The organism is Reyranella sp., from assembly GCF_004297405.1.
Lineage (GTDB): Bacteria > Pseudomonadota > Alphaproteobacteria > Reyranellales > Reyranellaceae > Reyranella.
In genome coordinates this window covers 281,337-337,026 of sequence record NZ_SCVC01000032.1, presented here as the reverse complement: position 1 = coordinate 337,026, position 55,690 = coordinate 281,337, and the positions used below count along the sequence as shown (strand labels likewise).

The 55,690-nt window shown below is 64.9% G+C and carries 53 protein-coding genes (1 of these 53 running past the window's edge); 27 read left to right on the top strand and 26 right to left on the bottom strand.

Going from position 1 to position 55,690, the window contains the following annotated elements; translation table 11 throughout:
• Positions 1-117: 117 nt before the first annotated feature.
• Both EPO50_RS21675 and EPO50_RS21670 read left to right on the top strand, forming a co-directional pair.
• Positions 118-582: a MarR family winged helix-turn-helix transcriptional regulator gene (locus tag EPO50_RS21675; RefSeq protein WP_296347354.1), complete on the top strand. Its 465-nt coding sequence runs from the start codon at positions 118-120 to the stop codon at positions 580-582.
• A gap of 1 nt (position 583) precedes the next feature.
• Positions 584-1,816, top strand: coding sequence for an MFS transporter (locus EPO50_RS21670; protein ID WP_296347351.1), 1,233 nt, complete (start codon positions 584-586; stop codon positions 1,814-1,816).
• Here EPO50_RS21670 and EPO50_RS21665 read toward each other — a convergent pair.
• Entirely contained in the window at positions 1,803-2,552 is a 750-nt protein-coding gene (locus tag EPO50_RS21665) for a VOC family protein (RefSeq protein ID WP_296347349.1), read from the bottom strand. The genes EPO50_RS21670 and EPO50_RS21665 overlap by 14 nt on opposite strands.
• Before the next feature lie 43 nt (positions 2,553-2,595).
• On the opposite strand from EPO50_RS21665, the gene EPO50_RS21660 reads away from it, so the two are divergent.
• Positions 2,596-3,534 carry a branched-chain amino acid ABC transporter permease gene (locus tag EPO50_RS21660; RefSeq protein WP_296347347.1) on the top strand — a complete coding sequence of 313 codons (939 nt, stop codon included), beginning with the start codon at positions 2,596-2,598 and terminating at the stop codon, positions 3,532-3,534.
• Here EPO50_RS21660 and EPO50_RS21655 read toward each other — a convergent pair.
• A complete protein-coding gene (locus EPO50_RS21655; RefSeq protein ID WP_296347345.1) occupies positions 3,521-4,312 on the bottom strand; it encodes an enoyl-CoA hydratase in 792 nt (263 codons plus the stop codon). The genes EPO50_RS21660 and EPO50_RS21655 overlap by 14 nt on opposite strands.
• A gap of 117 nt (positions 4,313-4,429) precedes the next feature.
• Between EPO50_RS21655 and EPO50_RS21650 the strand changes: the two genes are divergently transcribed.
• Entirely contained in the window at positions 4,430-5,287 is an 858-nt protein-coding gene (locus EPO50_RS21650; RefSeq protein WP_296347343.1) for an enoyl-CoA hydratase-related protein, read from the top strand.
• Here the strand turns inward: EPO50_RS21650 and EPO50_RS21645 are convergent.
• From EPO50_RS21645 to EPO50_RS21630, 4 genes are all read right to left on the bottom strand, one after another.
• The gene (locus tag EPO50_RS21645; RefSeq protein WP_296347341.1) at positions 5,263-5,970 is read right to left on the bottom strand and encodes an SDR family oxidoreductase; all 708 of its coding nucleotides are present in this window, start codon (positions 5,968-5,970) and stop codon (positions 5,263-5,265) included. The genes EPO50_RS21650 and EPO50_RS21645 overlap by 25 nt on opposite strands.
• Before the next feature lie 83 nt (positions 5,971-6,053).
• Positions 6,054-6,632, bottom strand: coding sequence for a TetR/AcrR family transcriptional regulator (locus EPO50_RS21640; RefSeq protein WP_296347338.1), 579 nt, complete (start codon positions 6,630-6,632; stop codon positions 6,054-6,056).
• A gap of 53 nt (positions 6,633-6,685) precedes the next feature.
• Positions 6,686-7,108 carry a GNAT family N-acetyltransferase gene (locus EPO50_RS21635; RefSeq protein ID WP_296347336.1) on the bottom strand — a complete coding sequence of 141 codons (423 nt, stop codon included), beginning with the start codon at positions 7,106-7,108 and terminating at the stop codon, positions 6,686-6,688.
• A complete protein-coding gene (locus EPO50_RS21630; RefSeq protein ID WP_296347335.1) occupies positions 7,105-7,638 on the bottom strand; it encodes a TetR/AcrR family transcriptional regulator in 534 nt (177 codons plus the stop codon). Before EPO50_RS21630 ends, EPO50_RS21635 begins: the two co-directional genes overlap by 4 nt.
• 58 nt (positions 7,639-7,696) lie before the next feature.
• On the opposite strand from EPO50_RS21630, the gene EPO50_RS21625 reads away from it, so the two are divergent.
• The 3 genes from EPO50_RS21625 (at position 7,697) to EPO50_RS21615 (ending at position 10,454) form a co-directional block, all read left to right on the top strand.
• The gene (locus EPO50_RS21625) at positions 7,697-8,920 is read left to right on the top strand and encodes a cytochrome P450 (RefSeq protein WP_296347333.1); all 1,224 of its coding nucleotides are present in this window, start codon (positions 7,697-7,699) and stop codon (positions 8,918-8,920) included.
• 9 nt (positions 8,921-8,929) lie between these two features.
• Complete coding sequence (locus EPO50_RS21620) at positions 8,930-9,940, top strand: NADPH:quinone oxidoreductase family protein (protein WP_296347331.1); 1,011 nt, start codon at positions 8,930-8,932, stop codon at positions 9,938-9,940.
• A 112-nt stretch (positions 9,941-10,052) separates the two neighbouring features.
• Positions 10,053-10,454 (top strand): VOC family protein, encoded by a 402-nt coding sequence (locus tag EPO50_RS21615; RefSeq protein WP_296347329.1) that lies wholly within the window; start codon positions 10,053-10,055, stop codon positions 10,452-10,454.
• Here EPO50_RS21615 and EPO50_RS21610 read toward each other — a convergent pair.
• The 5 genes from EPO50_RS21610 to EPO50_RS21590 are packed head-to-tail and all read right to left on the bottom strand — an operon-like array spanning position 10,444 to position 14,478.
• Positions 10,444-11,232 (bottom strand): hypothetical protein, encoded by a 789-nt coding sequence (locus EPO50_RS21610; protein WP_296347326.1) that lies wholly within the window; start codon positions 11,230-11,232, stop codon positions 10,444-10,446. The genes EPO50_RS21615 and EPO50_RS21610 overlap by 11 nt on opposite strands.
• Positions 11,233-11,255: 23 nt before the next feature.
• On the bottom strand, positions 11,256-11,618 hold the full coding sequence (locus EPO50_RS21605) for a hypothetical protein (RefSeq protein WP_296347324.1): 363 nt from the start codon (positions 11,616-11,618) through the stop codon (positions 11,256-11,258).
• 12 nt (positions 11,619-11,630) lie between these two features.
• Positions 11,631-12,413: an alpha/beta hydrolase gene (locus tag EPO50_RS21600; protein ID WP_296347322.1), complete on the bottom strand. Its 783-nt coding sequence runs from the start codon at positions 12,411-12,413 to the stop codon at positions 11,631-11,633.
• A complete protein-coding gene (locus EPO50_RS21595; RefSeq protein ID WP_296347320.1) occupies positions 12,410-13,645 on the bottom strand; it encodes an LLM class flavin-dependent oxidoreductase in 1,236 nt (411 codons plus the stop codon). The genes EPO50_RS21600 and EPO50_RS21595 overlap by 4 nt, the downstream gene beginning before the upstream one ends.
• Before the next feature lie 2 nt (positions 13,646-13,647).
• The gene (locus tag EPO50_RS21590) at positions 13,648-14,478 is read right to left on the bottom strand and encodes an enoyl-CoA hydratase-related protein (protein WP_296347318.1); all 831 of its coding nucleotides are present in this window, start codon (positions 14,476-14,478) and stop codon (positions 13,648-13,650) included.
• A 54-nt stretch (positions 14,479-14,532) separates the two neighbouring features.
• Between EPO50_RS21590 and EPO50_RS21585 the strand changes: the two genes are divergently transcribed.
• The 4 genes from EPO50_RS21585 to EPO50_RS21570 all read left to right on the top strand — a co-directional run bounded on the left by EPO50_RS21585 (position 14,533) and on the right by EPO50_RS21570 (position 19,780).
• Positions 14,533-15,576 carry a low specificity L-threonine aldolase gene (locus EPO50_RS21585; RefSeq protein ID WP_296347316.1) on the top strand — a complete coding sequence of 348 codons (1,044 nt, stop codon included), beginning with the start codon at positions 14,533-14,535 and terminating at the stop codon, positions 15,574-15,576.
• The gene (locus tag EPO50_RS21580; RefSeq protein WP_296347314.1) at positions 15,576-16,460 is read left to right on the top strand and encodes an NAD-dependent epimerase/dehydratase family protein; all 885 of its coding nucleotides are present in this window, start codon (positions 15,576-15,578) and stop codon (positions 16,458-16,460) included. Before EPO50_RS21585 ends, EPO50_RS21580 begins: the two co-directional genes overlap by 1 nt.
• Positions 16,457-18,739: a xanthine dehydrogenase family protein molybdopterin-binding subunit gene (locus EPO50_RS21575; RefSeq protein ID WP_296347313.1), complete on the top strand. Its 2,283-nt coding sequence runs from the start codon at positions 16,457-16,459 to the stop codon at positions 18,737-18,739. Before EPO50_RS21580 ends, EPO50_RS21575 begins: the two co-directional genes overlap by 4 nt.
• Positions 18,740-18,814: 75 nt before the next feature.
• Complete coding sequence (locus tag EPO50_RS21570) at positions 18,815-19,780, top strand: tripartite tricarboxylate transporter substrate binding protein (protein WP_296347311.1); 966 nt, start codon at positions 18,815-18,817, stop codon at positions 19,778-19,780.
• Between the two features lie 4 nt (positions 19,781-19,784).
• Here EPO50_RS21570 and EPO50_RS21565 read toward each other — a convergent pair whose 3' ends face one another.
• From EPO50_RS21565 to EPO50_RS21545, 5 genes are all read right to left on the bottom strand, one after another.
• Complete coding sequence (locus tag EPO50_RS21565) at positions 19,785-20,357, bottom strand: HD family hydrolase (protein ID WP_296347308.1); 573 nt, start codon at positions 20,355-20,357, stop codon at positions 19,785-19,787.
• On the bottom strand, positions 20,354-20,686 hold the full coding sequence (locus EPO50_RS21560) for a chaperone modulator CbpM (RefSeq protein WP_296347306.1): 333 nt from the start codon (positions 20,684-20,686) through the stop codon (positions 20,354-20,356). Before EPO50_RS21560 ends, EPO50_RS21565 begins: the two co-directional genes overlap by 4 nt.
• Positions 20,683-21,615: a J domain-containing protein gene (locus EPO50_RS21555; RefSeq protein WP_296347304.1), complete on the bottom strand. Its 933-nt coding sequence runs from the start codon at positions 21,613-21,615 to the stop codon at positions 20,683-20,685. The genes EPO50_RS21560 and EPO50_RS21555 overlap by 4 nt, the downstream gene beginning before the upstream one ends.
• A 30-nt stretch (positions 21,616-21,645) precedes the next feature.
• Positions 21,646-24,207 (bottom strand): AMP-binding protein, encoded by a 2,562-nt coding sequence (locus tag EPO50_RS21550; protein ID WP_296347302.1) that lies wholly within the window; start codon positions 24,205-24,207, stop codon positions 21,646-21,648.
• Positions 24,208-24,374: 167 nt separating this feature from the next.
• The gene (locus tag EPO50_RS21545) at positions 24,375-25,583 is read right to left on the bottom strand and encodes an acyl-CoA dehydrogenase family protein (RefSeq protein WP_296347300.1); all 1,209 of its coding nucleotides are present in this window, start codon (positions 25,581-25,583) and stop codon (positions 24,375-24,377) included.
• Between the two features lie 134 nt (positions 25,584-25,717).
• On the opposite strand from EPO50_RS21545, the gene EPO50_RS21540 reads away from it, so the two are divergent.
• Positions 25,718-26,617 (top strand): DUF1194 domain-containing protein, encoded by a 900-nt coding sequence (locus tag EPO50_RS21540; RefSeq protein ID WP_296347298.1) that lies wholly within the window; start codon positions 25,718-25,720, stop codon positions 26,615-26,617.
• 3 nt (positions 26,618-26,620) lie between these two features.
• Here EPO50_RS21540 and EPO50_RS21535 read toward each other — a convergent pair whose 3' ends face one another.
• The 3 genes from EPO50_RS21535 to EPO50_RS21525 all read right to left on the bottom strand — a co-directional run bounded on the left by EPO50_RS21535 (position 26,621) and on the right by EPO50_RS21525 (position 29,018).
• Positions 26,621-27,643: a FecR family protein gene (locus EPO50_RS21535; RefSeq protein ID WP_296347296.1), complete on the bottom strand. Its 1,023-nt coding sequence runs from the start codon at positions 27,641-27,643 to the stop codon at positions 26,621-26,623.
• Between the two features lie 66 nt (positions 27,644-27,709).
• Positions 27,710-28,063, bottom strand: a complete 354-nt coding sequence (locus EPO50_RS21530; protein WP_296347295.1) for a DUF1428 domain-containing protein — start codon at positions 28,061-28,063, stop codon at positions 27,710-27,712.
• A 58-nt stretch (positions 28,064-28,121) separates the two neighbouring features.
• Positions 28,122-29,018 carry a LysR family transcriptional regulator gene (locus tag EPO50_RS21525; protein ID WP_296347293.1) on the bottom strand — a complete coding sequence of 299 codons (897 nt, stop codon included), beginning with the start codon at positions 29,016-29,018 and terminating at the stop codon, positions 28,122-28,124.
• Positions 29,019-29,117: 99 nt separating this feature from the next.
• On the opposite strand from EPO50_RS21525, the gene EPO50_RS21520 reads away from it, so the two are divergent.
• Positions 29,118-29,510, top strand: coding sequence for a GFA family protein (locus EPO50_RS21520; protein WP_296347291.1), 393 nt, complete (start codon positions 29,118-29,120; stop codon positions 29,508-29,510).
• Entirely contained in the window at positions 29,510-30,433 is a 924-nt protein-coding gene (locus tag EPO50_RS21515) for a pyridoxamine 5'-phosphate oxidase family protein (protein ID WP_296347289.1), read from the top strand. The genes EPO50_RS21520 and EPO50_RS21515 overlap by 1 nt, the downstream gene beginning before the upstream one ends.
• A 14-nt stretch (positions 30,434-30,447) precedes the next feature.
• On the opposite strand, the gene EPO50_RS21510 is transcribed toward EPO50_RS21515, so the two are convergent.
• The 3 genes from EPO50_RS21510 to gltB form a co-directional block, all read right to left on the bottom strand.
• Positions 30,448-30,888, bottom strand: a complete 441-nt coding sequence (locus tag EPO50_RS21510) for a type II 3-dehydroquinate dehydratase (protein ID WP_296347287.1) — start codon at positions 30,886-30,888, stop codon at positions 30,448-30,450.
• 101 nt (positions 30,889-30,989) lie between these two features.
• A complete protein-coding gene (locus EPO50_RS21505; RefSeq protein WP_296347286.1) occupies positions 30,990-32,441 on the bottom strand; it encodes a glutamate synthase subunit beta in 1,452 nt (483 codons plus the stop codon).
• 5 nt (positions 32,442-32,446) lie between these two features.
• Positions 32,447-37,123 carry a glutamate synthase large subunit gene (gltB, locus tag EPO50_RS21500; protein ID WP_296347284.1) on the bottom strand — a complete coding sequence of 1,559 codons (4,677 nt, stop codon included), beginning with the start codon at positions 37,121-37,123 and terminating at the stop codon, positions 32,447-32,449.
• Positions 37,124-37,246: 123 nt separating this feature from the next.
• Here gltB and EPO50_RS21495 point away from each other — a divergent pair, with 123 nt between their 5' ends.
• A complete protein-coding gene (locus EPO50_RS21495; protein ID WP_296347282.1) occupies positions 37,247-37,534 on the top strand; it encodes a hypothetical protein in 288 nt (95 codons plus the stop codon).
• 50 nt (positions 37,535-37,584) lie between these two features.
• On the opposite strand, the gene putA is transcribed toward EPO50_RS21495, so the two are convergent.
• Both putA and EPO50_RS21485 read right to left on the bottom strand, forming a co-directional pair.
• The gene (gene putA / locus EPO50_RS21490) at positions 37,585-41,004 is read right to left on the bottom strand and encodes a bifunctional proline dehydrogenase/L-glutamate gamma-semialdehyde dehydrogenase PutA (RefSeq protein ID WP_296347281.1); all 3,420 of its coding nucleotides are present in this window, start codon (positions 41,002-41,004) and stop codon (positions 37,585-37,587) included.
• Positions 41,004-41,372 carry an EthD domain-containing protein gene (locus EPO50_RS21485; RefSeq protein ID WP_296347279.1) on the bottom strand — a complete coding sequence of 123 codons (369 nt, stop codon included), beginning with the start codon at positions 41,370-41,372 and terminating at the stop codon, positions 41,004-41,006. Before EPO50_RS21485 ends, putA begins: the two co-directional genes overlap by 1 nt.
• Positions 41,373-41,418: 46 nt before the next feature.
• Here EPO50_RS21485 and hrpB point away from each other — a divergent pair, with 46 nt between their 5' ends.
• Complete coding sequence (hrpB, locus tag EPO50_RS21480) at positions 41,419-43,893, top strand: ATP-dependent helicase HrpB (RefSeq protein ID WP_296347278.1); 2,475 nt, start codon at positions 41,419-41,421, stop codon at positions 43,891-43,893.
• Here hrpB and EPO50_RS21475 read toward each other — a convergent pair.
• Entirely contained in the window at positions 43,877-44,110 is a 234-nt protein-coding gene (locus EPO50_RS21475) for a DUF2798 domain-containing protein (protein WP_296347276.1), read from the bottom strand. The two genes, hrpB and EPO50_RS21475, sit on opposite strands and share 17 nt — an antisense overlap.
• Before the next feature lie 77 nt (positions 44,111-44,187).
• Here EPO50_RS21475 and EPO50_RS21470 point away from each other — a divergent pair, with 77 nt between their 5' ends.
• The 6 genes from EPO50_RS21470 (at position 44,188) to EPO50_RS21445 (ending at position 51,065) form a co-directional block, all read left to right on the top strand.
• Positions 44,188-45,645 (top strand): amidase, encoded by a 1,458-nt coding sequence (locus EPO50_RS21470; RefSeq protein WP_296347274.1) that lies wholly within the window; start codon positions 44,188-44,190, stop codon positions 45,643-45,645.
• 14 nt (positions 45,646-45,659) lie between these two features.
• Entirely contained in the window at positions 45,660-46,187 is a 528-nt protein-coding gene (locus tag EPO50_RS21465; protein WP_296347273.1) for an adenine phosphoribosyltransferase, read from the top strand.
• 190 nt (positions 46,188-46,377) lie between these two features.
• Positions 46,378-48,582, top strand: a complete 2,205-nt coding sequence (locus EPO50_RS21460) for a TonB-dependent receptor (RefSeq protein WP_296347271.1) — start codon at positions 46,378-46,380, stop codon at positions 48,580-48,582.
• Between the two features lie 9 nt (positions 48,583-48,591).
• On the top strand, positions 48,592-49,785 hold the full coding sequence (locus EPO50_RS21455) for an MFS transporter (protein WP_296347269.1): 1,194 nt from the start codon (positions 48,592-48,594) through the stop codon (positions 49,783-49,785).
• Positions 49,785-50,459: a class I SAM-dependent methyltransferase gene (locus tag EPO50_RS21450; protein WP_296347267.1), complete on the top strand. Its 675-nt coding sequence runs from the start codon at positions 49,785-49,787 to the stop codon at positions 50,457-50,459. The genes EPO50_RS21455 and EPO50_RS21450 overlap by 1 nt, the downstream gene beginning before the upstream one ends.
• 30 nt (positions 50,460-50,489) lie before the next feature.
• Positions 50,490-51,065, top strand: a complete 576-nt coding sequence (locus tag EPO50_RS21445) for a TetR/AcrR family transcriptional regulator (protein ID WP_296347265.1) — start codon at positions 50,490-50,492, stop codon at positions 51,063-51,065.
• A 6-nt stretch (positions 51,066-51,071) separates the two neighbouring features.
• Here the strand turns inward: EPO50_RS21445 and EPO50_RS21440 are convergent, their stop codons facing one another.
• Entirely contained in the window at positions 51,072-51,530 is a 459-nt protein-coding gene (locus EPO50_RS21440; protein WP_296347263.1) for a PaaI family thioesterase, read from the bottom strand.
• 74 nt (positions 51,531-51,604) lie between these two features.
• On the opposite strand from EPO50_RS21440, the gene EPO50_RS21435 reads away from it, so the two are divergent.
• The 5 genes from EPO50_RS21435 to EPO50_RS21415 form a co-directional block, all read left to right on the top strand.
• On the top strand, positions 51,605-52,696 hold the full coding sequence (locus EPO50_RS21435; protein WP_296347262.1) for a M14 family metallopeptidase: 1,092 nt from the start codon (positions 51,605-51,607) through the stop codon (positions 52,694-52,696).
• On the top strand, positions 52,693-54,507 hold the full coding sequence (locus EPO50_RS21430) for a patatin-like phospholipase family protein (RefSeq protein ID WP_296347261.1): 1,815 nt from the start codon (positions 52,693-52,695) through the stop codon (positions 54,505-54,507). The genes EPO50_RS21435 and EPO50_RS21430 overlap by 4 nt, the downstream gene beginning before the upstream one ends.
• 100 nt (positions 54,508-54,607) lie before the next feature.
• Positions 54,608-55,006 carry a helix-turn-helix transcriptional regulator gene (locus EPO50_RS21425; RefSeq protein WP_296347260.1) on the top strand — a complete coding sequence of 133 codons (399 nt, stop codon included), beginning with the start codon at positions 54,608-54,610 and terminating at the stop codon, positions 55,004-55,006.
• Positions 54,987-55,460, top strand: a complete 474-nt coding sequence (locus tag EPO50_RS21420; protein WP_296347259.1) for an SRPBCC domain-containing protein — start codon at positions 54,987-54,989, stop codon at positions 55,458-55,460. The genes EPO50_RS21425 and EPO50_RS21420 overlap by 20 nt, the downstream gene beginning before the upstream one ends.
• Positions 55,461-55,486: 26 nt before the next feature.
• Positions 55,487-55,690 carry the 5' portion of a nuclear transport factor 2 family protein gene (locus tag EPO50_RS21415; RefSeq protein ID WP_296347258.1) on the top strand. The gene runs 168 nt beyond the window's last position, so the window shows 204 of its 372 coding nt (coding positions 1-204); its start codon is at positions 55,487-55,489; the stop codon falls past the right edge of the window.

Genomic DNA, 55,690 nt, shown 5'->3' with positions numbered 1-55,690 from the left:
GACGTACCGTAGGCCGGCCCCCACCCCGCGTTGCGCGCGATGGACCGGGCCAAGCCGCAACGATATTCGCTCATGGTTATTCCCATGTATATACAATTAATGTATATACATAAAATCATGCCAAGAAAGCCGCAATCCCCCAGGACGCTCCAGCGCGATGCCCGCAACGCCGTCGAAACCTGCGCTGGCTGGAACATTCGCTCTGTCGCGCGGCGCATCACCCAGTTTCTCGAAGTTCGGCTGCAGGCCGCAGAGTTATCCTTTGCCCAGTTCGGCTTGATGACCGAGATCGCCGCGGCATCCGACGATTCGATCTCGGCACTGGCCACGCGCATGGGCCTCGATCAGTCGACCCTCTCCCGCACCCTGCGCACGCTCGAGGCCGAGGGTTTGGTCGAGATTGCCGTCGCCGAAATCGACCAGCGGCGCAAACTCGTGTGGCTCACAGAAAAAGGTGCACGCCGCCTCGAAACGGCGCTCGCGGTGTGGCGCAAGGCCAATGCCGAACTGGAGCGATTGCTGTCGGTCGATCTCGTGCGTCGCCTGGCGCTCGAAACCGAGGCCCTGGCGGAGGATCGTTGACGTGAAGCCGCATGCCGTCACATTGGACAGCCGCACAGCCTGGATCGTCGCCTGGGCTGCCCTTGCGATCCTCACCCTTTGCTACGGCGCACCGCTGATCTCCGTGGTGGCGCTGAAGCCCATGGCTGCCGACCTCGACGCACCGCGCTCCGGTCCTGCCGCAGCGGGTGCGCTGACCTATCTCGGCGCGGCCTTCGGCGGCATCGTCGCGGGCTGGCTCTCCGGGCGCCTCGGCATCCGCCGCATCGTGTTGTTTGGCGCCGCCATGATGGCGGCCGGGCTCATCGTCTCGGCGTCGGGTGGCCTCTTCTATCTCTATGCCGGTCACGGCGTGCTGATGGGCCTGTTCGGCACCTCCTGCATGTTCGCGCCGCTCATCACCTATGTGAGCCGCTGGTTCGAGCGCCGCCGCGGCGCGGCCGTAGCACTGATCTCGTCCGGGCAGTCGGTCGCCGGCGCCGTCTGGCCGCCGCTCCTGCAGTACGGCATCGATGAGGTGGGCTGGCGCTGGACCATGATCCTGTTCGCGGCTTTGGTCGTGGTGGCTGTCGTGGGCCTCACCATCGCCTTTCTGCAGGCTCCGCCCGATGCGTCCAGCGCCAGCGGAGCTATCGGCAGCAACTCGCGGAGTACCGCGAGCCTCGGCCTGTCGCCCAATCTCGTCATGATCTTGCTCATGGTCGCGGTCTTCTGTTGCTGCGTGCCGATGGCCGTGCCGATGCAGCACATCGTGGCCTTCTGCAGCGACCTGGGTTTTGCCTCGCAATACAGCGCGGCGATGCTCTCGGTCCTTCTGGGCAGCGCCTTCCTCGCACGCCAGTTCTGGGGTTGGCTCGCGGACCGGATCGGTGGCATCCAAACCCTGCTCTGGAGTTCGCTCGCCCAGGCCACCGCCCTGATCGGCTTCCTGCTGACCAAGGATCAGGCGGCGCTCTTTACGATATCGGCAGCCTTCGGCTTCGGCCTCTCGGGCCTCCTGCCGGCCTATGTCATCGCCGTACGCGAATACTATTCCATCGAGGAAGCGAACTGGCGTATTCCAACGGTGCTGTTCGCCGGACTGCTGGGCATGGCGGCCGGCGGCTGGGGCGCCGGCCTCCTCTACGATTACTTCGGCGACTACATGTCGGCCTTCTCGGTCGGCATGGCCTTCAACATTCTGAACCTCGGCGTGCTTTTCTTCCTGGTCCTGCGCCAGCGCGGACCGCGCCGGTTCGTCCTCACACCAGGTTGATGCGGCAGCCGCAGACCTCGACTTGCGCAGGCCCGTGCTTGCGGCCACGCTTCTCCGCCGCCGCCAGTACGCGTTCGCGATCCACGACCTTGACGTCGTAGGCCGAGACACCCGGCCCGCGACCGTCGACAGCACCCACGAAGCGGATCTGCGAACCGTCGAGCCTGATGATGTTGTCCTTGGCCGGACGATTGAGAATCTTCGACCAGGTCTCCGCTGCCTTGTCCGGATCGTCGTGCTGGATCTCTACTCCAGCCACGCCATTGGTCACATCCGAGCGCGCGTGCTTCAGCCAATCCTTCTCGGCCGGCGGCCACCACAGTGCCGGGTCGGTTCCCTTGGGCGCGAACGTCGTGTCGAGCGATAGCAGCACGCCCATCGTGTCCGAGGGATGGAAGTGCGTGTACTGGTATTCGGGCAGATCCTTCTGCGCGACGGCGCGGATGCCGAGGCCGGTGACGCGTTGGCGTTCGGCCGCCGCGTCGGGAACCTGAAGGATCACCATGTAACCGCCATCGCCTTTGCGGCGATCGATGTAGCGGCCGGCGGACGTGCCTTCCTGGAAGGGCGTCACGATCTCGAGGAAGTCGTGTCCGGTCGGACAGACGACGTTCACCAATCCCCACTTCGCCACGCCAGGGTCGCGATAGGCGACCTCGATCCCGAGAATGTCGCACAGCTCTTCACGCGAGCTTTCGAGGTCCTTGCAGACGAAAACGCACTGCCTCAGTCTCATCGCTTCGCTCCCATTTCCTGTCGGTTGCCGCTATCGTAGAGCCATGCGGACCGTGTGGACCATGGGCTTCGTGGCAGCGGCCGCCCTCTCCTTTTGCCTGCCGGATTTTATCGTTTTCCGCTTCACGCAGGCCGCGATCTGGTCGATCGCGCTGGTGGGCCTCGTCATGCTGTGCGGCGTGAGCGGCCAGTTCTCCTTCGCCCAGGCCGCTCTCTTCGGCATCGGCGGCTATGGTGCCGCGATCCTCGGCACCCACACATCGCTGTCGACCTACTGGGGGATGGCGCTGGCGCCCGTGCTGGGTTTCGTTGCGGGCTACGGCCTCGGCCGCGTCGCCGGCCGGCACAATCTATGGACGCAGGCGCTGGTCACTTATGCGTTCGCCATTGCCTTCCCACAGCTCCTGCGCTGGCGACCGATCGAGCAATGGACTGGCGGCGTACAGGGCCTCTATCTCGATTTTCCCACACCGCCTATAGACGCTTTGAGCAACGACCGCTGGGCATTCCTGATGGTGTTATCACTGCTGGCGGTGGGCCTCTGGCTCGCACACAACCTGATCGACAGCCGCGCCGGCCGTGCCATGAAGGCGGCGCGCGACCAGGATCTTGCGGCGGCCGCGCAGGGAATCAAAGTCAGCCAAGTGCGGGCCACGGCATCCGGGATCGCCGGCGCCTATCTCGCTCTCGCGGGCTGCCTATCGGCCTATCAATTCGGATTTGTCGGACCGACGACCTACAACTTCGCGCTCTCGGTCCAGATGCTGTTCGGCCTGGTGGTCGGCGGCATGTATTCGCTAAGCGGCGCGATCCTGGGCGGTCTCTTTCTGCAGTTCTTTCCCGACGTCACCGCGGGACTGGGCAAGGGACTGTCGGCGCTGCTCTATGCTGTCCTGTTGATCGCCGCGATGGTGGCGATGCCGGACGGCGTGGCGGGTGCTCTGTCCCGCCTCGCCGCCCGGATCAAGCTCAGACGCCCTTGAAGACCGGCGCGCGCTTTTCGACGAAAGCGCGCGCCGCTTCCTTGTGGTCCTCGGTCTCGCCGGTGCGGATCATGCGCGCGGCTTCGCTGTCCAGCGCCTCGGAGAGCGAGCCCTCTTCCGCCACCTTCATGTTCTTCTTCACGTGCCACCACGCGACACGCGGGCCGGCCGCGAGCTTCTTGGCGAAGGCCATCGTCTCGTTGTCGAGGTTGGCGTCGTCGACGACGCGGTTGGCGAGGCCAAGCTTCTCGATCTGCTCGGCATTGAGGATTTCGGCCGTGAAGTAGAGCTCACGCGCCTTGGCGGTGCCGACCAGCTTGTGCAGGAAGTAGTGCGAACCGAAGTCGCCCGAGAAGCCCACCTTGGCAAAGGCGGTGGTCATGCGCGCGCTCTTGCCGGCAAAGCGCATGTCGGCGGCGAGCGCCAGCGACAGGCCGGCGCCGGCAGCGACGCCGTTCACCATGGCGATCGTCGGCTTGCCCATTTCGTGCAGCAATTCCGAGACGCGCATGCGGGCGCGGATGTCGTGCACCTTGTCTTCGTAGGTCTTGTCCTGGTCGCGACCGGCCGCCATCGACTTCACGTCACCACCGGCACAGAAGGCCTTGTCGCCGGCGCCACGCACCACCACGCAACCAATGGCGCGGGTGCCCGCAGCCTCGTTGAGTGCGTCGTCGAGCGCGCCCATCATGTCGCGGCTCAGCGCGTTCATGGCGTCGGGCCGGTTCAGCACGATTTTCATCACGCCGTCTTCGACGGTTTTGATCAGGTGGGACATCGACTTCCTCCGAGATTGCGATTCGCTGGGGTTGCGGCGAATGTTTCCCAAACCAACGAGTCACGCAACGACATTCCGTCTTGCTGAGCGGAACCGATTATGAGGAGCGTTCGAGCCATGAAATACGAGACCCTGCTGACCGATCTTGCAGACGGCGTGATGACGGTGACCCTCAACCGCCCCGACAAGTTGAATGCTTTCTCCACAGTCATGAGCAGAGAACTCATCGACTTCTTCCAGAGTGTGAATGCGATGGATGAGGTGCGCGCCATCGTCGTGACGGGCGCCGGCCGCGCCTTTTGCGCCGGCGCTGATATTTCCGGCGGCACCGGCGCCTTCAAGGTCTGGAATGACGGCAATGCCCCGCAGAAGCGCGAAGCCAGCGATTCGATCACGCTCGCAATCTTCAACTGCCTGAAGCCAATCGTGGCCGCGATCAACGGCGCGGCAGTCGGCGTCGGCATCACCATGTGCCTGCCTATGGACATCCGCCTGATGTCGAGCGCCGCCCGCGTCGGTTTCCTCTTCAACAAGCGCGGCATGGCCATGGAGGCCGGAAGCTGCTGGTTCCTGCCACGCCTGGTCGGCATGCAGCAGGCACAGGAATGGGTGATGACCGCCGAATTGTTCGATGCCGAAGAAGCTCTAAAGGGCGGCCTCGTTCGTTCCGTCCATGCGCCCGACGAACTGCTGCCGGCCGCGCAGGCGCTGGCGCGGAAATTTGCCGCCAACACCTCCTCCGCTGTTGCCGCGGCGGTGAACCGCCGCTTGATGTGGAGCATGTGGGGCGCACAGGACCCGCTCGATGCGGTGACCCTCGACCTGCAGTGCGTCGGCCATCTCGCGGCCGGCGCCGACGCCCAGGAAGGCATCAAGTCCTTCTTCGAGAAGCGCGCGCCTGTCTTCCCGCTGCAGCCCAGCAAGGACATGCCGCCCTTCGGGCCGTGGGCTCAGGCCACCGGCGGCAGCAAGTAGATACCGGGCTCTGCCGACAGGTTCTGCTTGATCCGCCGGCTGACATCGTCTGCCAGGATTTCCGACTTGCCATCCTCGAGGGCCACCAGAACCTGCTTCACGACATCATCGGGCTGCGCTTTCGGCGCAGCCACGTTGCGAACCATGTCGGTGTCCATGAAGCCGACATGCAGAGACAGGACTTCCGTACCCTGCCCGCGCAGCTCATTGCGCAGGCCGTTGCTCAGCGACCAGGCTGCCGCCTTGCTGGCGGAATAGCTCGAACTGGTCGACAGGCTGACCCAGCTCAACACCGACAGCACATTGACGATCGCGCCACCGCCATTCCTGGACAGGATCGGCGCGAAGGCGCGTGCGGTAAGAAGCGGCCCGAAGAAGTTGGTCTCGAATTCGGCACGCGTCGCGTCGAGTCCGTCCGGAGTCAGGAACCCGGTGCCGCGAATGATGCCAGCGTTGTTGATCAGCAGGTTAACGTCGCCGAACTCACGTGCGGCGGCTTCGACCTGCTCAGGCTGGGTAACGTCCAGACGGACCGGCTGCACGCCGGGCTGCTTCACCGACGCGGGGTCGCGCGCGGCCGCATAGACCTTGCGCGCTCCGCCGGCGAGCAGCGCCTTGGTGAAAGCCAGCCCGAGGCCGCGATTGGCACCGGTCACGAGAGCAACGGAGTCCTTGATCTTCATAGCTGGTCCTTCCATAGGTTAAGATGACCGGTCGTCTTAGAGTTAGGTGTGCGAGTATCCGCGTTAAAGTGAGCTTTCCTCTCTCAGGTGAGAATTTTGTTGAAGGTGACCGAAAGGAAGGCGTCGAGGGCTGCCGCGTCCTTCTCGACCTTGGAGCGCATCACGGCTCCTTCCCAGGCATTGAGCAGAAAGTTCGCAAGCGTCTCCGCGGACAGGTCCTTGGAGACATCCCCGGCCTTCTGGGCCTCGCGGATCACCTGCGCGATGGCCTTGGCCCAGTCGTCGAAGGCTGCCTCCAGCACGGCCCGGATTGCCGGGCTTTGCCCCGGAAGCTCCGTGCCGAAATTGCCCAGAAGGCATCCCCGGCTAAAGCCGGTCGCCGGTCCCAGCTGATTGAGGCTCTTGAAGTAAGCCCGCAGCCGGGCGAGCGGCGGACCGGAGCCCTCCATCAGAGGCAACCGGCGCTCTGCGCCCTTGGCTGCATAGTGCTGTACGACCTCGACGCCCAGCGCGTCCTTGCTCTCGAAATGATTATAGAACGAGCCCTTGGGCACCTTGGCGGCGTCGGTAATGTCCTGCACGCCGGTCGCGTTGAAGCCACGCTTGTGCAGGGCTTCCAGCCCGACGGTGAGCAGCCTTTCGCGGACGTCGGTTCTTGCCATAGGTCAAATATGACCGGTCGTCTCAGACTTTCAAGGGGGGCGAAATCCGAAGGCTAGAGCGTGAAAGCGTGCATCACGAACGGATCGGCGGAGCGGCTTCGCCGAGCATAGAGCCCCTTGGCCGGCAGATTGTCGGGCTCCGTCCCGAGCCATGCTTCCTGGCATCCAAGCTCACGCCCGATATCCAGCATCGCCTCGAGCATGCGCCGCGCAATGCCCTGGCGCTGCAAGGCCGGCGTCACGGCGATCTCGTCGATGAAAAGTTCGCTTCGCGATCCGTCGGGATGAAAATGCACCATCGCAGCCACCTGCCCGACGATCTCCCCATCGGCGATCGCGACGACAAGATGGTGCCCCCGCGCCGCGAGATAACGGGCGAGGTTTTCCGGATCGATGGCATGGTCGAATACGTCCGGCGCGATGCGGCGGAACAGCGGCTCGTCCCCCGGTTGGACGCGGCGGATTTCGATGCTCATTTCAGCGCCCCCACCAGCGCACGCGCGATGGCCCCCGGCGACTTGCGGCCCGGCCGATACCAGGTCGGCGTCCAGTTGAGCGCCCCTAGAAGCTGAAGGCGCCATAAAGTCCGATCCGTGCCCTGCCCCAGCGGTAATGCCGCCACGAGCTCGACGAAGCGCCGCTCGTAGCCATCGCGCATCGCGATCAGGCGCCGGCGCAGACGTGCATCGAGGCGGCGGAGGTCGGCCGTCATGACCGCGGCATGGGCCGTGTCCGACAGCAACGATTGCAGGTGCGCCACGCAGGCCGCCTCCAGTCGCGTCCAGGGCGTATCGGTCGCCGCCACGGCGGCGTCGACGGCTGCGGAGATCTCGGCCACACCCTCCTCGTAGACGGCGGCTATCAGGTCGTTCTTCGACGGGAAGTGATAGTACATCGACCCCGCCAGCATGCCGGCTTCGCCGGCGATGTCGCGCATCGACGTGGCATCGAAGCCACCACGCGCAAAAAGACGGGCCGACACCGCCATCAGGGTTTCACGGGACATGGATTATCCTATCAAACAAACACTTGTTTGGTAAACTGGCCAGCGCTAGCCTCGCGGCATGGCCTACGTTTTCGACCTCGGCAACCCCGCGACCAATGCCAACCCCTTCCCCGAGTTCGCGCGGCTGCGCGCCGAGGATCCGGTGCATTGGTCGCCGGTCATGAAGGCATGGATCGTCACGCGCTACGCCGATGTGAAGCAGGTGGCGTTGAACAACCGGCAGATCTCCGCCGACCGGTTGACGCCCTTCTTCAAGACCAATGCCGAGTACCAGCGCGGCTCGATCGAGAGCCTGGTGCGCTACCTGAACCACTGGATGGTGTTCCGCGATCCGCCGGACCATACGCGGCTGCGCCGTCTGTTCACCAAGGCCTTCACGCCGACGGCGGTCGCCAACCTGCGGCCCAACATCGAGGACATCGTCGCGCATCTGATCGACGGCATGCTGGCCAAGGCCGCCCGCGGCGAGACGGTCGACTACATCGCCGACTTCTCCTATCCCCTGCCCGCCTCGGTGATCATGGATCTGCTGGGCGTGCCGCGCGCCGATCTGGAACGCGTGAAGGTCTGGTCCGACGACATCGCGCTGTTCATCGGCACCGCCCAGGTCGCCGGCAACAAGTACCTGCGTGCCGAGGCTGGCGCCAAGGCGATGTCCGATTACTTCCGCAGCCTGGTCGAGGATCGCACGGCCCGGCCCACCGAAGACATGATTACCCACCTCGTGCTGGCACGCGACGACCGCGACGCGCTCACGACCGACGAGATCATCGGCACCTGCATCCTGCTGCTCTTCGCAGGTCATGAGACCACGACGAACCTGATCGGCAACGGCTTCCTCTATTCGATGAAGCATCGCGAACAGTGGGACCGCCTCGTTGCCGATCCCGCGCTGGCCGAAAGCGCCATTGAAGAATTCCTGCGCTACGACGGGCCGTCGGGCGCCTTTGCCCGAGTCGCGGCCGCCGATATCGAAATGCGCGGCAAGACGATCCGCGAGGGCCAACGCGTTTTCGCCTTCATGAACTCGGCAAATCGCGATCCCGAAGCCTTTGAGGATCCCGAGCGGTTCGACATCGGCCGGCCACAGAACCCGCACATGACCTTCGGCCATGGTATCCACTTCTGCCTTGGTGCCCCGCTGGCGCGGCTCGAAGCACAGATCGCGGCAATTCGCCTTGCGGAGCGGCTGCCACGTATCAGACTATGCAGCGGCGAGCCGGAGTGGCACGATTCGCTGATCCTGCGCGGCGTGAAGGCGCTGCCGGTTCAGCTCTCTTAAAGGAGAATTATGCGGGCGATGATTTGCCGCCAGTGGGGCGGCCCTGAAGATTTGCGTCTGGAAGAGGTCAAGTCGCAGCCGCTGAAGACCGGCCAGGTCCGGATCAAGATTCGAGCGGCGGGCGTGAGCTTTGCCACGACCCTGATCATCGCCGGCAAATATCAACGCCGGCCACCCTTCCCCTTTGCGCCCGGCACCGAGGCCGCGGGCGTCGTGACCGAGGTCGATCCCGCCTGCAAGCGCTTGAAGGTAGGCGACGAGGTCGTCGCCGTCCTCGACTGGGGTGGATTGGCCGAGGAAGCAGTCGCGCACGAAGTCAACGTCTTCTCCAAGCCGAAGAACCTCAGCTTCGTCGAAGCGATCCAGCTCGCCATCTCCTACCCGACCTCGGCCGGCGCGCTGACCTGGCCCGAAGCGCTCGACGTACGCAGCGGCCACACGCTGCTGGTGCATGCCGCCGCAGGCGGCGTCGGCATGGCGGCCGTCGAGATCGGCAAGATCCTGGGCGCGACGGTCATCGCCACGGCCGGCAGTTCGCGCAAGACCGAGTTCGCCAAGGCGCATGGCGCCGATCATGTGATCGACTACAACGCCACCGACTTCCGCGAGGAAGTGCTGAAGCTCACCGGCGGCCGCGGTGTCGACCGTGTCTACGATCCGGTTGGTGGCGATGTCTTCACCCAGTCGCTGCGCTGCATGGCGGTCGGCGGCCGTATCTGTCCCATCGGCTTCGCCAGCGGCACGATCCCGCAGGTTCCGGCCAACATCCTGCTGGTGAAGACCATCGCCGTGACGGGCTTCAACTATGGTTACTATGTCGGCTGGAGCCCGCACGATGCCCGCTTCGAGGAGGCAGACCGCACGTTCGCACTGATGGAGCGCATTCGCGGTTGGTGCGAGCAGGGTCTTTGCCGCCCGCACGTCGATCGGACCTACCAGCTCGGCGAAGCCCCGAAGGCAATGCAAGCGCTTCTGGAGCGCTCGGTGACGGGCCGCGTGGCCGTCGTCATGGAGGCCTGACGCCGGAACCTGACATCAGGGCGACGACGAGGTCCGAAAATCGCGAGCCCCCTCTTCACTTGCATGGGAAGGTCTCGATACAGAATCATCCCTCCCATCCGTGAGGCTTGCGATGACCTTGCTGCTCAATATCGATGTGCCCGATGTCGAGACGGGCGTGCGCTTCTATACGGCCGCCTTCGGTCTGAAGGTCGGCCGACGCTTCGGCACTGATTTCGTCGAACTCCTGGGATGGCCCGCGACGGTCTACCTCCTGACCAAGAAGGCAGGCACTGTCGGCGCCGGTGGTGATTTGCGGCGTTATGAGAGGCACTGGACGCCCGTCCATGCCGACATCGTCGTGGACGACGTGGATGCGGCTGTCACGCGAGCGGTCGGCGCCGGCGCGAAGCTCGAGGCTCCGGCGAAAGATACTCCGTACGGGAGGATTGCCATGCTCGCCGATCCGTTCGGCCACGGCTTCTGCTTGCTCCAATTCAGCGAGCAGGGCTACGACGCGCTGCTCACAAGCTGAGCAGGCTTCCGTAACCGGCGATCCTGGTGTGAACGCCAGCCGATCGCAGGCTGCGCCAGAGACTCGCCTGGTTGGCTGAAATCACCGGCCGGCCCAGATCCTGTTCCAGCGCCTCCAGGATGGCGACGCAGCGAAAGCCCGTCCCGGCGATCAGGACACCGTCTGCCGTCGATGGACAGGCCGCCTTGATCTGAGCGTAGAGTGGTTCGACTTCCTGTTCGAAGCCCATGCCATGGCCGTAGAGCTCGGCCGGTGGCAGGTCCCGCCACTTCCGGCCTGGGTCGTAGCGAAGATGCCCGGCCGGTTCGAACCCGTGATCGACATAGTAACGAACACCTGCAGCCACCAGCTCGTCATTGAACCACGGTGGCAGAACCAGAAACGGCCGCCTTACACTCGAAGCCTTGAGCGCGGCTTGGGTATCCAGACCGTTCGTGGTGACGAAGACGCCGGAACCCAGCATGCCGGAGAGGCTGGCCACGGTGGCTTCGTCCCAGCCCTTGCCACCCAGGATGCTGCTCGAGCTGTGACCAACCACGACCGCCGAAAGCCGCATTGCCGCGAACTGCCGGCAGCCCCGGTTCAGATCGTCCTCGAGGTCGACCGCTTTGCGATCCTCGCGCCAGCGCGCCCAAGGGGCACGCGCTGTCACACGGGCGGCGTGTACCGAGACGCCGGGTGGAGCCATCGCCCACCATTCAGCCTCCGGGACGGCCTCGTTGCCGACGATGAACAGCCCGATGCGGGCCCGCCATCCCCAATTGTCTTTGGTCGCCACGACTGGCTCGATCCCGCCGCTCCCTACTTCTTCGTGAGCGGGCCTTCAAACTTGCAGTAGCCGTCGAGCTTGATCTTGGAGTCGCCGTCCTTGATCTGGCCGATTACGTCCATCATGCCGCCGCCCCCGACCATCGCCGCCGTCTTGATGGCGCCGTCCTTGCCCAGCGTCGTTTCGAAAGACCTCTCTGGCCGGCCTTCCTGCTGAAACTTGCCTTTGACGCTGTCACCGTCGACGGTGACGTTGATGGTCATCTTGTAGCCCGGACACTTCGAGCTGCCGAGCACGTTCACGCCCATACCAGTCCAGGTGTAGAGAACCGGTTCGGCGTGCGCGGCGCCCGCGACCAGAAGAAGCGCTGCAGTTCCTGCAATTACCCTGAGCATCGTCGTCTCCGGTTAGAAAAAATCCCTGATGACCTTGAGCACGGCCGCGGGTCGTTCTTGTCCGACCGCGTGGCCTGCCTTGGCAATCCTAACCAATCTCGATTTGGAAATCGCCCTTTTGAAGGCATCGCCGTAAACCGGCGGGATCAGGACATCCTCCCGCCCCCAGACGATCAGGGTCTTGGCGGTGATGCGGTAAAGCCTCTGGGCGAGGCCGCGGTCGGGGATCGGGAACAGGATCTTGCCCGCCATGCCAAGCCGCCGGGCATTCATCACCAGGAATTCATTGAGGAATTCCGGATCCTCCATGTTGACGCCCGATGTCAGCAGCTTCTGGCCGGCCTTGCTGTCATGGAACAGCAATCCCGGCAGCTCATAGGGCAACTTGGAGAAGATATCGGCGATCGGATGGTCGTCGAGCCACAGGCCAGCCGGCGCCAGCAGGCAGAGCTTGGTCACTTCTGTGTGGGCAATCGCCGCCATCTCGGCGGCGACCATGCCGCCCATCGAATGGCCGACCACAATCGGTTTCTTGAGGTTGAGCGCCTCCAGCACATCGAGTGCATGCAGGGTTACGTCGAGCATGTCGCGCACCCCGTCCTCGCCCGTCGACTGGCCATAGCCCGGCAGCAATGGCGCCACGACCCGATATTTGCTCGCGAGAGCGGCAATCAGCGGATCGTTCGGCATATGGCCGCCCGCTCCGTGGAGATAGAGCAGATCCTTGCCTTTACCGGCTTCGACGATCTGGATACGCGCGCCCGAAGGTTTGAGCGTGAGAAAACGCGACTTCATTCGGCAGCCACCTTCAGCGAAACGCGCTCGTTCATCGGATGGACCCAGAAGCGGTCGTCGTGGTTGTTCCAATCCGGCCACAGGTTGCGCAGATGCGGCATCACCTTTTCAGCGAATAGCTTTGTGGAGTGCCGAACCTTGTCGTCGGGCATGTCGCCGATATGCATCAGGCAGAAGACATTGCCGACGCGCAGGCTCTTGATCAGCTCTTCCATCTGCTGGCGCACTGTCTCCGGCGAGCCGGCAATGATGTAGCGGCCGTCGACCAGATCCTTCCAGGTCATGCTGGGATAATCCCGCGCCGCAGCCTGCGTGAACTGGGACAGGGCGCCGGTCTGGATGGTCTTGATCGTGCGATAGCCCGGCGCATCCGCGAAGCCCGGATAGACATGCAGGCAGCGATTGTAGAAGTAGTTCACGTGCGGGCCGTAGAGCCGCTCCGCCTCGGCATCGGTATCGGCGACGCAGATCACCTGGGCGAAGCCCGCGCGATAGGGTGATTCGTCGGCCTTCCGCTCCGACACCCGCTTCCAGTACCCCTCCATCAGCAGCTTGGCGCGCAGATAACCCGAGTAGCTGAGATAGGAATAAGAATAGGTGTTATCGAGGCAGAAATCGTACGTCTCCACCGAGCCACCACCGGGAATGAAGATCGGCGGCGCCGGACGCTGGATCGGCTTGGGCCAGCAATTGACGTAGCGCAGCTTGGTGTAGCGGCCGTTGAAGGCGAACGGTTCGTCGGCCGCCCAGGCTTTGCGAATGAGGTCGTGCGCCTCGGCATACTTCTCGCGCGTGAGCGCCGGTATCGTGCCGTAGGCGTAGTTGGTATCCATCGACGTGCCGACCGGAAAGCCGGCCACGAGCCGCCCGCCCGACAACACGTCGAGCATGGCGAACTCCTCCGCCACGCGCAGCGGCGGATTGTAGAGCGCTATCGAATTGCCGAGCACCACCAGCGCCGCCTTCGACGTGCGACGCGTCAACGTCGCCGCCATGATGTTGGGCGACGGCATCAACCCATAGGCATTGGCGTGATGCTCGTTCACGCCAATGCCGTCGAATCCCACGCTCTCGGCGAATTCGAGCTGGTCGAGATATTGATGATAGATGCCGTGCCCACGCTCGGGTTCGTACATCTTGCTCGGCAGATCAACCCAGACCGAACGATGCTTTTCCCTGAAATCGTCCGGCATGTGCGGCCAGGGCATCAGGTGAAACCAGGTGAATTTCATGTCTAGCGCCCCTTGAACTGTGGTTCGCGCTTTTCGAGGAACGCCTTGATGCCCTCCTTCATGTCTTCCGTCTGCATCAACGGCAGAAGCTGCAGGAAGACATGATGAACGTGCTCATTGAAGGGTTCGTTCCAGGCCATGCGCATCATTCTCTTCGCGGCCTGGATGGCGAGCGGCGCATTGGTGGCGATCTCAAGGGCGAGTTCGCGCGCCGCGCCCATCACCTCAGCGTCGGGCACGACCTTGTTCACCAGGCCGATCTCCAGCGACTGCTCGGCACTCAGCGTACGGCCAGTGAAGATCAGCTCGGACGCCTTCGCCCAGCCCAGCATGCGCGGCAGGTACCAGGTGCCGCCAGATTCCGGCAGCACGCCGCGCTTGGCATAGGACGCCGCGAGCTTGGCCGACTGGGCCATCACCCTGATGTCTGCCCCCAGCGCCAGGTCGAGGCCATAGCCGGCCGCCGATCCGTTCAATGCGGCGATCACCGGCTTGTCCATTGCGTGCAGGACCGGCGGCGGCGTGTTGCGCAGGTCGATGTTGGTCGGCGTGGCGCCCGAGCCGACGCTCAGATTGTCGGTACCCTTATTCTGCGCTTCGAGGTTCAGGCCGGCGCAGAAGGCGCGGCCGGTGCCCGTCAGAATGACGACGCGGACGGCACGATCCTCGTTGGCCTTCACCAAAGCATCGGTGAGCTGCTTCAGCATCGGCCCGGAGATCGTATTCATGCGCTGCGGGGCATTGAGCGTGATCGTGGCAACGGCGCCGTCGACGCCATAGAGCAGCTCCTCAGGCATTACCGAAGTTGTGGGCTGGGCCGCAAACTGGCTCATGTTTCCTCCCTCCATCGAATGCCGCTATGGTGACGCAGGAGATTTGAACGCGCCATGCAAAACCGTTTCATCGACCTTTACAGTGACACGAAGACCAAGCCATCGCCCGGCATGCGAAAGGCGATGGCCGACGCCGAGGTAGGCGACGAGCAGAAGCTGGAAGATCCCACCGTCAATCGACTGCGCGAGCGCATTTGCGAACTGCTCGGCAAGGAGGATGCGGTGTTTCTGCCGAGCGGCACCATGGCGAACCAGATCGCCATCCGCGTGCACTGCCGGCCGGGTGACGAAGTGATCACCGACAAGACCGCACACATCATCACCTCGGAAGGTGGCGGCCCGGCGGCCAATGCCAGCGTAATGATCCGCCCGCTCGACGGACCCAAGGGCGTGTTCACCGGAGAACAGGTAAAAGCCGCCCTGCGCGATCCCAACAGCCGCTACGCCGCGCGCCAGCGTCTGGTGTCGATCGAGAACACTTCGAACGGCGGGTTCGGCACGGTATGGCCGCTCGCGACCATGCAGGGCGTGACCAAGGTGGCGCGCGACGCAGGTCTCAGCCTCCACATGGACGGCGCGCGCCTGGCCAATGCCAGCGTGAAGTCGGGCACCAAGGCCAGCGACTATGCTGCTTGCGTCGACTCGCTCTGGCTCGACTACACCAAGGGCCTGGGCGCACCAGTGGGCGCCACCCTCGCCGGCTCCAAGGACTTCATCAAGGAGTCATGGCGCCACAAGCAGATGATGGGCGGTTCGATGCGCCAGTCCGGCATGATCGCAGCGGCGGCGCTCTATGCGCTCGATCACAACTGGGATCGCCTCGCCGAGGACCATGACAATGCGCGGTACCTCTCCGAAGGCATCGCCAACATCAAGGGCCTCGAGATTGAGGTGCCACGCATGGAGACCAACCTCGTCTTCTTCGAAGTCACCAAGCCCGGCTGGACGGCGGCAAAGCTGGTCGATGCCTGCAAGGAGCGCGGCGTGGGCATTGGCGCCAACACGGCCACCCGCATCCGCGCCGTCACCCACCTCGACGTCAACCGCGCTGACATCGACACCGCTCTCAAGGTGATCAGCGACACCCTGGCGGCTTAGTGCGCGTCTTTCTTCTCGGAGCAACAGGAACGATCGGCCAGGCCGTGCTCCGCGCCCTCATTGCCCGTGGGCATGAGGTCGTGGCGCTGGCCCGGTCCGAGGCCTCTGCCGGGAAGATTGCCCAGCTTGGCGCCGCTGTCGTCCGAGGTGATATCGGCATTCCCGATCGATGGCTGCCTGGCCTGCCGGACATCGATGGCGCGATCCAGATGGCCTGTGACTTCGACAGTGCGATGGGCGAGACGGAACGGCGTCTTCTCGACGGCTTGCTGCCGCGGCTCGCCGCTGGTTCACGAAGAGTACGTTTCATCTACACCGGCGGATGCTGGCTGTTCGGTCCGACGGGGAACAACGTGGCGACGGAAGAAAGCGCTCTATCGCCTCTTCCGGCCTTCGCCTGGATGGTGCCTCACCTGCAGCGTGTTCTCGCCAGCAACGAAGTCGAGGGCATCGTGATCCATCCGGCGATGGTCTATGGCGGCGATGGTGGCGTGTTTCGACGCTTCGAACAGGATGCCAGGGAGCGTCGAGCGATTCGCGTCGTCGGTGGAGAGGCAGTGCGTTGGCCGCTCGTGCATTGCGATGATCTCGCTGACCTTTATGTCCTCGCACTCGAACACGCCGCACCGCGATCGACCTATCTCGGGGTCGCAACGGAAGGCATTCCCGTCAGCGAACTCGCCCAAGCAATAGCTCGTCGCAGGGGTGTTGCCGCCCCTATCCTCGAAGTCATGTCGGAAGACGCTGCAGCCCGGGAACTCGGTGAATGGGCGCGTGGCTATGCCTGCGACCAGCAACTCAGTGGCGCCAAGGCCCGCCGCGACCTCGGCTGGACACCCCGCCATCTCGATCCGACGCGCGACCTCATGGAGCTTTGCGCATGAATGCCCCTTCCCTGCTCGGCCAACCGATCACCCGTCGTGAGGATCAGCGATTCCTGACCGGCCGCGGACGCTACGCCGACAATACGGCGCCTGCCGACGCGCTGGCGGTGTTGTTCGTGCGCTCGCCGCATGCGCATGCGCGCATTGCCGGGATCGACAAGGCAGCGGCCCTCGCATCGCCCGGTGTCGTGGCGATCTATACAGCCGACGATCTCGTCGCTGATGGCGTGGGCCATCTGCCCGCCATCAGCGAGATCAAGGACCAGGCCGGCAACCGCCACCGCGAGCCGACGCATCTCCCCATGCCGACCGGCAAGGTGCGGCACGTCGGCGACATTGTGGCCATGATCGCCGCCACAACGATCGACCAGGCGCGCGATGCCGCTGAAGCGCTCGCCATCGACTACGAAGAGCTGCCGGCCGTCGTGACGGCCGCGCAGGCGCTCGCTGACGGCGCGGTCCTGGTGCATGACGATGTGCCTGGAAATCTCATGTGCCGTTGGGGCAAGGGCGACGGTGCGGCAACCGATGCCGCCTTCGCACGAGCCGCCCACGTATCGACACTGTCCATCCGCTCGCCGCGCCAGATCGTCCATTACATGGAGACGCGTGCGGCCTGGTCGTCCTACGACGCGGCGGACGATCTCGTCACGGTCACCTTCTCCTCTCAAGGCGTGCAGATCCCGCACCGGCTGATGTGCGAGCGCGTGCTCAACGTCGCCAAGGACAAGCTCCGGCTGGTCACCGAAGATGTCGGCGGCGGCTTCGGCCCGAAATACCCGATCTACGCCGAGTCGACCCTGATTGCCTGGGCGACGCGAAAGCTGCGCCGTGGCCTGCGCTGGACCTGCGACCGCGCCGAGCTCGCACTGGCGGACAGCCACGCCCGCGACCTCGTAGCGACGGCAGAACTCGCCCTCGACAAGGAGGGCCGGTTCCTCGGCGTGCGAGTGAAAGCTCAGGCCAACTACGGCGCCTATGTCTCGATGTGGGCGCCGAGCATTCCGACCACGGGCCTCGCCAAGGTCATTTCCGGCCTCTACCGCATTCCTGCGATCCGTATCGACTTCGACTGTGTGTTCACCAACACCGTACCAGTCGACGCCATTCGGGGGGCCGGCAAACCCGAGGCGCTGTTCTTGCTGGAGCGCCTGGTCGACTTGGCCGCGCATGAGACTGGCCGCACGCCAGCAGCACTGCGCCGTCTCAATCTCCTGCGGCTCGACGAGATGCCCTATGCCGCGGCAAGCGGTTACACCTACGATGCAGCCGATTGTCTGCGGCTGTTCGATACGGCGCTCACGGCGGCAGACGAGCCGGGCTTCGCGGCGCGCCGTACGGCAAGCGAGGCAGCCGGCAAGCGGCGTGGACTCGGTTTCTCCTGCCATCTGCACGGCACCGGCGGCGTTGCCGACGAACATGTCGTGGTCCAGGTCGAGCCTGACCGGCTGATCGCCCGCGTCGGCACGCAAAGCCAAGGACAGGGCCACGAGACCGTGTTCGCGCAGATCCTTGCCGGTGCCCTCGACGTGCCCGTTGAGCGCATCGAAATTCGCCAGGGCGACACGCGTACGATCCCGCACGGCGGCGGCACCGGCGGCTCCTCCTCCACCATCATCAGCGGCACGACCTTGCGGCGCGCGGCCGATGTCGTGATCCAGCGCGGCCGTGACCTCGCCGCCGAGCGGCTCGAAACGGCCGTCGCCGACATTGCCTATCGCGACGGCGCCTTCGAGATCGTAGGCACCGATCGGCGCGTCGGCTTGTTCGAGTTGGCAGCCTGGAAGCCGTTCGATGGCGACGCGCTGTTCGCCGACAAAATCGAATCGTTTCCCACCGGTGTCATGGTCTGCGAGGTCGAGGTCGATCCCGAGACTGGCGCCACGCTCATCGATCGCCTGCTCGCCGTAGCCGATTGCGGCACGGTAGTGAATCCGCGGCTGCTGGCCGGCCAGATGCACGGCGGCATCGTGCATGGGTTGGGCAACGCCCTGATGGAAGAGGCGGTCTACGACGAAGAAACCGGTCAGCTCCTGACCGGCACGCTGATGGACTACGCCTTGCCGCGCGCCGAAGACGTACCGATGCTCGGAGTCGAGACGATCGCCACCGCCTCGCCCAACAATTTCATGGGCCTCAAAGGTGTCGGCGAGTTGCCCACCAATGGCGCGCCGGCAGCATTGGCCAATGCCGTGCTCGACGCGCTGCGTCCGCTCGGTGTGCACCACATCGACATGCCGCTGACGCCGCACAAGATCTGGCAAGCGCTGCAGCGCTGAGCTGCTGTCGCCATCGCCTGGCAAAAGTTGGCAAGCGACGGGTAGCCGCGCTAGCTTCGCATCGGGAGGAAACCGATGAACAAGAAAATCGCCGCCGCTCTTGCCGGCGCGCTGCTGCTAGCCGCTACCAATACCTATGCCCAAGCCTGGCCCAACAAGCCGATCAAGCTCGTGGCGCCCTATCCACCCGGCGGCCAGACCGATGTCGTCTCGCGCTACTTCGCCGAAAAGCTCACCGCCGCGCTCGGCCAGCAGGTGATCGTCGAGAACAAGGCCGGTGCCCAGGGCATGGTCGGCGCCGAGATCGTCAAGAACGCGCCACCCGACGGCTACACGTTCGTCTACGTGAACTCGTCGATGATGTGCATCAACCCCTACGTCTACAAGAAGCTGCCCTATGACGGCTTCAAGGATTTCGTGCCGGTGACGCAGCACGGGCTGGCGCCGCTCGCGATGGTGACCACGCCGTCGCTGGGACTGAAGTCGGTGAAGGAGTTCGTTGCCTGGGCCAACCAGAACAAGGGCAAGGTCAACTACGCATCGTTCGGCACGGGTTCCTCGTCGCACATCTGGGGCGAGATGCTGAACCAGGCCGAGAAGCTCGACATGACGCACGTGCCCTACAAGGGTGCTGGTCCCGCCATCCAGGACGCGGTGGCAGGCCACATTCCGGTGACCATCCAGGACCTGGCCGCCAGCGGTCCGGCGATCTCCGGCGGCAAGCTGACACCGCTTGCGGTCACCTCGACGACGCGCTGGCCGCGCCTCCCGAACGTGCCGACGTTCGAAGAGCTCGGCTACAAGATGAACCTGGTCGGCTGGAACGGCATCATGGCGCCAGCCGGCACGCCCAAGGAAATCGTCGATAGGGTGAGCGCCGAACTGCGCAAAGTGGTGCAGACGCCGGAAGGCAAGGAGAAGCTTCTGGACATGGGCCTGATCGCCACCGGCACGACTCCGGCGGAGATGACCGAGATCATGAAGACTGGCTGCGCTGCCTGGGGCGACGCCGTGAAGCGCGCCGGCGTCCAGCCGGAGTGAGGGCTCAAGCGCCGGAAGTCATCCTCTTCCGCGTTTCCTCATCGACGGCATCGCGTATCTGTCTGAACAGGTCGCGACCGTCGGTGTGCTTGCGGCCGTAGGTCAGATTGAACGCATAGTCGAAATCGGGGGCATTGCGCCCCTGATTGTGCTGGATGAGCGTTTCGATCTTGTCCAATGCCTTGACGGCCCGCCCCTCGGGCGACGAGGCATTCTCGTACTCGTCCCACAGCGCCAGAAATTCCGCGCGAACCTCCGGCGGCAACGACGACATCAGTTGCAGGAGGTCGACGCGCTCACGGCTTCCTTTGTCCGGCATGCCGGCTTGCGCGACCGCGGGAACATCGCCGTGTATCGCTTCACCGAGGTCATGGAGGATGCAGATCTTGAGCACCTTCAAGAAATCGAGATCGCGAAGCTCGTCCTGGAACACCATCGCCATGAGGCAGAGGCGCCACGTATGCTCGGCAGTGCTCTCGCGGCGTCCCTGAGATGTGTAGGAGTTCCTGACGACGTCCTTCAGTCGCTCGGCTTCTCGAATAAAGTCGAGCCGCAGCTTGATCTCGTCAGGCTTCATCCTCTCGCCGTCAGCCTTGCAAGCGCCTGCGCGATAGCCTCGCGAGTCGCTGCCGGCTGCTCGCCAATGGCATGGCCCAGCAGGTCGAGCTGACGGCGCAGCGTGTGCACCTGATCGACCAGCGCGACCACCGTCTCCACGGAGTCATCATCGAAGCCCAACTCATCGACCAGCTCGGCCAGCAGGCGTGCACGCGCCACGTCGATCTGCTCGAAGCTCCAGGTCTCCACGCTGCCGGCCGGATGCAGCAGGCCCCGTGCCACCCAGCGCTCGACATGAACGGCCGTGAGCCGACGATGCTCGCGCAGCAATTCGTCGAGGGTCGTCATGTGAACTGCTCCATCTCCTTGCGCGGATCGTAGGCGCGGCCCGCGTCCCAGCTCTCGAGGAATTCCTTCAGCTTCTCGTCCGGCTGCTCGGGCAACACGACCTTCAGCTTCACATACTGGTCGCCGCGCTGGCCGGACCGGCGGTCGAGCAGGCCACGGCCCTTGAGGCGCAGCGACGTGCCGCTGTTGGAGCCCGCCGGCACGTTCAGCATGACCGGGCCGCCCACGGTCGGCGCACGCACCTTGGCGCCCAGCGCCGCTTCCGTGAGCGTCACCGGCAGCTCGATGTGAATGTCGTTGTCGCGCGTCTGGAAGAAAGCGTGCGGCTCGACACGGATCTCGACATAGGCGTCGCCGGCCGGCTGGCCCTGACTGCCAGGCATGCCCTGCCCCTTCAGGCGCAGGGTTTGCCCGTCGGTCGTGCCTTCGGGAATGTCGATGTCGAGGGTCTTGCCATCGGGCAGGTTGACCCGTTGCTTGCCGCCCCGTGCGCCGACCAGAAACGGCACGCGCAGACTGTAGGTGACCGGCATGCCGCTCATGTCGAAGCCGCCGCCTGGTCCACCCGCGCCGAAGCCGCGACGTTCGCCGAACATCTCCGAGAAGATGCCACCCATATCGACGAAAGATTCGTGGGCGCCGGCGCGCTCGTACTTGCCGCCAAAACCGCCCGCCTGATCGCGATAGAAGCCGCGCGGCGGTACTTCCTGCCCCGTCGCGTCGATCTCGCCGGCATCGAAACGCCGGCGCTTCTCGGGATCGGACAGCAGGTCGTTGGCCTGGCTGGCCTCCTTGAATTTTGCCTCGGCAACCTTGTCGCCGGGATTGAGGTCGGGATGGTGTTTCTTGGCAAGCTTGCGAAACGCCTTGCGGATATCGTCCTCCGAGGCGGTCCTTGGCACGCCCAGGACGGAATAGGGGTCGCTCATACCCCCACAGATATGGTGTGAATTCGGACCTTACAAGGCCCGGCCGCGACTGAGATGGCGACTGAGCGTGCCCGCGAGTTCACCGACATGACTGGTGATGCAGGTGGTGTGCTTGCCCGGCACCCGCTCGTGGCCAACGTGCCGCGCCAATCCCTTCCACGCCTTGGCCGAGTATTCTTTCCTGAGTTGGTACTCGTCGCTCAACACACACAACACGTCACTGTCGATGCGCGGCGGCAGATAGTTCGACATGGCGCGGTAGTATTGGCCGCGCATGGTGCCGTAGCTGGCACCCTGAGCGCTGTAGAGCCGCTTGGCGGCCCTCCACAGGACGGTCCTGTCCTTCTGCATCAACCGTCGCGTCCCCGCCCAGATGGTGGGCATGCCGCGCGTCTTCACCCGCTCGCCGAGGCGGCCCGGCGCAATGTCGCCGAGCGCTCGAACAGCATGGGCAATACCGCGAACCGACGGACGGGCGTTGATCGAGAACGTGTCGATCAGCATCACACGCTCGACCGTACGCCCCGCCCGCTCGAGCTGATGGGCGATCTCCCAGGCTGCCAGCCCGCCATGACAGTAGCCGGCGAGGCGGAAGGCGCCTTCGGGCTGCACAGCGAGCAGGTCGGGAACATAGCGCGCAGCCATGGCTTCGATCGTGTCGGTCCCGGCCTGCTTGTCGAAGTTGGGATGCAACAGGTAGATCGGGCCCTCGTAGTCGAGCAGCTCGGTCAGGCGCAACGCATAGAGACCCCAGCCATCGAAATCGCCATGGCAGAGAAAGAGCGGCGTGCCGCTGCCCTCCTTCACCTTCGTCACCAGCTCGTTCCTGGCCGCCGCCGCGCCAGCCAGCGCCGTGGCAAGGTGCCGGATGGTGAGCTCGGCGCGAATCTCCGACGGGCCGATGGTCTGGCGCGTTACGACCTCGAGCTCGAGCAGCATCTCGGTCGCCTGCAGCGAATCGCCACCGGCATCGAAGAAGTCGTCGTCGATGCCGAAGTCGTTGCGCTTCAGGTAACGCTGCCAGATCTCGGCGATCTGAATTTGCAGCGGCTCGATCGGCGCCACGATCTCGCGGGCCTGCCGCGCGAAGGTGCTGGAAAGCTGCTGACGCGAAATCTTGCCAGTGTTGCCCTTTGGCAGAGCGTCGAGAATGTGGATGTGCCGCGGCATCTGGAACGGCGCCAGCCGATCGCGCAGGAAGGCAATCAGGATCGACGACGTCGCCTTGGCCGTATCGTTCAACACCACGGCAGCCGCGACGCTTTCCCCGAGCCGCGGGTGAGGCACCGCGAAGACCGCCGCCTCGCGAACGTCGGGGTGACGCAATAACACTTTCTCGACGTCGTAGGGCGAGATCTTCTCGCCACCGCGATTGATGATCTCTTTGGTCCGCCCGACCACCGTCAGGTAGCCGTTGGCATCGATGGTGCCGAGGTCACCGGTCGCCAGCCAGCCATCGACCAGACCGCTGGGTGTGTCGTCGACGTCGATGAGATAGCCCGGCATGACGCTGCGGCCGCGCAGGACGATCTGTCCGGTCTTGCCCGGCGACAGCAGACTGCCATCGTCGCCCCTAATGGCGATCTCGCCCTCGGGAACGCGCCCGACCGTCCCCGGTCGCGCCTCGGCCGGTTCCGTCATCATACCGGCCTCGCAGAGGCCGTAGAACTCGGCCACGGGCATACCGAGCGCCGCCTTCAGCCTGGTGCGAACATCTTCCGGCAGATACGACGCCGTCGACAGCACGAAGCGCAGGCTGGGCGCAGGCTTCGATCCGGGTGTAGCGCTCACCTTGTCGAGCACCGCCTGGAGATAAGCTGGCGCCGAGGTGAGCCAGGTGGGTCGGAGTTCGTTGACCCACTGCGTGAAGTCGGCCGCGCCGGGCGAAGCCGGCATCGCCACACTGCATCCGATCAGCAGCGGCACCAGCAGCGTCGCCTTGAAGCCAGCGTTGTAATAGATCGGCATGACGCAGGCGGAACGATCGGCCGGCGAAAGCTGCAGCCATCGCTGCATCTTGTTGGCCATCTCGATCAGGTTGTCATGGGTCACCGGCACACGCTTGGCGGTACCCGTGGTGCCTGAGGTACGGAAGATCGCCGCGACCGACTGAGCCTCGACAGTGCCAAAACGCAGCGGCCGTCGCGCAATCGGCCGGGTCAGTGTCAGGGCGATCTCATCGAACGAAGTGATTGCCTTCGACACCTTGAAGATACCGAAAGCGGCATCGGGCGTGGCCGCCCATTCCGGCACGTCCGTCCAGCCCGGCAGGATCAGCGCGTCTACACGGATCCTGGCGAGTTCGGCCTTCAGTTCAGCCGGCGACAAGGTCGGATTGATCGGCATCAGGGTCGCGGTGCTGCATACCGCGACGCTCACCAGCGCCGCTTCGGGCCCACGCGGCAGCGCGACGCCGACGCGCGACGTCGGCCCAATGCCGGCCCGCCGGAACTGATCGCCGAGCGCGCGGACATACTTCGCCAACGCACCGAACGTCAGCGTTTCAAGGCCGGTGCAGACGATTGCCGGCGCCTCGATATTTCTCGCAGCGCGGTATTCTAGAACCGCGCCGATCGTCGTTGGCAGCCGCATCTGTCGAGCACCCACACGCTCTACCCACCTTCAACCAGCACGCTTCCCAACCTGCTGGTACCCAAAGCGTTCGCATCTTTAATGAAGGATTGTGTTGAAAACCAGCACAACCCCTATATTTTGCGCTCAAAATGCAATAACATAGAACTCGCAGCGATTACCGACGATCAGAGGCCGAGGACAGCCTTGGCGATGATGTTGCGCTGGATCTCGTTGGACCCTGCATAGATCGTCGAAGCGCGATTATTCAAGTAGAGCGGCGTGGCGGTAATCCCCGCTTCCGGCGTCACCGTCGGCTGATTGTGACCGAGCAGGCGCGCCTCCGGCTCGAAGGGCGCCGCATACCAAGCCAGCGCCTCGACGCCGAGATAATCGAGCCGCTGCAAGGTCTCGCTGCCCCTGATCTTCATCGCCGAGGAGATCGCCCCGGGATTGCGGCCCTTGCTGAGATCGGAAAGGACCTGCATCTCGATCATCTCCAGCGCCTGGATCTCCATCTCGGTCTCGGCCAGACGCTCGGCAAAGCCGCGTTCTTCGATCAGCCGGCCAGAACCGTCCGCCGCCTCTTCCTTGGCGATACGCCGCACATCCTCGATGCGGGCATAGAGGTTGGGCGTATAGGCCTCGCCACCGCGCTCGAACTCGAGCAGATACTTGGCCACCGTCCAGCCGGCATTCTCCGGACCGATGCGGTTGGCGACCGGCGTGCGTACGTTGTCGAAGAAGACCTGGTTGACCTCGTGGTCGCCCGCCAAGGTCAGGATCGGCGCCACGGTGAGGCCCGGAGTCTTCATCGAATCGATGAGAACGAAAGATATGCCGTCCTGCGGCTTGCCGTCGGTCGCGGTGCGCACGAGGCAGAACATGTGATCGGCGACATGCGCGCCTGTCGTCCAGATCTTGGTGCCGTTGATTACATAATCGTCGCCCTCGCGCACGGCGCGGGTCTTGAGGCTCGCGAGATCGGAACCCGAGCCCGGCTCGGAGTAGCCCTGACAGAACACGATGTCGCCCGCCACGATACGCGGCAGGTACTTGGCTTTCTGCTCCGGCGTCCCGAACTTCATGATGACGGGTCCGACCATGCGCAATCCCATCGAGAAGATGCGTGGCGCATCAGCCGCTGTGCATTCACGCGAGAAGATGTAGCGCTGGGTGGCATTCCAGCCGGTGCCGCCATACTCCTTGGGCCAAGTGGCGGCCGACCATCCCTGCTTGGCCAGCACCCTGTGCCAGCGCCGCCCGGCGTCGAAGTCGGCAAAGACGCCACCGGTCTTGCGGCCGGCCTCGCGCAGGTCTTCGGTCAGATGCTCGTCGAGGAAGCGGCGCACCTCATCGCGAAAAGCTTGATCCGCAGCGCTCAGGGCAAGATCCATGGGCTTCCTCCGTTCCGTCGTCACACAGAAGCTACAGATCACCCACGGCCACCGTCCAGTGCACGGCTGACAGCGGCTTCCGACGAGCGGTATGCTTTTTGCCCTGCACTGCGTACACCAACGCGGAGATCGCCATGCGTCGGCTGCTCGGTCTGTTCACTCTCCTCCTGTTCGCGGCCTTTCCCGCGGCGGCGCAGGACAAAAAGGAAGTGGACCTCGCCCTGGTCCTGGCGATCGACATCTCGGGCAGTATCGACCCCGACGAAGCCCGCCTGCAGCGCCAGGGGTATGTCGATGCATTTCGCGACCCGGTCATCGTCAAGGCGATCCTGGGCGGCAACCACGGCCGCATCTCCGTCGCCTACTTCGAATGGTCCGACGCCTGGGTGCAGAAACTGCTGGTCGATTGGACGTTGCTCGACTCGGAAGCCGCCATCGAGGCCTTTGCGCGCCGGCTCAACGACGCACCGATTTCGATCGCGCGCCGTACCTCGATCAGTGGCGCCATCCGCTATGCCGTTCCGATGTACAGCCGCAGCCCTTACGAGGCCGACCGCAAAGTGCTCGACATCTCGGGCGACGGCTCGAACAACGACGGCGGCCTCGTCACCGATGTGCGCCACGACGCGCTGAAGGAGCGCATCGTCATCAACGGGCTGCCGATCATGAACGGCCGGCCCAACCCGTTCGGCTTCCCAGCCGAGGACGATCTCGACAAATACTACCTGCACTGTGTGACGGGAGGCCCCCGGTCCTTTGTGGAGGTGGCGCGGAGCTTCGAGGACTTCCCCCGCGCCATTCGCAAGAAGCTCCTGCAGGAAGTGGCCGATATCGGCCCGTTGAATGACTTCGACATCGGCGATCTCGGCGCGGATCGCCACGGCGTGCAACTCGCGCAAAGCGGCCGCCGGCCGCCTCGCAGCGAAGAGGACTACACACGCTTCGTCCAGCCGGAATACGAACTCGGCTGCGATGTCGGCGAGCGCCGCAGCCGTGATTTCTGGCAGCGTCGGTTCGGCGTCACGCCGGACTGACCATCAAGCCTTCGGCGACAGCACGACCAGGAAGTCTGTCAACCGGCGCACGCGGATCGATAGCGCCGAGGCAAGCGTATCGATGGCGGCATCGGCCTGGCGTGTATCGAACTCGCCAGAGACCGGCATGTCGCGCAGGCGGGAATCGGTCGTCACGATGCGGCCGCCGCGATAGCGCTCGAGATCGGCGATCACATCGCCGAGCTTCGCCTCCTGGAAGACCAGACGGTCGTGCCGCCAGGCTTGGACCTGCGCCAGATCGGCCTCGCGCACCGCGCTCAGTTGGCCTGCGCGATAGCGCACTTGCTGGCCGTCGCGAACGATCACCGGCGGCGCCCCTGCCAGCGATACCTCGACCGACTGCTCGCTGACCGCAACCACGACGGCATCCGCACCAAGCTTGATATCGAAGGCCGTGCCCAGCGCCTGGACATGTCCCGATGCAGCTTCGACCACAAAGGGCCGCGCCGGATCGTGCGCGACGTTGAAGAAGGCCTCGCCTTCCTGCAGCACGACGCGGCGCATACTTGCCGTAAAATCGACCGACAAAGCCGATGCACCTGCCAACTCGATCGTTGAGCCATCCGGCAAGGCAACCGTACGGCGCTCGCCCACGGCGGTGCGCTGATCGGCAAACAGACCTGGTCGGGACAGGACCAAGGCCGTCGGCGCCGCGATCGCCGCCACGGCCGCCGCGGCAAAGAAGAGACGACGACGGCTGACCGGTGCAGGACGAGAGACGGCCGGCCGCATTGCGGGGGTGGCGGCGAGAGGCGGTCGGGCTCCAGGTGCGGGTGTAGGCTGCCTGGGTTTGGGCGGCGGCGCACGATTGGCGAAGGCCGGACCAATCTTGCCGACTCGCATCCAGACTTGCTGAGCTTGCGTCCAAGCAGCCTCATGGCGCGGATCCGCCTGCAGCCAGCGATCGAAGGCGGCGCGGTCATCGGCGCTTACCGACCTGTTCTTCAGGACGACAGACCAGCGCAGAGCTTCTTCGATCAGTGGATCCGGGTGTTGTTCCTGCATGGCGTTCGTCTACAGCTTAAGTAGACGAGACACCATGCAGCATGACAGCGCTGGCGATCGGGATCGCTAGGCCGCAACGATCGTCTTGAAGCCGCCATAGGCCATGCGCTTCATATCGAAGGGCATCTCCTTGGGCATCTTCTGCAGGCGCGGATCGGCCATCACCTTGGCGTTGACCTTGTCGCGGTGCGCGCGCGACTTGTAGACGATGTAGGAGAAGACGATCGTCTCGTTCGGTTTGGTCTTTATGAGCTTGGGAAACGGCAGACCGAACTTGACCTTGAGATCGTCGCCGACACACTCGCGATAATCGAGCGCACCATGTTCGCGCCAAACCTTGCCGGCCTTTTTGGCCATGCTCTTGTAGGCGGCTAGGTTCTTCTTCGGCACAACGAGGACGAAACCATCGACATACGACATTGAATACTCCCAGCTTCTTAACCGATGAGTTACGAGCTAGGGACTTGCACATCGAGTGTCAATCCGGACTCAGTACGGAAAGTGACGTAAGTCTCCTGACAGCGAAGTCGAGGAAGGCGTCGATCTTTGGCGCACGATGGGCGCGACCCTTGGTGAGCAACTGCACCGGCAACGGCGGCGGCTCATAATCACTCAACAGGCGCACCAGCCGGCCGGCCGCAAGATCATCGGCAATCTGATACGACAGGAACTGCGCGATGCCGCGTCCGTCTCGCGTCGCGCGCAGCCGGGTTTCGACATCGTCGACCCGCAGGCGCCCCGCGAGATGCAACGGCGCGCCTCGGCGGCTGCCGGCGAAGTTCCATTCCATCGCGCCGCGCGACGTGCCGAGCAGAGCCTCGTGTTGCGCAAGATCAGCCGGCGACCGCGGTGTGCCATGTCGGGCGAGATACGCCGGACTGGCCGCCCATTGTCGCAGCACATGACCCACCGGCCGCGCACTCAAGGTCGAATCGGCCAACGCGCCGATGCGCAAGGCAATATCGATCCCTTCTTCGATCAAGTCGACGTTGCGGTCGTTCAGCAGGAGTTCGATCTCGACATCCTGATGCGCGTCGAGGAAGCGCGTGGCGATGGGCGCGATGTGGCGGCGGCCGAACTGCACCGGCGCGGTGATGCGCAACAGGCCACGCACCGGCGCTTCACGCGCGCCGGCGGTGGCGGCGTCGTAGTCGGCCACGACCGCGCGGGCGCGATCATAGAGCGCGCGGCCGGCCTCGGTGGGCGCCAGCCGCCGCGTCGTGCGATCGACCAGACGCACGCCGATCCGGTCCTCGAGCGCCGCCAGGGCGCGCGTGACCGCAGGGGGCGAACGGCGCAGACGCTGGGCCGCCCGCACCAGACTCCCCTCCTCCACGATGCGCACGAAGATGGCGAGCTCGTCGAGACGATCCATGATATTATTCCAAAAATTGGAATAGTGATTTTTACATTGATGCAATTCAAGACGCAATCGCCCACCCTTATGTTGAGGATCGACAAAGGAGGACCGCCGATGCTGACCGGAAGCTGTCTGTGTGGTGCCGTCGCCTACGAAGCCGACGCGCCTCTCGAATGCATCGTCCATTGCCACTGCCAGACCTGCCGCAAGACGCACGGCGCTGCCTTTTCGTCTGTGACGGCCGTGCCGCGGGAAAAATTCCGCTGGACCAAGGGCGAGAGCGTGCTGGGTGCCATCGAATCCTCACCCGGCAAGTTCCGTCGCTTCTGCAGCAAGTGCGGCTCGCATGTCATGGCCGAGCGGATCGCCCAGCCGGTCGTGTTGCTGCGACTGGGTTGCCTCGACACGCCGGTCGGCGAACGGCCGGAGATCCATATTTGGCGATCGGACGCCGCCTCCTGGTACGACCCCAAGCGGCAGGTGCCGGAGAAGCCGGAGGGTTTGTGATGACCGCCGACACCATGACTTTCCTGCCGTTCCATGCCGACGAGCTGGCCGCGCAGGCCTTGGCTGGAAAGGGCGCCGGACGTGCGCCGATCCGGCCGTTCATGCCCGAGCAGCATCGCGAGTTCTTTCCGCTGCTGCCTTACCTCTTCACGGCAACACCCGACTCACATGGCTGGCCAATGGCGTCCGTGCTGACAGGCCCCTATGGTTTCGTCTCCTCGCCCGACCCGACGACGCTGCGCATCGCGTCGCGGCCACGCGACGACGATCCTGCGACTTCGGGTTTCGTTGCCGGCGCCGAGATCGGGTTGATCGGCATCGACCTCACGACGCGTCGGCGTAATCGCGCCAACGGTCGTATCGTGGCGACGGACAATGGCGTCGATGTGCACATCACGCAGAGCTTCGGAAATTGCGCGCAGTATATTCAGACGCGCGCGCCAGTGCCCCATCCCGTCGCGGCGACGGTGCAGGTTACAGCTCTTGATGGATTGGACGATGCGGCGCGCGCGATCATCGCGACGGCCGATACGTTCTTCGTCGCAAGCAGGTCACGCAACGAACTGGGCACCGAAGGCGGACTCGATATGTCTCACCGTGGTGGTCGCCCGGGCTTCGTCGATGTGCAGGGTAACAAACTCACGATTCCCGACTTCCGAGGCAATCGCTTCTTCAACACGCTTGGCAACTTGCTGGGCGACCCGCGCGCCGGCCTGTTGTTCATCGATTTCGCCTCGGGTGATCTGCTGCAACTTCAGGGCAACGTCACCATCGAGTGGCATCCTGACGGCAGAGGACCATCAGGTACGGAGCGTCTGTGGCACGTCGATGTCGAACGCGGGTGGCTCCGCCGCGGGGTCTTCCCCTTCCGCTGGCAATTTGGCGACTATGCGCCGACGACGCTCGCCACCGGAATGTGGTAGCGCCAAGCTGAACGTCAGGCGGTCGCTGCTTTCCGCAGCCGCGCCACCATACCTTCGAGGGCGAGGACATAGGAATCGACCCCGAAGCCCGCGACCATGCCGACCGCCGCCTCAGCCGTTACCGAGCCAAAGCCGCGCTTCTCGATGTTGGTGATGTGGATCTCGATGGCAGGCGCAGAGATCGACCGCAAGCAGTCACGCAAGGCGTGACCGGCATGGAGAAAACCCGCAGGGTTGAACAGGATGCCGTCGATCTTGGCGCGATCGGCGCGATAGATCGCCGACACGGCCTCGCCTTCGGTGTTGGTGTAGAGAATATCCAAGGTAACGCCGAGCTCTTTGGCGTGGCGGCGCAGAATTGAATCAAGATCCTTGGCTGTCGTCGTACCGTAGAGTTCTGGCTGGCGGCGGCCGAGATACTCCATGTTGGCACCCTGGATCAGCAGCAGCTTCATAACGCCCCTCCCGACACCGGGCACGGCCTTCCCACAAGGTCGCGCTCGCACGACGACCTTAGTGCAATTTTCTTAGCTGCTGAATTAACTAGTTCCGCACATCAGCGCGGCAGGGTTGTCGATCCCATCAGATTTTCGTCAATGGCACGGGCGCACTGACGGCCTTCACGGATCGCCCAGACGACCAGCGATTGGCCACGCCGCATGTCACCCGCGGCAAACAAGCGATCCACCGACGTCTTGTAGTCCTTAACGTTGGCCGCAATGTTTCCGCGTGGATCGAGCGCGACACCTGCCTGCTCGACGAGACCTGGCTTACGCGGGCCCAGGAAACCCATGGCCAGCAACACCAGATCGGCCTTGAGTTCGAACACGCTACCTGCAACTTCTCGCATGGCCGTACGGCCATCGGCGCCCTTCACCCACTCGACGCGCACGCATTCAAGCACTTCGACTTTGCCATTCCGGCCGATCGCACGCTTGGTCAGTACCGCGAAGTCACGGTCCGCGCCTTCCTGGTGCGACGACGAGGTGCGCATCTTCAGCGGCCAGTCCGGCCAGGTCAGCGCCTTGTCCTCATGTTCCGGCGGCCGCGGCATGACTTCGAGCTGCATCACCGAGGCCGCGCCATGGCGGTTCGACGTGCCGACGCAATCCGAACCGGTATCGCCGCCGCCGATCACGATGACATGCTTGCCCTTGGCCGTGAGCGTGCCCTTCGGCGCGGCGCGCGCTTCGTCATCGCCGGCGTTGCGCTTGTTCTGTTGCGTCAGGAAATCCATCGCGAAGTGGATGCCCTTCAGCTCGCGGCCCGGCACTTCGAGGTCGCGCGGCCACTCGGCGCCGCCGGTCAAGGCCACGGCGTCATAGCCTTCGAGCAGCGACTTCACCGACAGGGTGGCACCAACCTCGACGCCGGTCCGAAACTCGACGCCCTCGGCCTCCATCTGGCGCATGCGCCGGTCGATGAGGTGCTTCTCCATCTTGAAGTCGGGAATGCCGTAGCGCAGCAACCCGCCGATCCGGTCGGCCTTCTCGAACAGTGTTACCGAATGGCCTGCACGTGCGAGCTGCTGCGCACAGGCGAGTCCGGCCGGGCCGGAACCGACAACAGCGACCCGCTTGCCGGTCTTGCGAGTCGGCAGCAGAGGCTGGATCCAGCCCTCTTCCCAGCCACGATCGACGATCGCGCATTCGATCGACTTAATCGTCACCGGATTGTCGTCGATGTTCAGCGTGCACGAGGCCTCGCAGGGTGCAGGGCAGATGCGACCGGTGAACTCCGGGAAATTGTTGGTCGAGTGCAGCACTTCGAGGGCGTCGCGCCAGCGGTCGCGGCGCACCAGCTCGTTCCACTCGGGAATGATGTTATTGACCGGGCAGCCGTTGTGACAGAACGGGATGCCGCAATCCATGCAGCGCGCGCCCTGCCGCGACATCTCCGCCGGCGGCAATGGCAGAACGAACTCGTTCCAGTTCTTGAGGCGCGCCTCGACCTTTTCGTAAGGCCGGTCCTTGCGCTCGATCTCGAGGAAGCCAGTGGCGAGACCCATGATCCTTACTCCGCCGCCACGGCTTTCGCCGCCGTCCGTTCACGCGCCTGCAAGAGCGCCCGCTTGTAGTCGCGCGGCATCACCTTCACGAAGCTCTGCAACGCATTGTCCCAATCTTCCAAGAGCGCCCGTGCCTGTGCGCTGCCGGTATGGAGGTGATGGCGTTCGACCAGGATGCGCAGTCGCTCCGCGTCGAAGCGCAACACATCGCCCATGCCATTGTCCTCGACGCTGGGCGCGCGCTGGCGTGGACGCTCCGGATCGTCGCCATCACCCGCCGCTCTGCCGACCGTCTCGAGGTCGACCATCGCCGGATTGCACAGATCCTTGAAGCGCGCCTTGGGGTCGTAGACATAGGCGACGCCACCAGACATGCCGGCCGCGAAGTTGCGACCCGTATCGCCCAGCACGACGACGACGCCGCCGGTCATGTATTCACAGCCATGGTCGCCAGTGCCCTCGACGACGCAGACTGCGCCCGAGTTGCGCACGGCAAAGCGCTCACCGGCGACACCTTCGAAGTAGGCCTCACCGCCGATGGCGCCGTAGAGCACCGTGTTACCGACGATGATGTTCTCGAGCGGATTGCGCTTGGCGCCCCTGGGTTGGCGCACGACGACTCGGCCACCCGACAGGCCCTTGCCGACATAGTCGTTGCCGTCGCCCGATAGTTCCAGCGACACGCCGCGCGCCAGGAAGGCGCCGAAGCTCTGCCCGGCCGTACCGGAGAGTTTCACCGAGATCGTATCCTCCGTGAGCCCGGCATGGCCCGTACGCTTGGCAACCTCGCCCGAAAGCATGGCGCCGACGGTGCGGTTGACGTTGGTCACGGGCAGCTCGACCAGGACGGGCTCGCCTCTTTCCAAGGCCGGTTGAGCGGCCTCGATCAATTTGTGGTCCAGCGCCTTGTCGAGCCCGTGATCCTGGCGCTCGACATTCCAGATGGCGACACCCTCGCGCGCCGGCGCCTGATAGAGGAGCCTGGAGAGATCGACGCCACCAGCCTTCCAGTGATCGAGCGCACGACGCATGTCGAGCTTGTCGACCCGGCCGATCATCTCGTTCAAGGAGCGGAAGCCCAGCCGCGCCATGATCTCGCGCAGCTCCTCGGCGACGAAGAAGAAGTAGTTGATCACATGCTCGGGCTGGCCGGTGAAGCGCTTGCGCAGCACGGGATCCTGTGTCGCCACGCCCACCGGGCAGGTGTTGAGGTGGCACTTGCGCATCATGATGCAGCCGGCCGCGATCAGCGGCGCAGTGGCAAAACCGAACTCGTCGGCGCCCAGCAGCGCGCCGATCGCAACGTCGCGGCCGGTACGCAGCCCGCCATCGACCTGGACGGCGATGCGGCCACGCAGGCCGTTCAACACCAGGGTCTGCTGCGTTTCCGCGAGGCCGATTTCCCAAGGCGAACCGGCGTGAGTCAGCGACGTGAGTGGCGACGCACCCGTGCCGCCCTCGAAGCCCGAGATCGTCACATGATCAGCGCGCGCCTTGCTGACGCCCGCCGCGACCGTGCCGACGCCGACTTCGGAGACCAGCTTCACCGAGACACGGGCGGCCGGGTTGACGTTCTTGAGGTCGTGGATGAGCTGCGCCAGATCCTCGATCGAATAGATGTCGTGGTGTGGCGGCGGCGAAATCAGACCGACGCCGGGCGTCGAACGCCGCACGCGGGCGATGTTCTCATCGACCTTGTGGCCCGGAAGTTGACCGCCCTCGCCAGGCTTGGCGCCCTGCGCCATCTTGATCTGCAGGTCGTCGGCATTGACCAGATACTCGGCGGTGACGCCGAAGCGGCCCGAAGCGATCTGCTTGATGGCCGACCGCATCGAATCGCCATTGGGCAGCGGCTTGAAGCGATCCGCCTCCTCGCCGCCCTCGCCGGTATTCGACTTGCCGCCGATGCGGTTCATGGCGATGGCGAGCGTGGTATGGGCTTCGCGGCTGATCGAGCCGAAGCTCATCGCGCCGGTCGCAAAGCGCTTCACGATGTCAGCCGCGGACTCGACTTCCTCCACCGGGATCGGCGCGTCGGCCCACTTGAACTGCATCAGGCCGCGGATCGTCAGCAGCCGCTCGCTCTGTTCGTTGATCGACGTTGCAAAGGCCTTGTACTCGTCCGACGAGTTACCGCGCACTGCATGCTGCAGCTTGGCGACACTCTCCGGCGTCCAGGCATGGTCCTCGCCGCGAAGGCGGAACGCATAGTCGCCACCGGGATCGAGCATGTTCCGGTAGATTGGGTTGTCACCATAGGCGTCGCGATGACGGCGCACCGTCTCCTCAGCGATCTCCTGCCAGCCTGCACCCTCGATCGTCGTGGCGGTACCGGTGAAGTATTTCTCGACGAAGCCCGAGTGCAGGCCGACGGCGTCGAAGATCTGAGCCCCGCAATAGGATTGGTAAGTCGAGATGCCCATCTTGGACATCACCTTGAGTAGCCCTTTGCCGACCGCCTTGATGAAGTGCTTCTGCACCTCGTAGGACTTGAGCGGCAGCGCGTTCTGGATGCGCAGTTGTTCCAAGGTCTCGAAAGCGAGATAGGGGTTCACCGCTTCGGCGCCATAGCCCGCGAGGCAGCAGAAGTGATGGACCTCACGCGCCTCGCCGGTCTCGACGACGAGACCTGTCTGGGTGCGCAGGCCGCGGCGGATCAGATGATGATGAACAGCGGCCGTCGCCAGCAGCGCCGGGATCGGCACGCGGTCGGCCGAAGTTGCGCGATCCGATAGGATCAGGATGTTGCGATCGGCCAGCACGCAGTCCGTCGCCTCGGCACACACGCGGTCCAGCGCCTTCTCGAGCCCCGCCGCGCCTTCCGACGCCGGCCAGGTCGTGTCGATGGTGGCGGTGCGGAAAGCGCCGTCGAGCAGTTCCTCGATCGAACGGATCTTCTCCAGCTCGGCATTGGTCAGGACGGGCTGGGACACTTCCAGCCGCTTGTGCGTGCCGGCGTGACGGCCGAGCAGGTTCGGGCGCGGACCGATCATCGAGACCAGCGACATCACCAGCTCCTCGCGGATCGGATCGATCGGCGGGTTGGTGACCTGCGCGAAGTTCTGCTTGAAGTAGTTGTAGAGCAGCTTGGGCTTCTTCGAGAGCACGGCGATGGGCGTGTCGGTGCCCATCGAGCCGATCGGATCGTCGGGTTCCTTGCTCATCGGTTCGAGGAAGAACTGGATATCTTCCTGCGTGTAGCCAAAGGCCTGCTGGCGATCGAGCAGCGTGCTCGGATCATTCGATGGCGCCGGCGCGGGTGCGTCGGGGATCTCGGAGATCTCCTCGAGCTTGTGCTGCGTCTCCTTCAGCCATTCCTCGTAGGGCTCGGCTTCCGCCAGGGTACGCTTCAGCTCCTCGTCCTCGACGATGCGGCCCTGTTCAAGATCGATCAGCAGCATCTTGCCAGGCTGCAGGCGCCATTTGCGCACGATCTGGTCATCGGGGATCGGCAGCACGCCCGACTCCGAGGCCATGACCACCTTGTCGTCCTCGGTGACGAGGAAGCGCGCTGGCCGCAATCCGTTGCGATCGAGCGTCGCGCCGATCTGGCGTCCATCGGTGAAGGCGATGCAGGCCGGCCCGTCCCACGGCTCCATCAGGGCGGCGTGATATTCGTAGAAGGCCTTGCGCTTGCCATCCATCAGCGGATTGCCGGCCCATGCCTCCGGAATCAGCATCATCATGGCATGGCTCAACGAGTAGCCACCGGCCACCAGCAGTTCGAGCGCATTGTCCACACAGGCCGTGTCCGACTGGCCGTGCGGGATGATCGGCCACATCTTGTCGAGGTCGGCGCCGATCAGGTCGGATTCCATCGTGCGCCGACGGGCATACATCCAGTTGACGTTACCGCGGACGGTGTTGATCTCGCCGTTGTGCGCGATGAAACGATAGGGATGCGCCAGTCGCCACGACGGGAAGGTGTTGGTCGAAAAGCGCTGGTGAACGAGGCAGAGCGCGGACTCGCACAGCGGGTTGCGCAGATCGTCGTAGAAGCTCTGCACCTGATGGGCCAGCAGCAGGCCCTTGTAGACCACCGTGCGCGAGGAGAAGGACGGCATGTAGAGCTGCGACAGGCCCGGCAGCTTGTGCTTCTTCTCGAGCTCGACCAGCGGGTTCTGCGTCTGCTTGCGGATCGCCAGGATCTTGCGCTCGAAGGCGTCCTGATCGGCGACCTTGTCGCCGCGACCGACGATCGCCATGCGGATCACCGGCATCGAGGCGATCACCGCCTTGCCGAGCCCGGTGAGATCGGTCGGCACGTCGCGCCAGCCGACCAGCTTCTGCTTCTCGACCTTCACGAAGTGCTCGAGGCGCTTTACCGCGAAAGTCCGTGCCTTCTCGTCCTGCGGCAGGAAGCACATGGCGACCGCGTAGTGGCCTGGTTCCGGCAGGTCGACGCCTTCCTTGCGCGCCCAGTCACGCAGCAGGGCGTCGGGGATTTGGATCATGGCGCCGGCGCCGTCGCCCATCAGCGGGTCCGCTCCGACCGCGCCGCGATGGTCGAGGTTGACCAGGATTTGCAGGCCCTGGCTCACGATATCGTGGGTTTTCCGGCCCTTGATATCGGCCACGAATCCAACGCCGCAGGCGTCATGCTCGTTCTGCGGATCGTACAGTCCCTGTCTCTCAGGCAATCCCATGCGTCTATCCTGCTGGCGCGCTAGCTGGCCCAGCATCCCCCCGGATGCTTTCGTGAATGGGGCATTATTAGCGCGGCGGCCGGCCCGGGCGAAAGCAATTGTTGCGTCGCAAAAGCCCCTGTAACTTGGACCCCTAAGCCCCTGGGGGAGAGCCGGGAAATGTCATTGAGGTCGTTCTATCGCCTGTCGGTCTGCGCCGCGGCCCTATCTGTGGTCGCGAGCCTGGGCGCCTGTTCCGGCCGCCAGGGTGCGGCCGAGGCCTATACCGGTCCGGGCTGGTACCTCGAAAGGTCCTACATTATCGTCGTCGGCGGACCGAAGGTGTACGGCGGCCCCTTCTCGTATGAAAAATGCGAGGAAGAACGCCTGAAGCTCGGCCCCGAGGTTTCACCGGAAATGCTGTGCGTCAATCATCCGGGCAAGCCGAAGAGGTACGGCCTGTACTAATCGACGCGAAACTCGCACACAACCTGTAACAAACCAGCAAGCGCCGCAGCCTATCCGATCGCCATCAGGCTGGCATTGCCGCCAGCCGCTGCCGTGTTGATGCTGATCGACACCTCATCGAGCAGGAACTCGCGCGGATAAGGTTCGACATAGACGGGCACGATCGGCCCGTCCCTGCCCGCCATCGTCGCCAGCAGCGCCTCCAGGTCACCCGGACTGCCGGCGAACAGGACAGCCCGTATGCCGCGATCGGTCGCATCGGTCGTTGATCGATTCCCGGTCGCCTTCACGAGGTCGAGCTGCGCCTGCAGGCATGCCGCATCGAAGGCGACACAGAGGATGGTCCCCTTGGGCCGCAGCGCATAGGTATTGCGTTCACCGACCGGCCCCGCCAGTTCGCCTGTGGGCACATCGACACTTGGTCGCTTCGACAGGAGTCGATGCACATAGAGCGGCCCGCCGGCCTTGGGACCGGTGCCGGAGAGGCCGTGCCCGCCGAAGGGCTGCACGCCGACCACGGCGCCGATCATGTTGCGGTTCACATATTGATTGCCCGCTGCACTGGCTGCGACGGCCCGCTCGATCGTCTCGTCGATGCGGCTGTGCACGCCAAAGGTCAGGCCGAAGCCGGTCGCGTTCACAGCCTTAATGGTGTCGGTCATGCGCTCTCGCGGATAACGCAGCACGTGGAGTACCGGTCCAAACACCTCGCCCGGCAAGTCTGACACAGCGCCGATCTCGATCAGGGTCGGCGGGACGAAAGTGCCATGTCGCGTTTCCGCCGGTAGCGCCATCTGGTGCACGCGATGACCAGCGGTCCGCATGCGCGCGATATGATCGAGCAAGCGCTTCTGCGCCTCTGCCGAAATGACTGGCCCGACATCCACCGACAGCCGGTCTGGATTGCCGACGCCGAGCTCGTCCATCGCGCCCTCGAGCAGAGGGACAACGCGGTCCGCAATATCCTCCTGCAAACAAAGCACACGCAGAGCCGAACAGCGCTGGCCAGCGGAGTCGAAAGCCGAGGTGAGCGTGTCCAGCACGAGCTGCTCGGGTAGGGCTGACGAATCCGCAACTAGAGCATTCTGACCACCGGTCTCGGCAATCAGCGGCAACGGCTTGCCGTCGCGCCCGAGGCGACGCGCCAGCGTCCGATTGATCGACTGCGCGGCTTCCGTCGAACCGGTGAAGACCACACCGGCAATGGCCTCGTTGCCGACCAGGTGCTTGCCGGTTTCGCCGTCGCCGGGCAGGAACTGCAAGGCGTCGCGCGGCACCCCGGCCTCGTGCAGCGCGGCGATGCCAAGCGCTGCGATCAGCGGTGTCTCCTCCGCCGGCTTGGCGATCACGGCATTGCCGGCCGCCAACGCTCCCGCAATCTGGCCAGTAAAGATCGAGAGCGGAAAGTTCCACGGGCTGATGCAGGCGACGACACCAAGCGGCTGGTGCGTTTCGTTGTCGAAGTTTTCGACACAGCCCGCGTAGTACCGCAGAAAATCGACGGCTTCCCTCACCTCGCCGACGGCATTGCCCAACGTCTTGCCGGCCTCGCGTACGATTGGTCCCAGAAGATCGGCGCAGCGTCCTTCCATCAGATCGGCGGCACGGCGCAGCACGCTCGCACGTTCGGCGGGCGTAACCTGCCAAGGCTTCGCGAGGGCACACGCACGACCGACCTGTTCGGGTGTCGCTTCGACGACGGCACCCACAAGATCGCGCTGGTCTGCCGGATTGCGGATTTCGCGCGCAGTGCCATTGCAGGACTCGTCTGCGAGCAAAGGCGCAGCAACCAACGGACGGATTGCCGGCAACGTCTTCGCTAAGGACGAGAGCACCTGCTCGTTCGAGAGATCGAGGCCACGCGAGTTTGGCCGTGACGTGCCGAAGAGGTCACGCGGCAGGGCAATGCGCGGATGCGGGGCGCCCAGCGGCTGCACCGCCCGGGCGCGTTCGACCGGATCGCCCAGCAGGGCCTCCAGCGTGACTTCGGGATTGGCGATCTGGTTCACGAAGGAGGTGTTGGCGCCGTTCTCCAGCAACCGACGGACCAGATAGGCCAGCAAAGTCTCGTGGGTGCCAACCGGCGTATAGATGCGGCAAGGCCGGTTGAGCTTGGTCGGGCCGACCACTTCGTCGTAGAGCGGCTCGCCCATGCCATGCAGGTACTGGAATTCGTATTGGCCGGCGTAGAAATTCTCACCAGCCATCGTGTGCAGGGTCGCCAGCGTCAACGCATTGTGCGTGCCGAACTGCGGGAAGGCGGCATCGGGTGCCGCCAACAGCCGACGGGCGCAGGCGAGGTAGGAAACGTCGGTGTGGATGCGCCGCGTGAAGACCGGATAGTCTTCCAGCCCGTCGAGCTGGGCGCGCTTGATCTCACCGTCCCAGTAAGCGCCCTTGACCAGCCGTACCATGATGCGCCGCTTGCTGCGGCGGGCGAGATCGATCAGCCAATCAATCGTGAAGACCGCGCGCTTCTGGTAGGCCTGCACCACGAAACCGATGCCGTTCCAGCCTTCGAGTTCGGACTCGAAGCAAAGCCGCTCCAGCAGATCGAGGGAGATTTCCCATCGGTCAGCTTCCTCGGCATCGATGTTGAGGCCGATATCGTAGCCGCGCGCCAGCACGGCCAGAGACTTCAGCCGCGGATAGAGTTCGGCCTGCACACGCTCCTGCTGGGCACGGCTGTAGCGAGGGTGCAATGCCGACAGCTTGATGGAGATGCCCGACCCTTCGTAGATGCCGCGACCTGCCGAGAAGCGACCGATCGCATGGATCGCGTGTTCGTAGGAGCGCAGATAGGCCTCAGCCTGCTGCGCCGTGACCGCAGCCTCACCCAGCATGTCGTAGGAATGGCGAACGCCCAGCCCTTCGTTGGAGCGATCCTTTTCGAGCGCTTCCTCGATCGTCTGGCCGGCGACGAACTGCTCGCCCATCAGGCGCATGGCGATGTTGACGCCACCTCGGATCAACGGTTCACCGCCCTTGCCGATCAGCCGCGTCAGCGCGGCGGACAGACCGTGCTCGCTGCTGGTGGCTGTCAGCCGGCCGGTCAGCATCAGACCCCAGGTCGCAGCATTCACGAACAGCGACGGGCTGTGGCCGAGATGGGCACGCCAGTCGCCGCCGCCGATCTTGTCCCGGATCAACGCATCGCGCGTGTCGTCGTCCGGAATGCGCAGCAACGCCTCGGCGAGGCACATCAGCGCCACGCCCTCCTGGCTGGACAGCGAATATTCGTGGATCAGCCCCTCGACGCCGCCTGATGAAGACTTGGCACGCAGCGCCTCGACCAGACGCCGCGCCAGCGCACGGGCCCGACTGGTCGCAGCAGCGGACAACGTTGCTTGCTCGATCAGCGGCGGCACGCACTCGGTTTCGGCCCGGCGATAGGCCGACGTGATTGCCGCCCGTAGCGGAGCCTGCGGCTGGATCGATTGCGCGAACGCGCCGAAAGGCTTGAAGGACATTATTCGACGATAGCGTGTTCGCGGCTAAGCCACAGCGGCGAGGCGGTCAGGTCGATGAACTTGGCTTCATCCTCCAGCAACAAACGACCCGCCTCACGCGCCGCGGGATCGCGACGCCCGGCGAGATAGTCCTCATCGCTTCGCCACCACAGCTCGGCCACGCCATCATAAGGTTCGGGCGCGCCACGCACCGCGCGCATGCCGTTGCTCCAGTCGTTGTGGAGACGATGAAGCTGCACATAGCGCGCGATCCGCAGCGCCGGCTGCAGGCTGCGAACCAGCGGCCCGTGCTTGTTCAGCCAATGGTCCTGGAACTCGCCAAGGCTGAGGTTCGGCAGGCGGCGCAGGCAAAAGGTGAGCTTGAGCATGGTTTCTCCCGTTTCGGCGGCGAAGCATAAGGTATAAGCGCCCTCGATGGATTCCCTTCCCGTCGACGAAGCTCTGCCACGCCTGAAAGAGGCATTGGCCGCGCGCAATGCCGCCGTGCTGGTCGCCCCTCCGGGCGCCGGCAAGACGACGCGTGTGCCCTTGGCCTTGCTCGACGCGTCTTGGCTCGGTCGCGGCAAGATCGTCATGCAGGAGCCACGGCGGCTGGCCGCGCGTGCTGCCGCACGACGCATGGCGGCGACACTCGGCGAAGCTGTCGGCGAGACGGTGGGCTATCGCGTGCGGCTCGACACCAAGGTGGGGCCGCGCACGCGCATCGAGGTCGTCACCGACGGCCTTTTCCTCAGGATGCTGCAGGACGATCCCTCCCTCGACGGCATCGGCTGCGTGATCTTCGACGAGCTGCACGAACGCGGCCTGGAAACTGATCTTTCCTTCGCTCTGGTCCGCGAGGCGCAGACGGCCTTGCGCGAGGATCTGCGCGTGATCGCCATGTCGGCCACGCTCGATCCCGGCCCCGTCGCCGATCGGTTGGGCGGCGCTTCCGTTGTCGAAAGTGCGGGCCGCATGTTTCCGGTCGACACGCGTTATCTCGATCGCGAATCGACGGGCCGAATCGAAGACGGTGTCGCCACTGCAGTGCGCCGGGCACTGTCGGAGGAGAGTGGCAGCGCGCTGGTCTTCTTGCCAGGAGTCGGCGAGATCCGCCGGGTCGAGGAGCGGTTGCACGGTCTCGGTGGCGACGTCGACGTGGCGCCGCTCTACGGCGACCTCTCGCCTGCCGAACAGGATCGCGCCATCGCCCCCTCGCCCGTGAGTCGGCGCAAGATCGTGCTCGCAACCTCGATCGCCGAGACCAGCCTCACCATCGAAGGCGTTCGCATCGTGATCGACAGCGGCCAGATGCGCGTGCCGAAGTTCTCGCCGCGCTCGGGCATGACGCGGCTCGAAACCGTGCGCGTCAGCCAGGCTTCCGCCGATCAGCGCCGTGGCCGCGCCGGTCGTCTTGAGCCAGGAGTCTGCTACCGCCTGTGGCCGGAGGAAACGCAGCGCGGGCTTCTGCCCTTCACGCCGCCGGAAATTCTCGATGCCGACCTGGCGCCCCTGGCGTTGGAACTGGCCGCGTGGGGCGCCAACGATGCAGCGAGCCTGCCCTGGCTGACGCCACCGCCGGCCTCCTCGCTTGCCACAGCACGCGCGCTGCTCACTGATCTTGCGGCCATCGACGACAACGGCGCCATCACGCCGCATGGCCGCGCCATGGTGCGGCTTGGTCAGCATCCGCGCCTCGCTCACTTGGTGCTGAAGGGTCGAGAGATGGGCCAGGGCCGCGTCGCGGCATTGCTGGCTGCCATCCTGAGTGAGCGCGATTTCCTGCGCCTGCCGCCCGGTCAGCGCGACGCCGATCTGCGCCACAGGGTCGATATCGCACTCAGCGGCAAACGCGACGGCGCGTTGCGGCTGATCCTCGAGCAGGCAAGACGCCTGACTCAAAATCAGGTGCGCGAAACACCCGCCGTCTCCATGACCGGCGCTTTGCTGGCGCTGGCCTATCCCGACCGGATTGGTCGCCGGCGGCCAGGTACCACTGGACGCTATCTCCTGTCAGGCGGTCGTGGGGCTGCGCTGCCGGAGGGTGATCCGATGGCCAACGAGGAATTCCTCGTCGTGGCCGATCTCGACGGCTCGACCCAGGACTCACGCATCTTCCTTGCCGCGCCGATTACGGCGGCCGAGATCCAGGAGCTTTACGACGACCGCATCGTCGAAGAACAGATCGTTCAATGGAGCCCGCGCGACGGCGCCGTGCTGGCCCGGCAAAGGCGACGGCTGGGCGCGATGGCATTGGAGGACAAGCCCTTCGCCAAGCCTGACGCCGAAAAGGTCCGCGCCGCCATGGTCGATGGAGTCCGTCAGCTCGGCCTCGGGGCGCTGCCGTGGAGCGACGACCTGGCGCGATGGCGCGAGCGCATCGCCTTCCTGCGCCAGCACGCGGGTGAAGACTGGCCCGACTTGTCGAACACCGCCCTGCTCGCCTCGCTCGATGGCTGGCTGGCGCCGTTCCTCGATGGCGTCTCACGCAAGGATCATCTGACACGGATCGACCTCACGGCCGCGCTGAAGGCTCTCGTGCCTTGGGAGAAGCAGCGCGAACTCGACCGGCTGGCGCCAACCCATATCGAGGTGCCGAGTGGCAGCCGCGTGCCGATCGACTATGCCAACCCGGCCGAGCCGACCCTGTCGGTGCGTCTGCAGGAGATGTTTGGCCTCACCGACACGCCACGCATCGCCGGCGGCAAGGTGCCGCTCACCGTCCATCTCCTGTCACCGGCGCGCCGGCCGGTGCAGGTGACGCGCGATCTCGCGAGCTTCTGGAGCAACGGCTACAAGGCCGTGAAAGCCGAGTTGAAGGGCCGCTATCCTCGACACTACTGGCCGGACGATCCGCTGATCGCTGAACCCACGGCGCGCGTACGGCCGCGGCCTAACTCTGGTCGATGAGGCGGTCGAGGGTACGGCGGACCACGGGCATCACGAAATACATCGTGGGAGCCGCGATCGCCCAGGAGATCACCCAGGAAACCATCCAGGTCGTGAACATCTTCTTGTCCCAGCCCAGCGCCCGGTAGGTCGCCACACCCGATACCAGGAACGTCATGAAAAAGGACGTGCCGAGCGGCAGGGCATATTTGTAATAGCGGGCAGGGAGTTTGTTCACGGCACTATTCTTCACGCGGGCCGGGACAATATGGTACGGGCTAAGGTCTCGTCCATCGCCCGTACGGAATCCCTGACATGTCCCTCGCCCTCCCGTTCCAGACCGCCAAGCAGCTCGCTGCCGCGGTCCGGAAGAAGAAGATCGGCTGCCTCGAACTGCTCGACCTCTACCTGAAGCGTGTCGAAGCCTACAATCCCGAGCTCAACGCCATCATCGCCACGGATATCGAGGGCGCGCGCAAGCGAGCCAAGGCGGCGGATCGTGCCCTGAAGGCCGGCAAGAAGGTCGGTCCCCTGCACGGTGTGCCGATGACGATCAAGGAGTCGTTCGACATCGCAGGCTATCCGACGACCTGGGGCGATCCTGCTTTCAAGGACAGCGCGGTCGAACAGAACTCGCTGGTCACTCAGCGTATGATCGATGCCGGCGTCACCCTGTTCGGCAAGACCAACGTGCCGCTGAACCTCGCCGACTGGCAGAGCTACAACGAGGTCTACGGCTCGACCAACAATCCGTGGGATCTCGGCCGCACGCCGGGTGGTTCCTCGGGCGGTTCGGGCGCGGCGCTGGCCGCCGGCCTGACCGGCATCGAAGCCGGCAGCGACATCGGCGCCTCGATCCGCAATCCCGCGCACTATTGCGGCGTGTGGGGCCACAAGCCGAGCTGGGGCATCGTTTCTCCCAAGGGCCATGCGCTCGCCGGCGCCGTGGCCTATGGCGATATCGGTGTCGTGGGCCCGCTGGCGCGCGGTGCCGACGATCTCGAAATCGCGATGGACGCGATGGCCGGCCCCGATTCGATCGACGGCCGTGGCTGGACGCTCACCTTGCCCCGCTCGACAAAGAAGAAGCTGCGCGACTTCAAGGTGGCGGTGCTGCTGACCGATCCCAACGCCGAGGTCGACGCTTCGGTGCAGGAGCTGATTTCCAAGCTCGCTTCGTTCCTCGCCAAGAACAAGGTCAAGGTGAGCGACAAGGCGCGGCCGGCCTTCGACACGGCAGAGATCAACGACGTCTACATCCGCCTGCTGCGTGCGGCGACCTCCGCACGCATGTCTGATGAAGTCTACGGGCAGGCCGTGAAGGATGCGGCCAAGTTGCCAGCCGACGACATGAGCTATTTCGCCCAGATGCAGCGGGGCAATTCGTTGCCGCATCGCACCTGGCTGCAGCTCAACGAAAAGCGTCACAAGATGCGCTGGGCCTGGGATGCGTTCTTCGAGGACTATGACCTGATGCTCTGCCCGGTCGCCGTGACGGCCGCCTTCCCGCACGATCAGACCGGCCTGCGCCACAAGCGGACCATCGTGGTCAACAACAAGCAGGTGCCGGTGGTCGATCAGATCTTCTGGGCGGGCTATTCGGGCGTCACTTGGCTGCCATCGACCTCGGCCCCCATCGGGCTGACCAAGGAAGGTCTGCCGGTCGGCGTCCAGATCATCGGCCGGCAGTATGGCGACTACGACTGCATCCAGTTCGCCAAACTGCTGGAGAAGGAATATCGCAGCTTCGAACCGCCGCCGGCCTATAGCTGAGCGGAGGAGTAACCATGCACAACGACATCGACCTCAAGAAGCACATCCGCTCGATCCCGGATTTCCCCAAACCGGGCATCCTCTTCTACGACATCTCGACCCTGCTGGCGCACGCCAAGGCGTGGCATGCCGCCATCGAGCGGCTGGCCGACATGATCCGGCCGCACAAGCCCGACGTGCTGGCTGGCATCGAATCGCGCGGCTTCCTGCTGGCGGCGCCGCTGGCACTGGCGCTGGGCACTGGCTTCGTGATGCTGCGCAAGCAGGGCAAGCTGCCGGGCACCACCGTCCGTCACACCTATGCGCTGGAGTACGGCACCGACACGATCGAGATCCAGCAGGATGCCGTGCAGAAGGGTACGCGCGTCGTGCTGGTCGACGACCTTCTCGCGACGGGCGGCACGATGGCCGCCGCTGTGACGCTGCTGGAGAGCGTCGGCGCTTATGTGCCGACGGCAGCCTGCATCATCGAGCTGACCTTCCTCGAAGGCCGCAAGAAGCTGAAGGTGCCGGTCGAGACTCTGGTCCAGTACGACAGCTAACAAGCCGCCCCTGCTCAACAGCGCACTCCTGTTCGAGTCGGACAGGTCAGCGAACCCGCGCGCCTAAGCTGCTACGGCGTTTCTCATTCGATTGGGAAAGTGCGCTTTCTGATTGCAAGTGCGTTGCATTCGCGATAACCACTGAATATTGGTTGGTAACCTACCAATATCGTAGGGGTGGGGATCGAGTATGTGGGGAATTAAGCGTAACCGGGCTTTTGCCGCGGTTGGGACAGTGGCGGTCTTTGCCCAGGTCACCCTCTTCAGCGCGGCAGCGCTCGCCCAGGAGTCGGCCCAAGCGCCGGCCGCTCCGCCAGCTCCGGCCATCACGCTCGATGCGCTGACCGTGACCTCGCGGCGCTTCGAGGAGCCAATCCAAAAGGTGCCGTTCAGTGTGACCGCCGTCACGGGCGAGACGCTGCGTGACCAAAACATCCGCGAGAGTCGCGACCTCTACCGCTCGATCCCGAACTTCAACTACACCGACTCAGGTATCCCCGAATCGAATCTGCTGAACATCCGCGGCATCGGCTCGTCGTCGGCGCTGATCTCGCCATCGGTGACCTACTATATAGACGGCGTCCCACTGCCCCAGCGCGCCTTTGACATCCGCTTCCTCGACCTGTCGCGCATCGAGGTGCTGCGCGGCCCACAAGGCACCCTGTTCGGGCAGAATTCGCAGGCTGGCGCGGTCAGCCTCACCACCAACGATCCCACCAAGGAACGCGCCTTCGAGATCGGTGCAGAGTACGGCAGCTACAATCTGCGCCAGATCACCGCCAAAGCGAGCGGTCCGCTGGGGGACAAGGTGACGGCGCGCGTCGCGGCCCAGGTGTATGGCACCGACGGCGACATTCCGAACGTGCTCTTCAGCAGTCCGACAACGACCTACAATGGTGGCATGCTGCGCCAGCAGGTGCTGGGTGCAGCGAGCGGCAAGGTAACGATCGAGCTTGGGCCCGACACCACCGCAACCTTGGCCGGCCGCTTCCAGTCCGACCGCCAGCGCCCGACAACGGGGGCGTGGGTGGGCTCCTCGGGCTTTCCGCAGAACTCGCTGAACCCTGCGCCACAAAACGACCTCGACTCCGGCGGCGCGGCACTCACGATCGTCCACAACTTCGGTAACGCCAGGCTCACCTCGCTGACCGGCTTCCAGGCTTACAGCCTGGGGCTGCGCGCCGACATCACCGACGGCTTCATGAGCAGCGCGCTGACCGGCTTCTCGCCTTTCGCCTTTGCCACGCCGAACGCGATACGCACTATCGGCGAGAACCTGACGCAATGGACCCAGGAGTTGCGGCTCGACGGCGAGACCTCGGGCGGCCTGCGCTGGGTCGGCGGCGTGAGCGGCCTGTGGTCGAGCTTCGCCTCGGCGACCGACATCCGCAGTCCTGCACTGGCCAACGGCAACTATGCTGCAACACAAAGCGCCGCCAACCTCGCGGTGTTCGGCGAGGTCACTGTGCCGATCACGGATCGCCTGCGTATCTTTGGCGGGTTGCGCTTCACACACGAGCTCAAGAACTTCAACGGCATCTTCCTCGGAAGCCCGGGCGGCGCGCCGGCACTGCCCTACTTTGCCCAGTTCGGCACGGTGAATTCCGACTTCGTCACCGGCCGTGGCGGCTTCGGCTACGATATTACGGCCGATCTCTCGGCCTATGTCACGGTGGCGCGTGGCGAGAAGTCGGGCGGCTTCCCTTTCTACAACCAGAACGCCGCGACCGGCGCCGCCAGCCCGATGTTCAAGCCGTCCTCGACCTGGTCCTACGAAGTCGGCGTGCGCGGTCACGTGCTGGACAAGCGGCTCCGGCTGAACGTCGCAGGCTTCTTGAACGACACGACCGACGAGCAGCTTTTCACCTTCAACCCGGTGGTCGCACAATTCTCGGTGACCAATGCCAACACGCGCACCTACGGCGCCGAGGTCGAGCTGGAGGCCAAGCCTGTGGCTGGCCTCAGCCTGACCGGCGCGCTGGCACTGTTGAGCGCACAGGTGACGTCAGCGCCGGCCAACAGCGGCGTCGCGGTGGGCAACGTCGTGCCCTACACACCAGGTTTCACCGCGAGCCTCGCCGCCCAGTACGAGCATCCGCTCGAGATCGGCAAGGTCGCCGGCAATCTTTTCGGTCGCGTCGAATATCAGTACGTGGGCTCGCGCCAGATCGATCCGGCCAACAGCTACGCACTCGATCCCTACAGCGTCGTGAATCTGCGCGCCGGATTCATGGCCAGCAGTTTCGACGTCTATGCTTACGCGCAAAACCTGTTCAACGCGGAGTACGTGCAGTCAGGCTTTCGTGCCGGCGCCAACCCGACCGGCCAGATCGTGGTCGGCGGCGTACCCGGCCTGCCGCTGATCCTGGGCGTCGGCGCCCGGATGCGCTTCTAGGGGCGGGCGATGACTGCAGGACGTCTCGCGCTGTTCGCCGGCCTGCTGGGTAATGCCGCGGGCCACGCCTTCCTGTTTGTGGTGCTGCCGCCGCTCGGCCGCCGCATGGGCCTGGCCGACATACAGACCGGCCTGCTGCTGGGGCTGGGGGCGCTGGCGTTGATCGTCGCGGCGCCGGCCTGGGGGCTGGTGGCCGAGAAGCGCGGCCGCCGGCCGGTGCTGCTGACCGGCTTCGCGGGCGTCGCGGTCGCGATGGCGCTGCTGGCCGTCGTGGTCGAACTGAGGCTCGCCGGCATGATTGCCGTCGTGGCGACCTTCGCAGCGTTGCTCGCAGTGCGCGTGTTGCAGTCCGTCACCAGTGGCGGTCTCTTTCCCGCAGCGCAAGCCTACATGGCCGATACGACCTCGGCCGACGGCCGCGCCGGTGGCATGGGACGCATGGCCGCCTCGTTCGGCCTGGGCTCGGTGGTGGGTGCGGGCCTCGTCTGGTTGTTCGCCGGTATCAGCCTGCCGTTGGGCTTCTTCGCCATCGCGCTCTTCGTCGCCGTGGCCGGCTTCGTCTGCTGGCGCGCACTGCCCGAACCGCGGCGCGCCGTCGAGGCTTCGCAGCACGATGCCTCTCGTATCGAGCCGAGCCGCATCTGGCCGTTCCTGCTGGTGACTTTGCTCGGCGTCACGACCTACGCGCTGCTGCAGGCCACCACCGGTCTTCGCCTGCAGGACACACTCGGCCTCACGCCCGAGGCGGCCGCGGGCCGTGCAGGCGCAACTCTCACGGCCGCATCGCTCGCCATGGTCATCGCGCAGCGTCTGCTGGTCGGAAGGCTGGGTTGGAAGCCGCATCGCCTTATGGCGGCGGGCGGCGCGCTGGCCTTTGCGGCGATGCTCCTGCTCGCGCTGGTGCCGGGCTATCCCGCGCTGCTGATCGGCCTTTGCGTGATGGGTCTCGGGCTTGGCCTGTTGCTTCCCGGAAATCTTGCCGCCCTCAGTCTCGCCACCGGCGCAGGCGCGCAAGGCAAGGTCGCGGGCATCAATGCGGTGGGGCAAGGGCTTGGCATGGTGCTGGGCCCGATCGTCGGTACGGCACTGTTGCAGAAAGGGCCGTTCGTGCCTGCGGCCGGCGCTGCTGCGTTGCTGGCCTGCGTCTGTTTGCTGACGGCGATCGTGGCCATGCGCCTCAGGACTTCGAAGGAGACCGCGTGATGTCAAAGTTCACTCAGAATTCGGCCGCCGACTACGACGAACGCATCGTCCGCCTCGTGCCGGGCTACGGCCTGTTGCACGAGCTGGCGGCTTGCCTGTTGGCCGCGCATGTCTCGCCGACCACGCCAGCCGACATGCTGATCGCGGGGCTCGGCACTGGACGCGAGTTGCAGGATCTCGCCGGCCGCGCGCCGGCCTGGCGCTTCACCGCGGTCGATCCCTCGCAACCGATGCTCGACGCCGCCTGCGCACGCGCCGAAGCAGGCGGCTATGCCGATCGCATCGCCTTCCGGGCGGTCGAGATGCAGGCCTTTGACGAGGCTGGCCCGCATGACGGTGCGCTCGCACTCCTGGCGGCGCAGTTCGTACCCGACGACGGCAACCGTGCCGCCTTCGTACGCGCGATGGCGCGGCCCTTGCGGCCGGGCGCGCCGCTGGCCTTCGTCGATCTCGCAGAGCCGTCGGCGCCCTTCGAGGCGGCCTATCGCGGTTGGGCGATGGCGCAGGGCACAGACGTTCACCAAGCCGATGCGATGCTGAAACGCATCGCACTCAACTTCCATCCGTTGACCGAGGCCCGCCTCACCACGCTGCTCGCGGAAGCCGATTGCAGCGCCCCGTCACCGTTCTTCCAAGCGTTCGGCTATCGCGGTTACCTCGCCCGGCGCAATTGAACTCCATCCCGGCGTAGCGATAATGCCGCCGTGACAGCCGCCGCACCCAAAGCCATCAAAGAACGCCGCAAAGCCAGCGCGTCCGAACCGTCCTTACGGGCACGAATCCTCGATGCTGCGCTCGAGATCATGCGCACCGAGGGGCTGAAACGGCTGACCCAGCCGCGGGTGGCTGCGGCGGCCGGCATCCGGCAATCCCACCTCACCTATTACTTCCCGAAAAAGGCAGACCTCATCGTAGCGCTGCTGAGCGATCACACGCACGGTGAGGACGGACACGCGAAAGCAGAGCATGGCCATCATGATCCCGAGCATATCGATGCGGCGCTCGAGCTGGTCGCCTTCGATCGGCGGCGCATCAGTTTCTTCCTCAACCTGATCGTCGAGGCCGAGAACGAGCCCGCGCTACGGCACATGGTCCACGAGCATATGACCGCCTTCGACGCCGTCGTCGCGCGCGCTTATGGCCGCGAGGTGGGCGATCCCGACATCGAGGCCTTCGTCGATTCCTTGCGCGGCTGCGGCATGAAGCAAGTGCTGAACGACGCTGCACCAACGCTCGACATCGACGGATTGGCCCGCCGCTTCGGCTTGGAGCGGCCTTAGCCTCGATCAATGCTGATCGGCGCGATTGAAGGCGCCGACACCATCCGGCAGGACGGCGAAGGTCGAGAGCGACTGGGCGATCGGATCAGGCGAGCCGTCGACGAACAGGTCGACCTCGCCGAACGCCGTCGAACGCCCGACCTTCACGGCGCGTGCGACGCCGATCACGTCTTGCCGCACCGCAGCACGCATGAAGTTCGTCGTGAGCGAGATGGTCGCGAGCGTCGCGAAACGCTGCAGCTTCTCGCAGATCGCCAGCACCATGATCGTGTCGGCCAGCGCCATCATCGCCTGACCTACGACCACACCACCCGGACGGGCGATGTGGTCACTGTAGGGTAAGCGAAGCCGGACTTCCTCGGCGGACATATGCTCGGCTCTGAGTTTCAGCTCCCAGATCCAGGGGCCGAAATTGCCGCCCGGCGAGAGCTGCTGCTGCGCCGACTCTACGGTGAAGAATCCCATGCCCCATCGTGCCGCTTTCCGGTCTGTCGTCAAACCGGCTACGATGCCTTGAACGGAAGTTTGGAAGGAATTCGATGTTTTCGGTGTCCGAGTGCTTTTCCGAGAGTTATGCCGAGGCGCGCTCCAAGTTCTGCAGTGCCGCCGCTACCGCCGGTGGAGCAATCCGATCCTGGTTGAACCCCAAGGCGCGCGGCCCCAACGGTGAAACGCTCTTTCTCGACACCGCGCGCTTCGGCTCCGCCGATGCCACCGAGATGCTGGTGCTGATTGCCGGCACGCATGGCGTCGAGGGGCATTGCGGTTCGGGCGCGCAGATCTCCTGGCTGCGCTCCGGCGGTCCCGCCAAGCTGCCCAAGGGAACCGGCGCACTCCTGATCCACGCCCTCAACCCTTACGGCTTTGCCTGGTCGCGGCGCGTTACGGAAGACAATGTGGACCTCAACCGCAATTTCGTCGATCACGACAAGGGCTATCCCGCCAACACGGGCTATCTCGCGATCGCCGACGCGGTGCTGCCGCAGACTTGGGACGACGCCAGCAAGGCCGAGGCGGAGCGCGTATTCGACGCCTACGCCCAGAAGCATGGCGCCTTCGGCCTGCAGGGCGCGATCAGTGGCGGCCAGTACACCCACCCAGACGGCATCTTCTTCGGGGGCACAGCGCCGACCTGGAGCAATCGCACCGTTCGCTCCATCGCCCGCGAGGAACTCTCGCAGGCGCGGCGCGTGGGCATCATCGACTTCCACACCGGTCTCGGTCCGTTCGGTCATGGCGAGCTGATCTGCGCCGTATCGCCGGCCGCCAAGTCCTTCGCACGTGCCAAGGCCTGGTACGGCGACGAGATGACCTCGCCCGAAGGCGGCACCTCGACCTCCGCTGTCGTGGTCGGCGTCATGACCGATGCCTTCTCGCAGGAACTGCCCGATGCCCAGGTGACGCCCGTTGCCCTGGAGTATGGCACCTACACCGTGCCTGAAGTCCTGGGCGCGGTGCGCGCCGACAACTGGCTTCACCACCGGGGTGATGTCGGCTCGGCGCTCGGCCGCGACATCAAGGCCGACATCAAGGAACGCTTCTTCCCGTCGGGCGACAAGTGGCGCGAGATGGTGTGGACGCGCGCCGACCAGACGATCGGCTGGGCATTGAAGGGGCTACAGAGCCGATGAGCCTGGTCGAGCCGAGCGAAGATACCGCCCGGCTGCGACTCCGGAGCGTCCTGCAACGCGCGCCGCTGTTTGCCGACCTCGATCCCGAAGGTCTGGCAGCGGTCGAGCGCGAACTGACCTTGCTCATCCTGCCGGGCGGCGCGCCGCTGTTCCGCCAGGGTGAGCCGGCCGACGCGGTCTATGTCGTGGCGAGCGGCTGTCTTGGTGTGTTCCGCCATCAAGAAGAAGTCGACGCCAGCGAACCGCTGCTGATCGCCGAGGTGCCTCCCGGCAATCTGGTCGGCGAGATGTCGCTCCTCTCGCACGGCAAGCGCACGCGCAGTGTGGCAGCGTTGCGCGACAGTGAGGTGTGGCGGCTGGCGCAGAGCAGTTTCAACGCGCTGACCAAGCACCATCCCGAGGTGTTGCCGGCGCTGATGCGCAGCGTCGTGGCGCGCAACGCGGTGGAAACCGGCAAGCGGCGGCGCCAGCCGCGCACCTTCGCCATCCTGCCCGCCGGGCCCAATGTGCCGTCGGCACGCTTCGCCGTGATGCTGGCGGATGCGCTGGGCCGCATCGGCAACAGGGTGCAGATGCTGGGCCCTGAGTCGGTCGACCAGGAGCCGGAATGGTTCGCGCGCTGCGAGATGGAGTCCTCGTTCGTGCTCTATCGAGCCGACGCGACTCAGACGCCGTGGACCGAACTCTGCCTGCGTCAGGCCGATTGCCTGATCGCCGTCCGCAGCGCCGAGCATGACGGGCCGACGACCCTGCCCTTCGACGTCGAAACGGCACAGAGCGGCGCGGTGTTCCATCGGCGGCGCGAACTCGTTCTCCTGCATGAAGGTCACGATCCCTCGCCGGGCTCGACGGCGGCTCTGCTGGCCGGCGGCCTCTACGGCCATCACCATCACATCCGCCTCGACATCCATGCCGATATCGACCGGTTGGCGCGGCTGCTGACCGGCCATGCCGTTGGCGTGGTGATGGCGGGCGGCGGCGCCCGCGCCTTCACGCACATCGGTGTCGTCAAGGCACTGCGCCAATCCGGTGTGCCGATCGACCTGGTGGGCGGCACCAGCATGGGCGCCATTGTCGCGGCCGGCGTCGCCTCGCGCTGGAATGACGAGGAGCTCAACGAGCGCTTCCGTCGCGCCTTCGTCGACGCCAATCCGTTGAACGACTACACGGTGCCGCTGATCTCGCTGTTCTCCGGCCGCCGCGTCACGCGCCTGCTGCGTGCCGCTTTTGGCGAAAAGGACATCGAGGATCTCGTCCTTTCCTTCTACTGCATGACGGCCAACCTCACGACCTCCGACGCTGACATCCACACGGTCGGCCGGCTGTGGCGCTGGCTGCGGGCGAGCGTGGCGATCCCCGGTGTCATGCCGCCGTTCAACGAGGCAGGCGAAGTCCATGTCGATGGCGGCGTCATCGACAATTTCCCTGTGCGTGCCATGCGCCGGCTGGGCCGCGGCATCACCATTGGCGTCGACATCGACACCGGAGGCGCTCTGGCGGCCGGCGCCGACGTCATGGAACCGTGGTCGGCCTGGCAGTTCTTCCGCCGCCTGATCTGGCGACGCAACGAAACCCTCCCCATCCCTTCGATCGTGGCCATCCTGCTGCGCTCGGCTCTGGTCGCCAGCACGGCGCGCGCCGCCCAGGATCGCGCCGCCGCGGACCTGCTGATCGTGCCGCCGATGAATCACATCGATCTGCTCGACTGGACGAGCTTCGATGCCGCCATCGAACTCGGCTATCGCACCACGATGGAAACCCTGGAAAAGGCGCGCGCGTTGCCGGTCGGCGCACGGCTGTTCCTGGCCTAGCGGCCAGACTTTCAATCGTCGAAACTGGACACGACGCTGGCTTGACACCATCGGTCGGCGCGTCTCTTATTTCACCCATCGGTTAACAAAAGACCTCGCCATGACCCCCGCCGCCGACCGCCTCAGTTCGACCTTCTCTGCTCTCGCCGATCCGACGCGGCGCGCCATCCTGGCCCGCCTGACCCTGGGTGAGACCTCGGTCGGTGAACTCGCGCAACCCTTCGACATGAGCCTGCCGGCCATCTCCAAGCACCTGAAGGTGCTGGAGCGAGCCGGGCTGATCTCGCGCGGACGCGATGCCCAGAGGCGGCCTTGCCGGCTTGCGGCCGAGCCGCTGCACGAGATTGCCGACTGGGTGGCAACCTACCGGCGGTTCTGGGAACAGCGTCTCGACCGGCTGGAAGACTATCTGCGCACTGCGCAACAGTCGCCCAGCTCTGCGCCTGCACCCACTTCCACCAGGAAAAGGACGAAGGCACATGGCCGCAAGAGCAAGTGACCTCACGGTCCCTCTGCGTCGTGAGTTCACGCTGAACCGCACGTTGCGCGCGCCCCGCGCCCTGGTTTTCCGTGCCTTCATCGAACCGGAGCGCATGAAGCTGTGGTGGGCGCCGCGCGGATTTCACATGCTCTCCTGCGCCCTCGACCTGCGTGAGGGCGGTGCCTGGCGCATGCGCATCAAGAGCGAGGAGACTGGCGCCGTGCAAACCGAGGTCGGCACCTATCGCGAGATTCGCGAGCCGGACTGCCTCGTCTTCACCCACGCCTGGGTGCGTTCCAATGGCACGCTGACCTCGCCGACAATCGTCACGGTGCGCTTCACCGAACGCGACGGCATGACCGACGTCACCTTCTCGCAAACCGACTTCGTTTCGCCTGAGTCCTGCCAGTCGCATGAAGACGGCTGGGCCAGCTCGCTGGAGCAATTGATCGAGTATGCGCCACGCTTGTGATGGGCGCTGAAGCAAGAGGCAACGCGATGACGGACAACGCTGCGGCGAAGCATCTCGCCACCCTGCAGGACCTCAACCGCAACTACATCAGGTCGGTCGACGAGGCGGACGTGCGCTGGTTCGAGCAGCACCTTGCCGACGATTTCCTCAACACCAATCCCGACGGATCGCGGCTCGAACGGGCCGCCTTCCTGGCGCAAATCGGCCGTGGCTCGGTGGTGAAGAACATC

Bases quoted from the DNA above. Each gene is read 5' to 3' on its own strand.
- EPO50_RS21545 (WP_296347300.1), bottom strand. From the start codon at position 25,583: ATGGATCTTGCCCTGAGCGCTGCGGATCAAGCTTTTCGCGATGAGGTG.
- EPO50_RS21440 (WP_296347263.1), bottom strand. From the start codon at position 51,530: ATGGGATTCTTCACCGTAGAGTCGGCGCAGCAGCAGCTCTCGCCGGGC.
- EPO50_RS21510 (WP_296347287.1), bottom strand. From the start codon at position 30,888: ATGAAGCTGCTGCTGATCCAGGGTGCCAACATGGAGTATCTCGGCCGC.
- hrpB (WP_296347278.1), top strand. From the start codon at position 41,419: ATGGATTCCCTTCCCGTCGACGAAGCTCTGCCACGCCTGAAAGAGGCA.
- EPO50_RS21585 (WP_296347316.1), top strand. From the start codon at position 14,533: ATGCAAAACCGTTTCATCGACCTTTACAGTGACACGAAGACCAAGCCA.
- EPO50_RS21675 (WP_296347354.1), top strand. From the start codon at position 118: ATGCCAAGAAAGCCGCAATCCCCCAGGACGCTCCAGCGCGATGCCCGC.
- EPO50_RS21550 (WP_296347302.1), bottom strand. From the start codon at position 24,207: ATGCGGCTGCCAACGACGATCGGCGCGGTTCTAGAATACCGCGCTGCG.
- EPO50_RS21570 (WP_296347311.1), top strand. From the start codon at position 18,815: ATGAACAAGAAAATCGCCGCCGCTCTTGCCGGCGCGCTGCTGCTAGCC.
- EPO50_RS21590 (WP_296347318.1), bottom strand. From the start codon at position 14,478: ATGAGCCAGTTTGCGGCCCAGCCCACAACTTCGGTAATGCCTGAGGAG.
- EPO50_RS21460 (WP_296347271.1), top strand. From the start codon at position 46,378: ATGTGGGGAATTAAGCGTAACCGGGCTTTTGCCGCGGTTGGGACAGTG.
- EPO50_RS21450 (WP_296347267.1), top strand. From the start codon at position 49,785: ATGTCAAAGTTCACTCAGAATTCGGCCGCCGACTACGACGAACGCATC.
- EPO50_RS21515 (WP_296347289.1), top strand. From the start codon at position 29,510: ATGACCGCCGACACCATGACTTTCCTGCCGTTCCATGCCGACGAGCTG.
- EPO50_RS21530 (WP_296347295.1), bottom strand. From the start codon at position 28,063: ATGTCGTATGTCGATGGTTTCGTCCTCGTTGTGCCGAAGAAGAACCTA.
- EPO50_RS21525 (WP_296347293.1), bottom strand. From the start codon at position 29,018: ATGGATCGTCTCGACGAGCTCGCCATCTTCGTGCGCATCGTGGAGGAG.
- EPO50_RS21565 (WP_296347308.1), bottom strand. From the start codon at position 20,357: ATGAAGCCTGACGAGATCAAGCTGCGGCTCGACTTTATTCGAGAAGCC.
- EPO50_RS21495 (WP_296347282.1), top strand. From the start codon at position 37,247: ATGTCATTGAGGTCGTTCTATCGCCTGTCGGTCTGCGCCGCGGCCCTA.
- EPO50_RS21555 (WP_296347304.1), bottom strand. From the start codon at position 21,615: ATGAGCGACCCCTATTCCGTCCTGGGCGTGCCAAGGACCGCCTCGGAG.
- EPO50_RS21505 (WP_296347286.1), bottom strand. From the start codon at position 32,441: ATGGGTCTCGCCACTGGCTTCCTCGAGATCGAGCGCAAGGACCGGCCT.
- EPO50_RS21470 (WP_296347274.1), top strand. From the start codon at position 44,188: ATGTCCCTCGCCCTCCCGTTCCAGACCGCCAAGCAGCTCGCTGCCGCG.
- EPO50_RS21660 (WP_296347347.1), top strand. From the start codon at position 2,596: ATGCGGACCGTGTGGACCATGGGCTTCGTGGCAGCGGCCGCCCTCTCC.
- EPO50_RS21605 (WP_296347324.1), bottom strand. From the start codon at position 11,618: ATGCTCAGGGTAATTGCAGGAACTGCAGCGCTTCTTCTGGTCGCGGGC.
- gltB (WP_296347284.1), bottom strand. From the start codon at position 37,123: ATGCTGGGCCAGCTAGCGCGCCAGCAGGATAGACGCATGGGATTGCCT.
- EPO50_RS21575 (WP_296347313.1), top strand. From the start codon at position 16,457: ATGAATGCCCCTTCCCTGCTCGGCCAACCGATCACCCGTCGTGAGGAT.
- EPO50_RS21435 (WP_296347262.1), top strand. From the start codon at position 51,605: ATGTTTTCGGTGTCCGAGTGCTTTTCCGAGAGTTATGCCGAGGCGCGC.
- EPO50_RS21620 (WP_296347331.1), top strand. From the start codon at position 8,930: ATGCGGGCGATGATTTGCCGCCAGTGGGGCGGCCCTGAAGATTTGCGT.
- EPO50_RS21485 (WP_296347279.1), bottom strand. From the start codon at position 41,372: ATGCTCAAGCTCACCTTTTGCCTGCGCCGCCTGCCGAACCTCAGCCTT.
- EPO50_RS21655 (WP_296347345.1), bottom strand. From the start codon at position 4,312: ATGTCCCACCTGATCAAAACCGTCGAAGACGGCGTGATGAAAATCGTG.
- EPO50_RS21640 (WP_296347338.1), bottom strand. From the start codon at position 6,632: ATGGCAAGAACCGACGTCCGCGAAAGGCTGCTCACCGTCGGGCTGGAA.
- EPO50_RS21540 (WP_296347298.1), top strand. From the start codon at position 25,718: ATGCGTCGGCTGCTCGGTCTGTTCACTCTCCTCCTGTTCGCGGCCTTT.
- EPO50_RS21595 (WP_296347320.1), bottom strand. From the start codon at position 13,645: ATGAAATTCACCTGGTTTCACCTGATGCCCTGGCCGCACATGCCGGAC.
- EPO50_RS21645 (WP_296347341.1), bottom strand. From the start codon at position 5,970: ATGAAGATCAAGGACTCCGTTGCTCTCGTGACCGGTGCCAATCGCGGC.
- EPO50_RS21615 (WP_296347329.1), top strand. From the start codon at position 10,053: ATGACCTTGCTGCTCAATATCGATGTGCCCGATGTCGAGACGGGCGTG.
- EPO50_RS21535 (WP_296347296.1), bottom strand. From the start codon at position 27,643: ATGCAGGAACAACACCCGGATCCACTGATCGAAGAAGCTCTGCGCTGG.
- EPO50_RS21455 (WP_296347269.1), top strand. From the start codon at position 48,592: ATGACTGCAGGACGTCTCGCGCTGTTCGCCGGCCTGCTGGGTAATGCC.
- EPO50_RS21625 (WP_296347333.1), top strand. From the start codon at position 7,697: ATGGCCTACGTTTTCGACCTCGGCAACCCCGCGACCAATGCCAACCCC.
- EPO50_RS21520 (WP_296347291.1), top strand. From the start codon at position 29,118: ATGCTGACCGGAAGCTGTCTGTGTGGTGCCGTCGCCTACGAAGCCGAC.
- EPO50_RS21635 (WP_296347336.1), bottom strand. From the start codon at position 7,108: ATGAGCATCGAAATCCGCCGCGTCCAACCGGGGGACGAGCCGCTGTTC.
- EPO50_RS21600 (WP_296347322.1), bottom strand. From the start codon at position 12,413: ATGAAGTCGCGTTTTCTCACGCTCAAACCTTCGGGCGCGCGTATCCAG.
- EPO50_RS21465 (WP_296347273.1), top strand. From the start codon at position 45,660: ATGCACAACGACATCGACCTCAAGAAGCACATCCGCTCGATCCCGGAT.
- EPO50_RS21425 (WP_296347260.1), top strand. From the start codon at position 54,608: ATGACCCCCGCCGCCGACCGCCTCAGTTCGACCTTCTCTGCTCTCGCC.
- EPO50_RS21420 (WP_296347259.1), top strand. From the start codon at position 54,987: ATGGCCGCAAGAGCAAGTGACCTCACGGTCCCTCTGCGTCGTGAGTTC.
- EPO50_RS21430 (WP_296347261.1), top strand. From the start codon at position 52,693: ATGAGCCTGGTCGAGCCGAGCGAAGATACCGCCCGGCTGCGACTCCGG.
- EPO50_RS21630 (WP_296347335.1), bottom strand. From the start codon at position 7,638: ATGTCCCGTGAAACCCTGATGGCGGTGTCGGCCCGTCTTTTTGCGCGT.
- putA (WP_296347281.1), bottom strand. From the start codon at position 41,004: ATGTCCTTCAAGCCTTTCGGCGCGTTCGCGCAATCGATCCAGCCGCAG.
- EPO50_RS21650 (WP_296347343.1), top strand. From the start codon at position 4,430: ATGAAATACGAGACCCTGCTGACCGATCTTGCAGACGGCGTGATGACG.
- EPO50_RS21665 (WP_296347349.1), bottom strand. From the start codon at position 2,552: ATGAGACTGAGGCAGTGCGTTTTCGTCTGCAAGGACCTCGAAAGCTCG.
- EPO50_RS21560 (WP_296347306.1), bottom strand. From the start codon at position 20,686: ATGACGACCCTCGACGAATTGCTGCGCGAGCATCGTCGGCTCACGGCC.